General features: G+C 67.4%; 61 protein-coding genes, 1 pseudogene and 1 riboswitch (2 of these 63 running past the window's edge). Of the genes and pseudogenes, 33 read left to right on the top strand and 29 right to left on the bottom strand.

The window, feature by feature from the left end:
• Positions 1–177, top strand: partial view of a murein L,D-transpeptidase catalytic domain family protein gene (locus E4341_RS05790; RefSeq protein ID WP_055753294.1) — the final stretch only. 516 nt of this gene lie to the left of the window's left edge; only the last 177 of its 693 coding nucleotides appear in the window; its start codon lies beyond the left edge, outside the window; it ends in the stop codon at positions 175–177.
• Between the two features lie 3 nt (positions 178–180).
• Here E4341_RS05790 and purD read toward each other — a convergent pair whose 3' ends face one another.
• The 3 genes from purD to E4341_RS05775 form a co-directional block, all read right to left on the bottom strand.
• Positions 181–1,455, bottom strand: a complete 1,275-nt coding sequence (purD, locus tag E4341_RS05785; RefSeq protein WP_165115852.1) for a phosphoribosylamine--glycine ligase — start codon at positions 1,453–1,455, stop codon at positions 181–183.
• Positions 1,456–1,528: 73 nt separating this feature from the next.
• Positions 1,529–1,960, bottom strand: a complete 432-nt coding sequence (locus E4341_RS05780; protein WP_165115850.1) for a PRC-barrel domain-containing protein — start codon at positions 1,958–1,960, stop codon at positions 1,529–1,531.
• Between the two features lie 16 nt (positions 1,961–1,976).
• Positions 1,977–2,138 carry a hypothetical protein gene (locus E4341_RS05775; RefSeq protein WP_165115848.1) on the bottom strand — a complete coding sequence of 54 codons (162 nt, stop codon included), beginning with the start codon at positions 2,136–2,138 and terminating at the stop codon, positions 1,977–1,979.
• A gap of 65 nt (positions 2,139–2,203) precedes the next feature.
• On the opposite strand from E4341_RS05775, the gene xseA reads away from it, so the two are divergent.
• From xseA to E4341_RS05730, 9 genes are all read left to right on the top strand, one after another.
• Positions 2,204–3,799: an exodeoxyribonuclease VII large subunit gene (xseA, locus tag E4341_RS05770; protein WP_165115845.1), complete on the top strand. Its 1,596-nt coding sequence runs from the start codon at positions 2,204–2,206 to the stop codon at positions 3,797–3,799.
• Between the two features lie 64 nt (positions 3,800–3,863).
• A complete protein-coding gene (gene lspA / locus E4341_RS05765; RefSeq protein WP_165115843.1) occupies positions 3,864–4,370 on the top strand; it encodes a signal peptidase II in 507 nt (168 codons plus the stop codon).
• Positions 4,371–4,441: 71 nt separating this feature from the next.
• A complete protein-coding gene (locus E4341_RS05760; protein WP_153922976.1) occupies positions 4,442–5,008 on the top strand; it encodes a DUF3035 domain-containing protein in 567 nt (188 codons plus the stop codon).
• A 74-nt stretch (positions 5,009–5,082) separates the two neighbouring features.
• Positions 5,083–5,526, top strand: coding sequence for a PaaI family thioesterase (locus E4341_RS05755; protein ID WP_055804066.1), 444 nt, complete (start codon positions 5,083–5,085; stop codon positions 5,524–5,526).
• Between the two features lie 108 nt (positions 5,527–5,634).
• Complete coding sequence (locus tag E4341_RS05750; protein WP_066552151.1) at positions 5,635–6,321, top strand: Tat pathway signal sequence domain protein; 687 nt, start codon at positions 5,635–5,637, stop codon at positions 6,319–6,321.
• Positions 6,321–8,123, top strand: coding sequence for an arginine--tRNA ligase (gene argS / locus E4341_RS05745; RefSeq protein ID WP_165115841.1), 1,803 nt, complete (start codon positions 6,321–6,323; stop codon positions 8,121–8,123). Before E4341_RS05750 ends, argS begins: the two co-directional genes overlap by 1 nt.
• A gap of 36 nt (positions 8,124–8,159) precedes the next feature.
• Positions 8,160–9,167, top strand: coding sequence for an adenosine deaminase (locus E4341_RS05740; protein WP_165115839.1), 1,008 nt, complete (start codon positions 8,160–8,162; stop codon positions 9,165–9,167).
• The gene (locus tag E4341_RS05735) at positions 9,164–9,484 is read left to right on the top strand and encodes a hypothetical protein (protein ID WP_165115837.1); all 321 of its coding nucleotides are present in this window, start codon (positions 9,164–9,166) and stop codon (positions 9,482–9,484) included. The genes E4341_RS05740 and E4341_RS05735 overlap by 4 nt, the downstream gene beginning before the upstream one ends.
• A 65-nt stretch (positions 9,485–9,549) precedes the next feature.
• Positions 9,550–10,839, top strand: a complete 1,290-nt coding sequence (locus E4341_RS05730; RefSeq protein ID WP_240893627.1) for a type VI secretion protein ImpB — start codon at positions 9,550–9,552, stop codon at positions 10,837–10,839.
• A 6-nt stretch (positions 10,840–10,845) separates the two neighbouring features.
• Here E4341_RS05730 and pncA read toward each other — a convergent pair whose 3' ends face one another.
• From pncA to E4341_RS05715, 3 genes are all read right to left on the bottom strand, one after another.
• Positions 10,846–11,466, bottom strand: a complete 621-nt coding sequence (gene pncA, locus E4341_RS05725; protein ID WP_165115833.1) for a bifunctional nicotinamidase/pyrazinamidase — start codon at positions 11,464–11,466, stop codon at positions 10,846–10,848.
• Positions 11,466–12,431, bottom strand: coding sequence for a class 1 fructose-bisphosphatase (locus E4341_RS05720; protein WP_165115831.1), 966 nt, complete (start codon positions 12,429–12,431; stop codon positions 11,466–11,468). The genes pncA and E4341_RS05720 overlap by 1 nt, the downstream gene beginning before the upstream one ends.
• Positions 12,432–12,650: 219 nt before the next feature.
• A complete protein-coding gene (locus E4341_RS05715; RefSeq protein WP_165115829.1) occupies positions 12,651–13,688 on the bottom strand; it encodes an alpha/beta hydrolase in 1,038 nt (345 codons plus the stop codon).
• Between the two features lie 105 nt (positions 13,689–13,793).
• Positions 13,794–13,891: riboswitch (glycine riboswitch) on the top strand.
• 143 nt (positions 13,892–14,034) lie between these two features.
• On the opposite strand from E4341_RS05715, the gene gcvT reads away from it, so the two are divergent.
• From gcvT to E4341_RS05680, 7 genes are all read left to right on the top strand, one after another.
• The gene (gene gcvT / locus E4341_RS05710) at positions 14,035–15,147 is read left to right on the top strand and encodes a glycine cleavage system aminomethyltransferase GcvT (protein ID WP_165115827.1); all 1,113 of its coding nucleotides are present in this window, start codon (positions 14,035–14,037) and stop codon (positions 15,145–15,147) included.
• An 11-nt stretch (positions 15,148–15,158) separates the two neighbouring features.
• Complete coding sequence (gcvH, locus tag E4341_RS05705; protein ID WP_045810337.1) at positions 15,159–15,524, top strand: glycine cleavage system protein GcvH; 366 nt, start codon at positions 15,159–15,161, stop codon at positions 15,522–15,524.
• 62 nt (positions 15,525–15,586) lie between these two features.
• Positions 15,587–16,933: an aminomethyl-transferring glycine dehydrogenase subunit GcvPA gene (gene gcvPA / locus E4341_RS05700; RefSeq protein WP_165115825.1), complete on the top strand. Its 1,347-nt coding sequence runs from the start codon at positions 15,587–15,589 to the stop codon at positions 16,931–16,933.
• A gap of 12 nt (positions 16,934–16,945) precedes the next feature.
• On the top strand, positions 16,946–18,514 hold the full coding sequence (gene gcvPB, locus E4341_RS05695; protein WP_165115823.1) for an aminomethyl-transferring glycine dehydrogenase subunit GcvPB: 1,569 nt from the start codon (positions 16,946–16,948) through the stop codon (positions 18,512–18,514).
• Between the two features lie 66 nt (positions 18,515–18,580).
• Positions 18,581–19,498 carry an SDR family oxidoreductase gene (locus tag E4341_RS05690; RefSeq protein WP_165115821.1) on the top strand — a complete coding sequence of 306 codons (918 nt, stop codon included), beginning with the start codon at positions 18,581–18,583 and terminating at the stop codon, positions 19,496–19,498.
• Between the two features lie 211 nt (positions 19,499–19,709).
• Positions 19,710–20,114, top strand: coding sequence for a PGPGW domain-containing protein (locus E4341_RS05685; RefSeq protein WP_240893626.1), 405 nt, complete (start codon positions 19,710–19,712; stop codon positions 20,112–20,114).
• A 132-nt stretch (positions 20,115–20,246) separates the two neighbouring features.
• Complete coding sequence (locus tag E4341_RS05680; RefSeq protein WP_165115819.1) at positions 20,247–20,717, top strand: DUF6789 family protein; 471 nt, start codon at positions 20,247–20,249, stop codon at positions 20,715–20,717.
• Positions 20,718–20,793: 76 nt separating this feature from the next.
• Here the strand turns inward: E4341_RS05680 and E4341_RS05675 are convergent, their stop codons facing one another.
• The 5 genes from E4341_RS05675 to E4341_RS05655 all read right to left on the bottom strand — a co-directional run bounded on the left by E4341_RS05675 (position 20,794) and on the right by E4341_RS05655 (position 23,384).
• On the bottom strand, positions 20,794–21,309 hold the full coding sequence (locus tag E4341_RS05675) for a F0F1 ATP synthase subunit B (protein WP_017505300.1): 516 nt from the start codon (positions 21,307–21,309) through the stop codon (positions 20,794–20,796).
• Positions 21,309–21,881: a hypothetical protein gene (locus E4341_RS05670; RefSeq protein WP_165115817.1), complete on the bottom strand. Its 573-nt coding sequence runs from the start codon at positions 21,879–21,881 to the stop codon at positions 21,309–21,311. The genes E4341_RS05675 and E4341_RS05670 overlap by 1 nt, the downstream gene beginning before the upstream one ends.
• A gap of 68 nt (positions 21,882–21,949) precedes the next feature.
• On the bottom strand, positions 21,950–22,174 hold the full coding sequence (locus E4341_RS05665; RefSeq protein ID WP_017505298.1) for a F0F1 ATP synthase subunit C: 225 nt from the start codon (positions 22,172–22,174) through the stop codon (positions 21,950–21,952).
• A gap of 58 nt (positions 22,175–22,232) precedes the next feature.
• Positions 22,233–23,018, bottom strand: a complete 786-nt coding sequence (locus tag E4341_RS05660) for a F0F1 ATP synthase subunit A (RefSeq protein ID WP_017505297.1) — start codon at positions 23,016–23,018, stop codon at positions 22,233–22,235.
• 6 nt (positions 23,019–23,024) lie between these two features.
• On the bottom strand, positions 23,025–23,384 hold the full coding sequence (locus tag E4341_RS05655) for an AtpZ/AtpI family protein (protein WP_017505296.1): 360 nt from the start codon (positions 23,382–23,384) through the stop codon (positions 23,025–23,027).
• Positions 23,385–23,635: 251 nt separating this feature from the next.
• Here E4341_RS05655 and ispH point away from each other — a divergent pair, with 251 nt between their 5' ends.
• On the top strand, positions 23,636–24,607 hold the full coding sequence (gene ispH, locus E4341_RS05650) for a 4-hydroxy-3-methylbut-2-enyl diphosphate reductase (RefSeq protein WP_165115815.1): 972 nt from the start codon (positions 23,636–23,638) through the stop codon (positions 24,605–24,607).
• On the opposite strand, the gene E4341_RS05645 is transcribed toward ispH, so the two are convergent.
• From E4341_RS05645 to E4341_RS05620, 6 genes are all read right to left on the bottom strand, one after another.
• A complete protein-coding gene (locus E4341_RS05645; protein WP_240893657.1) occupies positions 24,604–26,142 on the bottom strand; it encodes an ATP-binding protein in 1,539 nt (512 codons plus the stop codon). The genes ispH and E4341_RS05645 overlap by 4 nt on opposite strands.
• A 107-nt stretch (positions 26,143–26,249) precedes the next feature.
• Entirely contained in the window at positions 26,250–26,930 is a 681-nt protein-coding gene (scpB, locus tag E4341_RS05640) for an SMC-Scp complex subunit ScpB (RefSeq protein WP_055804017.1), read from the bottom strand.
• On the bottom strand, positions 26,927–27,745 hold the full coding sequence (locus E4341_RS05635; RefSeq protein WP_045810344.1) for a ScpA family protein: 819 nt from the start codon (positions 27,743–27,745) through the stop codon (positions 26,927–26,929). Before E4341_RS05635 ends, scpB begins: the two co-directional genes overlap by 4 nt.
• A gap of 6 nt (positions 27,746–27,751) precedes the next feature.
• The gene (nagZ, locus tag E4341_RS05630; RefSeq protein ID WP_165115811.1) at positions 27,752–28,801 is read right to left on the bottom strand and encodes a beta-N-acetylhexosaminidase; all 1,050 of its coding nucleotides are present in this window, start codon (positions 28,799–28,801) and stop codon (positions 27,752–27,754) included.
• On the bottom strand, positions 28,798–29,574 hold the full coding sequence (locus E4341_RS05625) for an SPOR domain-containing protein (RefSeq protein ID WP_165115809.1): 777 nt from the start codon (positions 29,572–29,574) through the stop codon (positions 28,798–28,800). The genes nagZ and E4341_RS05625 overlap by 4 nt, the downstream gene beginning before the upstream one ends.
• 76 nt (positions 29,575–29,650) lie before the next feature.
• Complete coding sequence (locus E4341_RS05620; RefSeq protein WP_165115807.1) at positions 29,651–30,841, bottom strand: deoxyguanosinetriphosphate triphosphohydrolase; 1,191 nt, start codon at positions 30,839–30,841, stop codon at positions 29,651–29,653.
• Between the two features lie 141 nt (positions 30,842–30,982).
• Here E4341_RS05620 and erpA point away from each other — a divergent pair, with 141 nt between their 5' ends.
• The gene (erpA, locus tag E4341_RS05615) at positions 30,983–31,300 is read left to right on the top strand and encodes an iron-sulfur cluster insertion protein ErpA (protein ID WP_165118588.1); all 318 of its coding nucleotides are present in this window, start codon (positions 30,983–30,985) and stop codon (positions 31,298–31,300) included.
• Here the strand turns inward: erpA and E4341_RS05610 are convergent.
• From E4341_RS05610 to E4341_RS05600, 3 genes and pseudogenes are all read right to left on the bottom strand, one after another.
• Entirely contained in the window at positions 31,284–31,481 is a 198-nt protein-coding gene (locus tag E4341_RS05610) for a hypothetical protein (RefSeq protein ID WP_205751368.1), read from the bottom strand. The genes erpA and E4341_RS05610 overlap by 17 nt on opposite strands.
• A pseudogene (locus E4341_RS05605) lies at positions 31,478–32,670 on the bottom strand (PepSY-associated TM helix domain-containing protein). The gene E4341_RS05610 and the pseudogene E4341_RS05605 overlap by 4 nt, the downstream one beginning before the upstream one ends.
• Positions 32,580–34,703, bottom strand: coding sequence for a TonB-dependent receptor (locus E4341_RS05600; RefSeq protein ID WP_370458469.1), 2,124 nt, complete (start codon positions 34,701–34,703; stop codon positions 32,580–32,582). Before E4341_RS05600 ends, E4341_RS05605 begins: the two are co-directional and overlap by 91 nt.
• Before the next feature lie 181 nt (positions 34,704–34,884).
• On the opposite strand from E4341_RS05600, the gene E4341_RS05595 reads away from it, so the two are divergent.
• Entirely contained in the window at positions 34,885–35,817 is a 933-nt protein-coding gene (locus tag E4341_RS05595) for an alpha/beta hydrolase (protein WP_165115801.1), read from the top strand.
• Positions 35,818–35,886: 69 nt separating this feature from the next.
• Entirely contained in the window at positions 35,887–36,231 is a 345-nt protein-coding gene (locus E4341_RS05590) for a hypothetical protein (protein ID WP_165115799.1), read from the top strand.
• Between the two features lie 29 nt (positions 36,232–36,260).
• Here E4341_RS05590 and E4341_RS15500 read toward each other — a convergent pair whose 3' ends face one another.
• The 4 genes from E4341_RS15500 to E4341_RS05575 all read right to left on the bottom strand — a co-directional run bounded on the left by E4341_RS15500 (position 36,261) and on the right by E4341_RS05575 (position 39,455).
• Positions 36,261–36,485: a hypothetical protein gene (locus E4341_RS15500; protein ID WP_240893625.1), complete on the bottom strand. Its 225-nt coding sequence runs from the start codon at positions 36,483–36,485 to the stop codon at positions 36,261–36,263.
• 24 nt (positions 36,486–36,509) lie between these two features.
• Positions 36,510–36,983, bottom strand: coding sequence for a prephenate dehydrogenase/arogenate dehydrogenase family protein (locus tag E4341_RS15495; RefSeq protein WP_240893624.1), 474 nt, complete (start codon positions 36,981–36,983; stop codon positions 36,510–36,512).
• Positions 36,980–38,311, bottom strand: coding sequence for a dihydroorotase (locus E4341_RS05580; RefSeq protein WP_165115797.1), 1,332 nt, complete (start codon positions 38,309–38,311; stop codon positions 36,980–36,982). The genes E4341_RS15495 and E4341_RS05580 overlap by 4 nt, the downstream gene beginning before the upstream one ends.
• A gap of 178 nt (positions 38,312–38,489) precedes the next feature.
• Entirely contained in the window at positions 38,490–39,455 is a 966-nt protein-coding gene (locus E4341_RS05575) for a glycosyltransferase family 9 protein (protein ID WP_165115795.1), read from the bottom strand.
• Between the two features lie 86 nt (positions 39,456–39,541).
• Between E4341_RS05575 and E4341_RS05570 the strand changes: the two genes are divergently transcribed.
• The 7 genes from E4341_RS05570 to E4341_RS05540 all read left to right on the top strand — a co-directional run bounded on the left by E4341_RS05570 (position 39,542) and on the right by E4341_RS05540 (position 45,140).
• Positions 39,542–39,760: a hypothetical protein gene (locus E4341_RS05570; protein WP_161638756.1), complete on the top strand. Its 219-nt coding sequence runs from the start codon at positions 39,542–39,544 to the stop codon at positions 39,758–39,760.
• Positions 39,757–40,323, top strand: a complete 567-nt coding sequence (locus tag E4341_RS05565; RefSeq protein ID WP_165115793.1) for a hypothetical protein — start codon at positions 39,757–39,759, stop codon at positions 40,321–40,323. The genes E4341_RS05570 and E4341_RS05565 overlap by 4 nt, the downstream gene beginning before the upstream one ends.
• 67 nt (positions 40,324–40,390) lie before the next feature.
• The gene (locus E4341_RS15700; protein ID WP_165115791.1) at positions 40,391–41,779 is read left to right on the top strand and encodes a response regulator; all 1,389 of its coding nucleotides are present in this window, start codon (positions 40,391–40,393) and stop codon (positions 41,777–41,779) included.
• A 51-nt stretch (positions 41,780–41,830) separates the two neighbouring features.
• Positions 41,831–42,634, top strand: coding sequence for a folate-binding protein YgfZ (locus tag E4341_RS05555; protein ID WP_165115789.1), 804 nt, complete (start codon positions 41,831–41,833; stop codon positions 42,632–42,634).
• Positions 42,635–42,642: 8 nt separating this feature from the next.
• Positions 42,643–43,401: a 3-oxoacyl-ACP reductase gene (locus tag E4341_RS05550; protein WP_165115787.1), complete on the top strand. Its 759-nt coding sequence runs from the start codon at positions 42,643–42,645 to the stop codon at positions 43,399–43,401.
• A 496-nt stretch (positions 43,402–43,897) separates the two neighbouring features.
• Positions 43,898–44,506, top strand: coding sequence for a DNA-3-methyladenine glycosylase I (locus E4341_RS05545; protein ID WP_165115785.1), 609 nt, complete (start codon positions 43,898–43,900; stop codon positions 44,504–44,506).
• Complete coding sequence (locus E4341_RS05540) at positions 44,499–45,140, top strand: ribonuclease HII (RefSeq protein WP_370458468.1); 642 nt, start codon at positions 44,499–44,501, stop codon at positions 45,138–45,140. Before E4341_RS05545 ends, E4341_RS05540 begins: the two co-directional genes overlap by 8 nt.
• Before the next feature lie 7 nt (positions 45,141–45,147).
• Here E4341_RS05540 and E4341_RS05535 read toward each other — a convergent pair whose 3' ends face one another.
• Together E4341_RS05535 and E4341_RS05530 are read right to left on the bottom strand one after the other, a co-directional pair.
• Positions 45,148–45,426 (bottom strand): hypothetical protein, encoded by a 279-nt coding sequence (locus E4341_RS05535; protein WP_165115783.1) that lies wholly within the window; start codon positions 45,424–45,426, stop codon positions 45,148–45,150.
• Positions 45,427–45,488: 62 nt separating this feature from the next.
• Positions 45,489–46,526 (bottom strand): DNA adenine methylase, encoded by a 1,038-nt coding sequence (locus E4341_RS05530; protein ID WP_165115781.1) that lies wholly within the window; start codon positions 46,524–46,526, stop codon positions 45,489–45,491.
• Positions 46,527–46,667: 141 nt separating this feature from the next.
• Here E4341_RS05530 and E4341_RS05525 point away from each other — a divergent pair, with 141 nt between their 5' ends.
• On the top strand, positions 46,668–47,357 hold the full coding sequence (locus E4341_RS05525; RefSeq protein ID WP_165115779.1) for a VIT family protein: 690 nt from the start codon (positions 46,668–46,670) through the stop codon (positions 47,355–47,357).
• Here E4341_RS05525 and E4341_RS05520 read toward each other — a convergent pair whose 3' ends face one another.
• The 3 genes from E4341_RS05520 to E4341_RS05510 form a co-directional block, all read right to left on the bottom strand.
• Positions 47,358–49,733, bottom strand: a complete 2,376-nt coding sequence (locus E4341_RS05520) for a TonB-dependent receptor (protein WP_165115777.1) — start codon at positions 49,731–49,733, stop codon at positions 47,358–47,360. It lies immediately after the preceding gene.
• Between the two features lie 20 nt (positions 49,734–49,753).
• Positions 49,754–50,725, bottom strand: coding sequence for a FecR domain-containing protein (locus E4341_RS05515; RefSeq protein WP_165115775.1), 972 nt, complete (start codon positions 50,723–50,725; stop codon positions 49,754–49,756).
• Between the two features lie 85 nt (positions 50,726–50,810).
• Positions 50,811–51,374, bottom strand: a complete 564-nt coding sequence (locus tag E4341_RS05510) for a sigma-70 family RNA polymerase sigma factor (protein WP_240893623.1) — start codon at positions 51,372–51,374, stop codon at positions 50,811–50,813.
• 121 nt (positions 51,375–51,495) lie between these two features.
• On the opposite strand from E4341_RS05510, the gene E4341_RS05505 reads away from it, so the two are divergent.
• The 4 genes in view from E4341_RS05505 to E4341_RS05490 are tightly spaced (at most 8 nt apart) and all read left to right on the top strand, a layout consistent with a single transcriptional unit that may run on beyond the window.
• The gene (locus E4341_RS05505) at positions 51,496–52,182 is read left to right on the top strand and encodes a thermostable hemolysin (RefSeq protein ID WP_165115771.1); all 687 of its coding nucleotides are present in this window, start codon (positions 51,496–51,498) and stop codon (positions 52,180–52,182) included.
• The gene (locus tag E4341_RS05500) at positions 52,179–53,603 is read left to right on the top strand and encodes an AMP-binding protein (RefSeq protein WP_165115769.1); all 1,425 of its coding nucleotides are present in this window, start codon (positions 52,179–52,181) and stop codon (positions 53,601–53,603) included. Before E4341_RS05505 ends, E4341_RS05500 begins: the two co-directional genes overlap by 4 nt.
• A gap of 8 nt (positions 53,604–53,611) precedes the next feature.
• A complete protein-coding gene (locus tag E4341_RS05495; RefSeq protein ID WP_165115767.1) occupies positions 53,612–54,289 on the top strand; it encodes a TenA family transcriptional regulator in 678 nt (225 codons plus the stop codon).
• Positions 54,279–54,644, top strand: partial view of an SDR family NAD(P)-dependent oxidoreductase gene (locus tag E4341_RS05490; RefSeq protein ID WP_165115765.1) — the 5' portion only. It continues 387 nt past the right edge of the window; the window shows 366 of its 753 coding nt (coding positions 1–366); its start codon is at positions 54,279–54,281; its stop codon lies off the right edge, out of view. Before E4341_RS05495 ends, E4341_RS05490 begins: the two co-directional genes overlap by 11 nt.

Below are 54,644 nucleotides of genomic sequence, written 5' to 3'. Positions count from 1 at the left end.
GACAAGGCGCGCGAGCGGGCCATCATCATCCACGGCGCCGACTATGCCGATCCCGACTTCCTGGCGCGCGAAGGCAAGCTGGGTCGCAGCTACGGCTGTTTCTCGGTCGCCCACACCGACCTGCCGGCCCTGCGCGAACGGATGGGCGAGGGCCGACTGCTGTTCGCAGCGGCCTAGGCTTCAGCCCCGGTCCAGCGCCCGCCAGCCGATGTCGGAGCGGTTGAAGCCGCCCGGCCAGTCGATCTTGCGGATGGCGGCATAGGCGCGTTCGCGGGCCTGGGCGATGTCGTCGCCCTCGGCGCAGACGTTCAGGACGCGCCCGCCCGAGGCGGCCAGCAAGCCGTCGTCGCGGCGCTTGGTCCCGGCATGGAAGACCTGGACATGAGGCCCGAAGTCCTGGTCGGCGCCGCGGATGATCGAGCCTTCCAGTGGGCTGTCGGGATAACCCTTGGCCGCCATGACCACGCAGATCACCGTCTGAGGCTTGAAGGCGGGCGAGGCCAATCCCGAGACGTCGCCGCGCGCGCAGCCCAGCAGATAGGGGACGATGTCGCCCGCCATCCGCATCATCAGCACCTGGCATTCCGGGTCGCCGAAACGGGCGTTGAACTCGACCACCTTGGGGCCGTCCTCGGTCGCCATCAGGCCGGCGTAGAGGACGCCGCGATAGGGCGCGCCTTCCTCCGCCATCTTGCGGATCGTCGGCTGGACGATCAGTTCGTCGGCCTGCTGCACCAGCTCGGGCGTGAAGACGGGCGCGGGCGAATAGGCGCCCATGCCCCCGGTGTTGGGACCAAGGTCGCCGTCGAAGGCGCGCTTGTGGTCCTGGGCGCCGCCGAACAGCAGGGCGCGTTGACCGTCGCACAGGGCGAACAGCGAGCCTTCCTCGCCGTCCATGAACTCCTCGATCACGACGCGAGCGCCGGCCGCACCGAACCGGCCGCCCAGCATGCGCTCGATTTCGGCCTCGGCGTCGGGGCGGTCGGGGCTGATGGCCACGCCCTTGCCGGCGGCCAGGCCGTCAGCCTTGATGACATAGGGCGGCCGGAACACGTCCAGCGCCGCCTTGGCGTCCTTGACCGTGTCGTAGACACCGTAGCCGGCGGTGGGGATTTCGTGCCGTTCAAGGAAGCCCTTCGAAAAGGCCTTCGAGGTTTCCAGCTGCGCCGCCTTGGCGGTCGGCCCGAAGCAGGGAATGCCGGCCGAAGCCAGACGGTCGGCGAGACCAGCGGCCAGCGCTACCTCTGGGCCCACAACGACCAGATCGGCCTTGATCTCTCTGGCCAGGGCGGCCAAGCCGTCGGCGTCGTCCGCCTTGACGGCGCGCAGCTCGCACAGCTTCTCGATGCCAGGGTTGCCGGGCGCCGCGACCAGGCGCGTGACCAGCGGCGACTGGGCGATCTTCCAGGCCAGGGCGTGTTCGCGGCCGCCCGATCCGACGAGAAGAATGTTCATGAGATCGGGCAATGACCGGCCGGCGCTGGCCGGTCAAGCGCCCGTCAGACTTAACGCCGCATTCAGCGTTCAATCAGCGAACGGGCGGGGTCCAGGCCGGCAGGGCCTGAAGCTGGCCTGGCGTCAGATCGGTGACCAGATCCCGGTCGCCGTTGCGGTCGATCGGAGCAACATCCGCGACCGGAACCAGCACCTTCATGTCGCCGGGCCCTTCCAGCTCGACGACCAAATGGGTCAGGGCGCCCGAGGCGTCCAGCACCAGGGTTTCGACATCGCCCAGATCGACGTTGGCGCGCGAATACAGGTCCGCATCCTCCAGCTGATCGCGGGTCATGTCGAAGGCCAAGGCGGCGTTCGAGGCGGCGGCATCCGCCTGTTGATCCGGCAAGGCCACGGGCGCTGCGCCCGGCGCAGGGGCCTGGACCACATCGTCGTCGCGATCCGAGCAGGCGACGACGCCGCCGGTCAGGCAAAGAATGGCGGCGAACGGGACGAAGCGGTTCATACGGCCTCCTTGGGCATTAAAGCAGGGCCGAGACGACATAGACGCCCAGGCCTAGCAGAATGATGCAGCCGATGATCAGCCACGGGCTCATGGCGCCGCCGCCCCCGGCGCGGCGCGACAGATCGCGCTCGTGCGGGTCACGGTCAGAAGGATCGGTTCCGGGCGGGTCGGCGGCCATGAAAGTCGAACGGCAGGGCGCGCGCAGCGTTCCCGGGCGGATCGACGCAGGCTAGGATGCTTCACATGAGCGACGACTCCTACCTATTCGAAGGCCCGGCCGAGGCCCCTGCCCCGCGCGACAACAATCCGCCCCTGTCGATCTCGGAACTGTCGTTCGCGCTAAAGCGCACGCTGGAAGACCGGTTCGGCCACGTGCGGCTGCGCGGCGAGGTCTCCAAGGTCAACCGCCACGCCTCGGGCCACATCTATCTGACGCTGAAGGACGACAAGTCGGCTATCGACGGCGTCGTGTGGAAGGGGTCGGCGCGCGGCCTGGGCGTTCAGCCCGAAGCGGGGCTGGAGGTCATCGTCACCGGCAAGATCACCTCCTATCCGGCGCGGTCCTCCTATCAGATCGTGATTGAGAGCATGGAGGCGGCTGGCGCCGGCGCCCTGCTGGCCCAGCTGGAGCGGCTGAAGGTCCGCCTGCGTGAGGAAGGTCTGTTCGAGCCGGGTCGCAAGACGCCCCTGCCCGCCTTTCCCGCGACCATCGGCGTGATCACCAGCCCGACCGGCGCGGTGATCCGCGACGTGCTGCACCGGATCGCCGAACGCTGGCCCTGTCGCGTCATCGTCTGGCCCGTGGTAGTTCAGGGCGAATCGGCTTGCGGTCAGGTGTCGAACGCCATTCGCGGCTTTGATGCGATGACGTCAGACGGCGCGATCCCCCGCCCCGACCTGCTGATCGTCGCGCGCGGCGGCGGGTCGGTCGAGGACCTGTGGTGCTTCAACGACGAAGGCCTGGCGCGGACCGTGGCGGCGGCGCGCATTCCGATCATCTCGGCCGTGGGGCACGAGACCGACACCACCCTGATCGACTTCGTGTCGGATCGCCGGGCGCCGACCCCGACGGGCGCGGCCGAAATGGCGACGCCGGTGTTGGCGGACCTGCGCTACGCCGTCGCCGACATGGACCGGCGCATGGTGCAGGCGGGCGGGCGGCTGATCGAGGATCGACGCACGCGCCTGCGGGCCGTGGCGCGCGGCCTGCCGGCGCGACCGGAGGACCTGCTGGCCCTGGCGCAGCAGCGGCTGGACCATGTGTCAAGCCGACTGGGCTCTGGCCTACAACGCAATGTCGCCCTGCACGAGCGGCATCTGGCCGTAACGGGCGGCAAGCTGAGCCCGGCCCTGCTGCGCACGCGGATCGAGCGAGGTCAGGACCGGCTGCGCGGCGCGGGCGACCGGCTGGGCGCGGCGCTTCAGGCCGGCGTGGCGCGCGGCGAGCGGCGGCTGTTGCAGGTCTCTGGGCGGCTGTCGCCCGAACCGCTGCATCGACGGCTGGACCAGCGTCAGGCGCGGCTTGAAGCCGTCGGCGCGCGACTGGACGGGGTCATGCCCCGTCGTTTGGAGCGGGACGCCGATCGCCTGGCGGCGCTGTCACGGGCGCTGACGACGCTGGACCCCGGACGTCCCAAGCCCGGCTTCGCCCGCGTGGAAGATTCAGACGGCGCCTGGATCACCTCGGCCAAGGCGCTGGAGGCGGGCCAGGCCGTCAAGCTGGTGTTCGGCGACGGCGTTCAGCCCGCGACGATCGACGGCGGCGAACCCCGTCCGTCCCCGCCGCGTCCTGCGGCCAAGCCGAAGCCGTCCGCCGCCGATCAGGGCAGCCTGTTCTGACGGCGGCGGATATGATCCGCGTTTTCCGCTTCGCCCCGGCGCCGCTTCCTGCTAACGGCGCCGCATGAAGATCACGCGCCTCGCCGTCACCGCCTATGGGTTCGCCCTCCTGATCATCGTTCTGGATCAGCTGACCAAGGCCTGGATCATCAGCGGCCTGTCGCTGCAGGAAGTCGGCCGCATCCCCGTCTTCCCGCCGATCCTGAACTTCAGCTGGGTCGAGAACACCGGCGTCAGCTTCGGCCTGTTCGGCGGCGGCGAAGCGCGCTGGGGCCTGGCCATCTTCTCCATCGTCGTCTCGGCCGGCCTGGCCTGGTGGGCGACGCAATCGAACCGACGCCTGCTGATCACCGCAATCGGTTTCGTCATGGGCGGGGCGCTGGGCAATGTGATCGACCGGATCCGCTTCGGCTATGTAGTCGATTTCATCGACTTCTCGGGCACCGGCGTGTTTCCCTGGGTGTTCAACGTCGCCGACAGCGCCATCACCATCGGCGTCGTGCTGCTGATCATCGACAGTCTGGTGTCTGACAAACCCGCCAAGGTTGGCGCGGCCGTCGAAAAGTCGTAATCACCCCGTCTTCACTATGCCGACTGCGCCATCGCGGCGCTACCTGCATCAGCCGACCAGAGCCTGAAACCATGCGTATCCGCAGTGTCGCCGTCCTGACCCTCGTCGCCTCATCCGCGCTCGCCGTCTCGGCCTGCGGAAGCATCAAACAGGGCATCGGCCTGACGAAAGTTGTGCCGGACGAGTTCGTCACCGTCTCCACCGCCCCGCTCAGCATTCCGCCGGAATACGGCCTGCGTCCACCCGCGCCGGGCCAGCCGCGCCCGCAGGAACTGGCCCCCGAAAGCGCCGCGCGTCAGATCCTTCTGGGTCAGCGTCAGGCTGTCACCCGCACGCCGGGCGAACAGGTCCTGGTGGCCCAGGCCGGCGGCGAACAGGCCGACCCCCTGGCCCGCTATGTCGTCGATGACGAGTTCGGCGATCTGGCGCACAAGGACGAAAGCTTCGCAAATCGCCTGATGTTCTGGCGCAAGGACGACGCCTCGACCCAGGCCCCGACGGTCCGCCAAACGGCTGAAGGCCAGAAGACCATCGACGCCTCGACCGAGGCCGCCCGTCTTCAGGCTTTGACCGGCGGCCAGCAGGCCATCACGATCCAGCCGCGTCGCAGCAACGGCTTCAAACTGCCGGGCCTGTAAGGACCGCCAAGACGGGCGCTTGCCACGGCAGCGTCCGTCCTTATTGTAAACGGACCTGATCAGGAGCCGTTTGCATGACCGAAACCGTCGATATCGCCGCCCTGTCCGGGATCGACCAACTGCGTCTGGGCATGACGGGCGGCTTTATCGCGCCCATCGCCCGCACCGTCGGCTTCGAACTGACCGAAGTTGAAGAAGGCCGGGTGGTGTTCGAGGCCATCCCCACCACCGCCGTCTATAATCCGCTGGGCACGGTCCATGGCGGTTGGATCGCGACGGTGCTCGACTCGGCCTGCGGCTGCGTCGTCCATTCGACGCTCCGGCCGGGTCAGACCTATACGACGCTGGAACTGAAGACGGTTTTTCACAAGGCGCTGACGGCCGGCACGCCGGTTCGTGCCGAGGGCCGGATCGTTCAGGCCGGTCGCCGCGCGGCCTTCTCGGAGGCCGATCTGCGCGGCCTGGACGGCAAGCTCTATGCGACCGCGACCTCGACCTGCCTGGTGATGGAGCGCTGAGGGCAGCAAGCGTTTGCCGCGCCTCGCTTTAGCCGCTATCAGCGGCGAGCGTTGATGATCGGCCGCCGATCGTCGTGCGCCCTCTCTCGCTGTCGGAAAAATAAGCTGATGCGTCGCGTGTTCACCGCCCTGGCCGCCCTCTCCATCGCGGCCTCCGTCCTGCCCGTCGCCGCCGAGGCCCAGACCTCCCAGCGTCAACGCGAGCGCGGCGGGCAACAGCAGCAGGCCTCGGGTGAAGACGCCGCGCCGTCGCGCGCGCCGCGCATCGCACCCCTGCGTCGCCGCGCCAACGCCGGCCCCTGTCCCTATGTGAAGATCCTCTACGACGCCGCCCGTTACGTCGAACTGGAAGGCGGCCGCGCCGCCGTGGCCAACGTCGGCTACACCGGCGAGATCGAAGGCGTCTCTTCGGACTGCGAATATCGCGAGGCCGATCCGATTCGCGTCGACATGGACGTGCTGTTCAACCTGGGCCGGGGCCCGCAGGCGACGGGCGAGCAGCGCACCTATCGCTACTGGATCGCGGTGACCGAGCGGAACAACGCCATCCTGTCCAAAGAATATTTCGATCTGCCGGTGAACTTCGAGGGCCAGCGCACCGCCTCGGTCACCGAAAAGCGCACCATCGTCATTCCGCGCGCCGGCATCGAGACCAGCGGCAGCAACTTCGAAATCCTGGTCGGTTTCGACGTGACGCCGGAAATGGCCGAGTTCAACCGCTCCGGCAGCCGCTTCCGCGTTAACGCCGGCACCACGCCGGCCACGCCCTCGCCTGCCTCCGCACCGAGCCAATAATGTCTGATCTGAAGACCGTCCTCAGCGAAGCGGTCGCCGCCGCCTTCGCCGCCGAAGGCGTGGACCCGGCCCTGGCCCGCGTCACCCCGTCGGACCGCCCCGATCTGGCCGATTTCCAGTCCAATGGCGCGCTCGCCGCCGCCAAGGCGCTGAAGGCCAATCCGCGTGAACTGGCCGGCAAGATCGCCGAGCGCCTGAGCGCGGATGCCCGCTTCGCCTCGGTCGAAGTGGCGGGACCGGGCTTCATCAATCTGAAGCTCTCCGACGCGCTATTGGCCGAACGGGCGACCGAGGTAGCGAACGACGCCGCCCACGCGGGCGCCGCCGTCGTCCCCCATCCGCGCCAGGTGGTCATCGACTACGGCGGTCCCAACGTCGCCAAGCCGATGCACGTCGGCCATTTGCGCAGCGCCATCATCGGCGAGAGCCTGAAGCGGTTGTTCCGCTTCCGCGGCGACCATGTCACCGGCGACGCCCACTTCGGCGACTGGGGCTTCCAGATGGGCCTGCTGATCGTCGCCTGCGGTGACGAAAAGCTGGCCGACGCCTTCATGGCCGAGGGCGACGGTCCCTTCCCGGTCGATAGCCCCGTGACCTTGGCCGACCTGGACCGCCTTTATCCGCAGGCCGCCGGCAAGGCTAAGGAGGATCCGGTCTTCCGCGATCGCGCCCGCAAGGCGACGGCAGAACTTCAGAACGGCCGCCCCGGCTATCGCGCGCTCTGGCAGCATTTCGTGGCGGTCAGCCGCGAGGCGCTGAAGCGCGAATACGGCGATCTATCGGTCGATTTCGACCTGTGGAACGGCGAGAGCGACGCCGATCCGCAGATGCCCGAAATGCTGGCGCACCTGAAAGAGACCGGTCTGCTGGTCGAGGACGACGGCGCCCAAGTGGTTCACGTCGCCAAGCCCGGCGAAACGCGCAAGAAGAAGCTGGCCGATGGCTCGGTGATCGAGGCCCCCTCGCCCCCGCCCCTGCTGGTCATCAGCTCGGAAGGCTCGGCCATGTACGGCACGACCGACCTGGCCACGATCCTGGACCGCAAGAAGGCTCTGTCGCCCGACCTGGCCCTCTATGTCGTCGACGAACGCCAGGCCGAGCATTTCGAACAGGTCTTCCGCGCCGCCTATCTGGCCGGTTACGCCGAACAGGGCGCGCTGGAGCATCTCGGCTTCGGCACGATGAACGGCCAGGATGGCAAACCCTTCAAGACGCGCGCGGGCGGGGTGTTGAAGCTGCGCGACCTGATCGACCAGGCGACAGAAAAGGCGCGCGAGCGCCTGCACGAGGCCAAGCTGGGCGACGACCTGTCGCCGGAAGAGTTCGAGGCCATCGCGCACAAGGTGGCCATCGCCGCCCTGAAGTTCGCCGACCTGTCGAATGCGCGCACAACCAGCTACGTCTTCGATCTCGATCGCTTCATGAGCTTCGAGGGCAAGACCGGGCCGTATCTGCTGTATCAGTCGGTCCGCATCAAATCCCTGCTGCGCAAGGGCGCCGAACAGGGGCTGACGCCCGGCGCCATCGTCATCGCCGAACCGGCGGAGCGCGATCTGGCCCTGACGCTGGACGCCTTCTCGACCGCCGTGTCGGACGCCTACGACAAGCGGATGCCGCATCTGGTCGCCGAACACGCCTATCGGGTGGCCCAGTCCTTCTCGAAATTCTACGCCGCCTGCCCCGTGCTGATCGCGCCGGACGAAGCGACCAAACACTCGCGCCTGGCCCTGTCCGCCGCAGCTTTGCGCCAGCTGGAAATCGCGTTGAATCTGCTGGGCATCGACACGCCGGAGCGGATGTAGGGTATAGACGGGGCGACATCCTCCCGGAGATCGCCCATGTCGCTCGACGCCTATATCGCCGGCCTGCCCAAGGCCGAACTGCACCTGCATATTGAGGGCTCGCTGGAGCCCGAACTGATGTTCGAACTGGCGCAGCGGAACGGCGTGTCCATTCCTTACGACAGCGTCGAGGCGTTGCGGGCGGCCTATGATTTCTCGAACCTGCAGGACTTCCTAGACATCTACTATGCGGGGGCCGCCGTCCTGCTGACGCGGCAGGATTTCGAGGATTTGGCCTTCGCCTATTTCCAGCGCGCGGCGGCGGATAATGTGCGCCACGCCGAAATCTTCTTCGATCCCCAGACCCATACCGACCGAGGCGTGCCCTTCGGCGTGGTGGTGGAGGGGCTGATCGCAGGCATGGACCGGGCCAAGGCGGAGCTGGGCGTGTCCAGCGGCCTGATCCTCAGCTTCCTGCGCCACCTAACCGAGGAGGAAGCGTTCGCGACGCTGGAGGCGGCCAAACCCTATCTGCACCATTTCATCGGCGTGGGCCTGGATTCGTCGGAGGTCGGCCATCCGCCGTCCAAGTTCCAGCGCGTCTTCGCCGCCGCGCGTGAGCTGGGCCTGAAACTGTGCGCCCACGCGGGCGAGGAGGGCCCGCCCGCCTATGTGCACGAGGCGCTGGACCTGCTGAACATCGACCGGATGGACCACGGCAATCGCTCGATGGAGGACGAGGCGCTGGTCCAGCGGCTGGTCGCCGAGCAGATGACCCTGACCGTCTGCCCGCTGTCGAACCTGAAGCTTTGCGTGGTCGATGACCTGAAGGACCATCCCGTCCCCGCGATGCTGCGGCGGGGCCTGCACGTCACCCTGAACTCGGACGACCCATCCTATTTCGGGGGATATGTGAACGACAACTACAGCCGTTTGGCTGAGGCCGTCGGCCTGACACGCGATCAGGTGACGCAACTGGCGAAGAACAGCTTCGAGGGGTCGTTCCTGGGCGAGCCGGAGAAGGCGGCCTATCTGGCTGAGGTTGATGCCTACGCGAGGCGATGAATACCGCTCAAGCCGTTCTGGCCATCGCTGGCTGGTTCAGCTTGGCGACAGGCATGGTCAGCAGCATGGGCGCACATCTCGCGGCCGACCACAGAAGGCGAAACGGGCTCGTTCCCCGGAAGACCCCGGACTTCTACGACTTCTCGAGAAATGTCTTTTACTTCGGCATAGGGCCGTCGTTCAGGACGATCTTTTCCGGCGCACACCGTCACTATAAGAGCCGCTTCATAACGCGCTGCGTCAAAGTCGCGCGGGTAGCTTTCGTCCTCGCCGCGGCCTTCCTCGCTGCATTCGTCATAAGCCTGGTCATCTGGTGATCGACGCCCTTTAGATCGCTTCATGTTCCTGGTATGTTCTGCCGATGGAGCGGACAGGATCACCGGTGGAAGACAGCGCGAACCTCCGCTGGCTGTTCGTCGATCTGAACGCCTTCTTCGCAAGCGTCGAACAGCAGATGAACCCCGACTGGCGGGGTAAGCCGGTCATCGTGCGGCCGGCGATGAGCGAATACACCGGCGCCATCGCCGCCAGCTATGAGAGCAAGGCCTGGGGCGTTCATACGGGGATGCGGGTGTCCGAGGCGCGCAAACTGTGCCCCGAGCTTATCGTCGCCGAGGCGCGCCCCGACCTCTACGTTAAAATCCATCAGCAGATCATGGCCGAGATCGATCGCCATGTTCCGGTGTGGAAGGTCGGTTCGATCGACGAGTGTTCCTGCGAGTTGCTGGGTCCAGAACGGCTGGAGGCGAACGCCGTCGCCCTGGCCCGCCGGATTCAGGCGGGCATCCTGCAAAACGTCGGCGACTGTCTGCGGTCGTCTGTCGGGCTGGCGCCGTCGCGGTTCCTGGCCAAGACCGCCTGCGGCATGCAGAAGCCCGCCGGGTTGACGGTGCTGCGCGCCAACGAGCTGCCCGGTCCCTTGCTGGACGTGCCGCTGTCGAAATATCCGGGCATCGGCTCGCGCATGCAGGTCCGGTTGCAGGCGGCGGGGGTCACCGACACGGCCGGCCTTTGGAACATGAGCGCGAAACAGGCCCGGGCGGTCTGGAACAGCATCGAGGGCGAACGCATCTGGCGCGGCCTGCACGGTCTGGACAGCGAGCCGACCCCGGAAAAACCGCCCGCCTCGATCAGCCACAGCCACGTCCTGGCCCAGGCCATGCGGACCCCGGACAAGGCGCGGGCCGTGGCGCGGCGGCTGGTGGTCAAGTGCGGAGCGCGTCTGCGGCGCATGGGTCTGACCGGCGCCAGCCTGACCCTGCATCTGGACATGGGGCCGAAGGCGACGCCCCGAAGCGGTCGTCGCGGCTGGGAAACGGCGGCGATGAGTTGCCCCATCGCGCCGACGCAGGACACCTTCGCCCTGCTGGCCGCGCTCGACAGTCTGTGGCGCAAGGTCGAGCCGGAGTTGGAGGCGGGACGCCTGAGCTATGTCGGGGTCGGGGTGCACGGCCTGAAATCCCGCGACGCCTTCGAGACGGACCTGTTCGCCGCCGGCCCGGATCAGGATGGCGAGGCTCCTTCTCTTCGCCTGTCCCAGGCGCTGGATGCGCTGAACCGCCGCTATGGCAAGGACACCGTCAGCATCGGTCCCAAGGCCGGCCTGCCCGACTATATCGGCGCCAAGATCGCCTTCACCCGCATCCCCGAGGCCGAGGATTTCTGGGAGTGAGCCAGGCTAGCTCAGCAGGGACGCCGCCGCGATTTCCGCCACGCCCAAGGCCCGAAAACTGTCTTGGGCCACCGCCTCGGTTTGCGGCGCGATGGCCCGGCTGGCGTCGGCGATCACCACGGCTTCGAACCCCTCCCGAACCGCGTCTTCGGCCGTGAAGCGGACGCAGTAGTCGAAGGCCAGACCGCACAGGAAAACGCGCGTCACGCCCAGTTCGCGAAGCAGGTCGGACAGCCCCGTCGGGGTGCGGTGATCGTTCTCGAAGAAGCCGGAATAGCTGTCGACCGCCGGATTATAGCCCTTGCGGATCACGGCCATGGCCTTGTCGACCGTCGGCGCTGCATCAGGATGAAAGTCGGCGCCGGGCGTGCCTTGAAGACAATGATCCGGCCAAAGCATCTGGCGACCGTAGGCGACCTCGATCTCGGTAAAGGGCACCGTGCCGGGGTGGTTGGAGGCGAAGCTGATCTGGTCCGGCGTATGCCAGTCCTGGGTCACGATCACCCGGTCGAACCGAGCCGACAGCCGGTTGATCAGCGGCATGATCCCCGCGCCGCCCGCCACCGCCAGACGGCCGCCTTCGCAGAAGTCGTTCTGTGGATCGATGACCAGAAGGGCGGCGCTCATCAGACGCCTGCGTAGGCGTCGATCTCGTTGGCCGAACCGAGCGCGACGGGGATGCGCTGGTGCAGATGCTCGGGCTGCACGTCCAGAATGGCCTGGCGTCCGTCCGTCGTCGCCTTGCCGCCAGCTTGTTCGACCAGGAAGGCCATCGGATTGCCCTCATACATCAGACGCAGCTTACCCGGCTTGTTCGGCTCGCGCCGGTCCCAGGGATAGAGGAAGACCCCGCCGCGCATCAGGATGCGGTGCACATCCGCGACCATGGCCGCGACCCAGCGCATGTTGAAGTTCTTGGCCCTAGGCCCCTCGTCACCCTTCAGCAGGTCGCCGACATAGGTCTGCACCGGCTCGGCCCAGTGGCGCAGGTTCGACATGTTGATGGCGAACTCCTTGGTGTCCGGCGAAATGGCGATGTCGTCGTGCGTCAGGATCCAGTCGCCGTCGTTCGACAGGGTGAACCCCTTCACGCCCGCGCCCGTCGTCAGCACCAGCATGGTCTGCGGCCCATAGACGGCATAGAGGGCGGCGACCTGATTGCGGCCCGGCTGCATGAAATCAGCCTCGGTCGGTGTCGCGGTCGCGGACTTCAGGACAGAGACGATGGTGCCGACGGGCGCATTGATGTCGATGTTGGACGAACCGTCCAGCGGGTCGAACAGCACAAGGTATTCGCCGGCCGGATTGGAGGCCGGCTGGACCTCGTCCATCTCTTCCGACGCGACGCCGGCGACGGCCGGGCTGGCCAGCAGGGCCTCGGTCAGCATGTCGTTGGTCATGACGTCGAGCTTCTTCTGCTCCTCGTCCTGCACATTGATCTGACCCGATGCGCCCAATGCTCCAGCCAGGGCGCCGCCCGCAACGACCTTGCTGATGTCCGCGCAGGTGGCGGCGACCACGGTCAGAACCGTCTTCAGCCCCTCGGGCGCATCCAGGGCGGCGATATGGGCGTCAAGGCGTGTGCGGGTCATGCGGTCGGTCCGGTTCTGAGGGTCGCTGCGTTCTTGGCGGGCGAGACGCGCCACCGCAAGAAAAACCCTCTCCCATTGGGAGAGGGCTTGAGCGCCCGAGAGCGCAGCGATCGGTCTTACGCGAAAGGGTGAGGGTCGGGCGGTGCGAACTGGCCCACCGGCCGACCCTCATCCGGCCCTTCGGGCCACCTTCTCCCAACGGGAGAAGGGCTCATCTCATCAGATCGGCAGGATCGCCGTGCCGAACGCGCGCTTCAGCTCATGCGCAGCGAAGGTCTGGGCCGCCGCCGCATCCGGCACGACCGCCGCCATGCCGAAGAACTCGTGCGTCGAGCCGTTGAAGGTCTTGTGACGCACATCGACGCCCGCCTGCTCCAGCTTCTCGGCCAGCAGTTCGCCCTCGGTGCGCAGCGGATCGATCTCGGCGCAGATCACGGTCGTCGAGGGCAGGCCGGACAGGTTCGCCTTCTCGACGATATTGATGCGCGGGTCCTGAGCATCGGCCTCGTTGGCGAAGATGTGCTTCACGAACCACTTCATCATCGGCTTGTTCAGCGGCTTGGCGTCGGCGTTCTCGACGTAGGACTCATTGTCCATATCCACGCCGGCGACCGGATAGACCAGCACCTGATGTTTGGGCGCGGCCAGGCCGGCGTCGCGCGCCATCATCGACACGCCGATGGCCAGGTTGCCGCCTGCGCTTTCGCCCATGACGGCCACCTTCTGCGGGTCTCCGCGGAAGGTCTGCGCATTCTCCAGCACCCAGCGATAAGCGGCCAGGGCGTCGTCGTGGGCGGCGGGGAAATGATGTTCCGGAGCCTGGCGATAATGGACCGAGACCACGATAACATCGGCCATCTTGGACACGCCGCGCGGGCCGCCGTCATAGACGTCCAGATCCGCGATCACGAAGCCGCCGCCGTGGAAATAGACGACGACCGGGTGCAGCTTGTCTTCGGAATGGTCGTGCGGCTTGTAGATGCGCGCCTGGATCGGGCCGGCGGCGCCGGGGATGGTGATGTCGCTGGTTTTGACGCCCATGTCGTCGCTGGGGTCCTTGCCGTCCTTGCGCAACAGCGATTTCACCGCATCGGTCGGGGTGGGCTGCCCACGGGCCTCCTCTGGCGACAGGGTCTCGATGGGCTTGCCGCCGAGGGACGCGAGTTCGTCCAGCACCTTCTGCATCGGGCCATCGGCCTTGGCGGGCGTGTCGCGCGGCTTGTCGTTGTCGCCGAACAGCTTGTCTATAATGGACATTTTCGCATTCCTGGGTTTGGTTTCGGGGTTCGGGACGACAACCCGCCACACGCATCCTTGTTCCCCGCCCGCTTGACTTGGCGCTTGAGTCGATGCCTTAGGTCGCACGCTCTCGCGGGAGAGATCGGGCGCTGGAAACAGGGTTCGACGCCGAAGGCGCAACCGCCCCGGAAACGCTCAGGCAAACGGACCGCGAAGCATACGGACGCTGGAAAGTCGCCCATTCGGGCGCGCCGACGGAGCAAGGCGACATGATTTGGTCGCCGGAATCTCTCAGGCTTCAGGACAGCGGGGGCGCGAGGACGGCGGAGCTCCGCCACAACACGCGACCGTGAAAGCCTGAACCATGACCGACCAGACCCTGAAGACCACGCCCCTGAACGCCGCGCACCGCACGCTGGGGGCCCGTATGGTGGGCTTCGGCGGCTATGACATGCCGGTTCAGTACGAAGGCGTTTTGGCCGAGCATCGCTGGACGCGGGAACACGCCGGTCTGTTCGACGTCTCACACATGGGCCAGTGCAAGATCACCGGCGAGGATGCGACCGCCCAGTTCGAGCGGTTCGTGCCCGGCGACTACGCGATCCTGAAGGCCGGCAAGCAGAAGTATTCGCTGCTGCTGAACAAGGACGGCGGCGTCATCGACGACCTGATGGCCGGACGGCCGGATCACGACGGCCTGTTCGTCGTCGTCAACGCCGGCAACAAGGATGAGGACTTCGCCTTCTGGGAGGCGAACCTTGAAGGCGACGCCAAGCTGACGGTGCTGGACCGCGCGCTGATCGCCATCCAAGGGCCGGAAGCCGCCGAGGTCATGGCCGCGCACGAGCCGATCCTGGCCGAAATGGGCTTCATGGAATGCGCCCGCCTGATGCTGTTCGGCGCTGATTGCTATGTGTCTCGCTCGGGCTACACCGGCGAGGACGGCTATGAGATTTCGGTCCCGGCAGACCAGGCCGAGCGCATCTGGAACACCATTCTGGAAGACGCTCGCGTCAAGCCGATCGGCCTGGGCGCTCGCGACAGCTTGCGTCTGGAAGCCGGCCTGCCGCTGCACGGCCACGACATCGACCCGTCCACCTCCCCTGTCGAAGGCGCCCTGACCTTCGCCCTGTCCAAGTCGCGCAAGGAACGCGCCGATTTCGCCGGCGCCGACCGTATCCTCAAGGAACTGTCCGACGGCCCCGCCCGCGTTCGCGTCGGTCTGATCGTCAAGGAAGGCGCCCCGGCCCGTGAGGGCGCCGAGATCGCCGACGCCGACGGCGCCGTGATCGGCAAGGTCACCTCGGGCGGCCCCTCCCCCACCTTGGGCAAGAACATCGCCATGGGCTACGTCCCGCCGGCCCATGCCGCCCTGGGCACGGCGCTGAAGGTCATCGTGCGCGGCAAGACCGCCGCCGCCGAAGTCGTCGCCATGCCCTTCGTGGCCCAACGCTATTACCGCAAACCCAAAGCCTGAGAGATCAGACCATGAAGTTCACCAAGGATCACGAGTGGGTCAGCCTGGACGGCGACATCGCCACCGTCGGCATCTCCAAACACGCCGCCGACGCCCTGGGCGACGTGGTGTTCGTCGAAGTGCCTGAAGTCGGCAAGACCGTCTCCAAGGGCGACAGCTTCGCCGTGGTCGAGAGCGTCAAGGCGGCGTCGGACGTCTACGCCCCCGTCTCGGGCGAAGTGGTCGAGGCGAACGACGCCCTGTCGACCGCCCCGGAAACCGTCAACTCGGGTGCCGAGGCCGACGGCTGGTTCGCCAAGATCAAGGTTTCGGACGCCTCGCAACTGGACGCCCTGATGGACCAGGCCGCCTACGACGCCTTCCTCGCCACCCTCTAAGCCCCATCGGACCCGCTGATTAGTCAGCGGGTCTTCAGCCTTTCATGGCCCAGGACACGACCATGCGTTACCTCCCCCTGACGCCCGACGACCGCACGGCGATGCTCGCCGCCATCGGCGCGAAATCCATCGATGATCTGTTCGTCGACGTGCCCCAGGCCGCCCGTCTGGACGGCCCCGTCGATCTGCCGCGCGTCGCAGGCGAGCTGGAGGTCGAGCGGGCCCTGTCCGCCATGGCCGCCAAGAACGCCACGGCCGGCGCCGTGCCCTTCTTCTGCGGCGCAGGGGCCTATAAGCACCACGTCCCGGCGACGGTGGACCACGTGATCCAGCGCTCGGAGTTCCTGACCAGCTACACCCCCTACCAGCCGGAAATCGCGCAGGGCACGCTGCAGTACCTGTACGAGTTCCAGACTCAGGTCGCGAACCTGACCGGCATGCCGGTCGCCAACGCCAGCCTCTATGACGGATCGACCGCCATGGCCGAGGGCGTGCTGATGGCGACCCGCGTGACCCGCCGCAACAAGGCGGTGATCTCGGGCGGCGTGCACCCGCACTACATCAAGGCGACCGAGACCGTGGTTCACGCCGTCGGCGTCGAAACCCTGGCCCTGCCCGCCGCCGTGGACGCCGAGGCCGCCGTGATCGACCAGATCGGTCCCGACACCGCCTGCGTCGTCGTCCAGACCCCCAACGTCTTCGGCACGGCCACCGACGTGACCAAGATCGCCGAGGCCGCCCACGCCGCCGGCGCCCTGCTGATCGTCGTGGTCACCGAGGCCGTGTCGATGGGCCTGTTGAAGTCGCCCGGCGAAATGGGCGCCGACATCGTCGCGGCCGAGGGCCAGTCGATCGGCAACGCCCTGAACTTCGGCGGTCCCTATGTCGGCCTGTTCGCCACGCGCGAGAAGCTGATCCGCCAGATGCCCGGCCGCCTGACCGGCGAAACCGTGGACGCCGACGGCGAACGCGGCTTCGTCCTGACCCTGTCCACGCGCGAGCAGCACATCCGCCGAGACAAGGCGACCTCGAACATCTGCACCAACTCGGGCCTGTGCACCCTGGCCTTCACCATCCACATGAGCCTGCTGGGCGAGACGGGCCTGCGCAAACTGGCCCTGCTGAACCACGAAAAGGCCGTCGCCACGCGCGCCGCCCTGGCCGCCATTCCAGGCGTCGAAGTCCTGACCGACCGCTTCTTCAATGAGTTCGCGGTGCGCCTGCCCAAGAACGCGGCCGAGGTTGTGGATCAGTTGGCCGCCCATCACGTCCTGGCTGGCGTGCCCTACAGCCGCCTGGCCCCCGACGCCGGCATGGACGATGTCCTGCTGGTCGCTGCGACCGAGACGACCCTGGATGCCGACATCCAGATTCTCGCCAAGTCGCTCTCCAAAGTCCTCGGCGCGTAAGGGATACTGACCATGAGCACCATGAACACCGTCGGCCGCCCGACCGCCCCGAACCAGGTCCAGACCAAGCCCGCCACTCTGACTGGCGGCCGCGGCCTGTTGCAGAACGAAGCCCTGATCTTCGAGGGCGACGGCTGGGGCAAGACCGGCGTCGATCTGCCGGAACCCAAGACGGACGGCTCCGACCTGGGCGACCTGGTCCGCAAGGATCCGATCGGCCTGCCCGGCCTGTCCGAGCCGGAAACCATGCGCCACTATGTGCGCCTGAGCCAAAAGAACCACGCCATCGACCTGGCCATCTATCCGCTGGGTTCGTGCACGATGAAGCACAACCCGCGCCTGAACGAGAAGATGGCCCGCCTGCCCGGCTTCTCCGACATCCATCCGCTGCAGCCGATCTCGACGGTTCAGGGCGCGCTGGAGCTGATGGACACCCTGGCCCATTGGCTGAAGACCCTGACCGGCATGCCCGCCGTCGCCCTATCGCCCAAGGCCGGCGCGCACGGCGAACTGTGCGGCCTGATGGCGATCCGCGCCGCCCACGAGGCCTCGGGCCAGCATGAGAAGCGTCGCAAGGTTCTGGTGCCAACCAGCGCCCACGGCACCAACCCCGCCACCGCCGCCTTCGTCGGCTATTCGGTGGTCGAAGTGGCCCAGACCGAAGACGGCCGCGTCGATGTGGCCGATCTGGCCGCAAAGCTGGGCGACGACGTCGCCGCCATCATGGTGACCAACCCCAACACCTGCGGCCTGTTCGAGCGCGACATCCTGGAGATCAGCCGCCTGACGCATGAGGCCGGCGCCTATTTCTACTGCGACGGCGCCAACTTCAACGCCATCGTCGGCCGGGTTCGTCCGGGCGACCTGGGCGTCGATGCGATGCACATCAACCTGCACAAGACCTTCTCGACGCCCCACGGCGGCGGCGGTCCGGGCGCGGGTCCGGTCGTCCTGTCCGAAGCCTTGGCCCCCTTCGCGCCCGCCCCCTGGGTCGTGCATGACGACGGCGGCTATCGCCTGATCGAGCGCGAGGAGGACGAGGCCGAGCAAGCCTTTGGCCGTCTATGCGCCTTCCAGGGCCAGATGGGCATGTATACCCGCGCCCTGTCCTACATGATGTCGCACGGCGCCGACGGCCTGCGTCAGGTCGCCGAGGACGCCGTCCTTAACGCCAACTACATCAAGGCCCGGCTCGGTGATTTGATGTCGGCCGCCTTCCCCGACGGCCCCTGCATGCACGAGGCCCTGTTCGACGACGAATGGCTGAAGGGCACGGACATCACCACGCTCGACTTCGCCAAGGCGATGATCGACGACGGCTTCCACCCGATGACCATGTATTTCCCTCTGGTCGTCCACGGCGCCATGCTGATCGAGCCGACGGAAACCGAGTCCAAGGCCGAGCTGGATCGCTTCATTGAAGCGATGCGCGCCCTGGCCGGGGCCGCCAAGGCCGGCGACGTCGATCGCTTCAAGGGCGCGCCCTTCCACGCGCCGCTGAAACGTCTGGACGAAACCCGCGCGGCCCGTTCGCCGGTTCTGCGCTGGACCGCGCCGGAAGGCTCCAACAAAGCGGCCTGATCCCGAAGTCGCCCCTTCCTGCGGGAAGGGGCTGACGCGGGGCTGATCCATCGCTAGGTCATGGCCATGACCTGGACGACGAACGACATCCCCGACCTATCCGGCCGACTGGCCATCGTCACCGGCGCGACCGGCGGGCTGGGGCTGGAAACCGCCCTGGTGCTGGCCGGCAAGGGCGCCGAGGTCGTGCTGGCGGCCCGCAATCCCGACAAGGGGGCCGAGGCCGAACGGCTGATCCGGTCTCGTCATCCGAACGCGGCCGTGCGGTTCGAGCTGCTGGACCTCGCCAGCCTAGCCTCTGTCCAGGCCTTCGCCGAGCGGTATCTGGCGACGGGACGCCCCATCGACATCCTGATCGACAACGCGGGCGTCATGGCCCTGCCGACACGCCAGACGACCGTCGATGGCTTCGAGATGCAGTTCGGGACCAACTACCTGTCCCACTTCGCCCTGGTCGGCCGCCTGCTGCCTTTGCTGATTGCGGCAAAGGCCCGGGTGGTCCAGCTGTCGAGCGTCGCCCACCGCAGCGGCCATATCCGCCTGGATGACCTTAACTATCAAAGCCACTACAGCCCGTGGCCTGTCTATCAGCAGTCCAAGCTGGCCATGCTGATGTTCGCCTTGGAGCTTCAGCGCCGCAGCGACGCTAACGGCTGGGGCCTGACCAGCGTGGCGGCTCATCCCGGCTTCGCCCGAACCGACCTGATCGCCAACGGCCATGCCGGCAAGCCCGGCCTGTTCGCGCGCGGCGCCCGGCTGCTGGAGGCCGTGCTCAGCCATTCGGCCGCGGACGGCGCCCTGCCCATCCTGATGGCCGCGACCCTGCCGGACCCGACGCCCGGCGGCTATTACGGCCCCACCGGCTTTTATGAGATGAAGGGCCCGCCCGGCGTTGCGGTGATCAAGCGCCAGGCCAAGGACGCTGATGTGGCCAGGGGTCTCTGGGCGGAATCAGAGCGTCTGACGGGCGTGACCTACGGCTGACGGCGCGGAGCGTGTCCGTCGCGACACGACGCGGAGAGATCCTCCCTTCATGACCAAAGCTTCACCCGCCGGACATCCATCCGCCATGGACGCAGGGCGTTAAGGGGTCTTGTGGCAAGGTCGTCACGGTCGCCTTTTCCTTTCCCGACGAGGGATCGCGCGCCCGTGGCGATCGTTGTCATGACGATCCTCCTCCCCATCTGGCGTATTCGTGACCTCACTCCCCGTTCCCTTCGTCCGCTCAGACAGACCGCGCGCCTCGACGCTGCGGGTCGTCAAGCGCTGGGCACTGATGATCGGGGGTCTGTTCGTCGTGCTGCTGGGCATTTTGATCGCCCCCCTGCCCGGCCCGGGCGGCATTCCCGTCATCGCCGTCGGCCTGATGCTGATCCTGAAAAGTTCGTTCTGGGCCAAGCGCCAGTTCATTCGCGCCCAATATGCGCGGCCGAAATGGGTCTATCCCTTCCGTCGCCTGATGCGAAAGAAGCCGGAGTTCGCGCCGGTCTTCTGGCAACAGGCGCTGCGGGCCGAGAAGATTGTCACCAGACGCTCCAGCCGTCGCCTCTCGCGCGGCCGCAAGAACATTCGGCGTTATTTCCGCAAGCTCTTCCGCTGATTAGCGCCTGATTTCGCGGTTGCGTTGCTGCAACCGCTAACCACAGTATCGTGAACACCGCTCTCCCAAGTCAGGCGTATCCTGTCTGCGCGTTATCAGAGAACCACTTAGGCGTTGGGAGGCGCTAAGGTCATGATGTCACGCGTACAAAAAGGTCTGATCGCCGGAGTTGCGGCGACCGTGGCCGTCTCACTGCTCGAAATACCCAATCTGTTCCTGAACTGGTTCGATCCCTTCCAGGGGGTCATCGCCAGCATGATGGGCATGCCCGGCAATCTGGCCGTCGGCTGGGTCGTCCATGTCATCAGCGGCGTCTTTATCCTGGGGCCGCTGTTCGCCATCCTGTGTCCCCGCCTGCCGACGGACACGCCCGAGACCAAGGGCATCGTCTTCGCCGTCGGCGCCTGGATCCTCATGATGGCGGCCATCGTGATGTTCGGGAACTACCGCACCTTCACGGCCGGCGCGGGCTTCGGCACCTTCGCCTGGCTGCTGATCACCCATGCGGTCTTCGGCATTGTGCTGGGCAACGTCTATGCCCGGCTGGTGGCGCGCGACAAGCGGATGGGCGCGACCATCATCGGCGGCGCACACGCCCACTGATCACGACTTGATCGCCCAAGAAAAAGGCCCCCGACGGCGACGTCGGGGGCCTTGTTTCATTCAGGATCGACCCTGATCAGTTCAGGCGATCGCCGATCTGGGCGATGGCGCTGTCGAGCAGCGGATCCTTGGCGCCGCTGGCGAGGCGCGCGGCCAGAACCTGTTCCGCCGACTTGGCGGCCAGATCGGCGGCGGCGGCCTTCACCTCGGCCGAGGCCTGGGCTTCGGCTTGGGCGATGCGGGTTTCGGCCATCTTCTGACGACGGGCCAGGGTTTCTTCCAGCTTGGCCTTGGTCTCGACTTCCAGGCGACGGGCGTCGGCTTCGGCCTGAGCCATCATCTCGGCGGCTTGGGCTTCAGCCTCGGCCTTCTCCTTGCGGATCTGGGCCAGCAGGGCTTCGGCCTCGGCGCGCAGGCGAGCGGCCTCGTCCAGGTCGGCCTGGATTTTGACTGCCTTGGCGTCCAGCGCCTTGCCGGCCATCTTGGGCACGCCGGCGGCGATCAGGATGCCGAAGAAGATGATCAGGCCGATGCCGACCCAGATCTCCGCATTGGCGAAGCTCCAGATGCCGTGTTCGAAGATCAGGTTCATCAGGCGGCTCCCTTGACGGCGGCCAGCTCGGCGGCGGTCGCGGCCTTGCCGGTCAGACGTTCGACCATGGCGGCGGTCGTGTCGGAGGCGATGGTGGAGACATTGGCCATGGCGGCGTCGCGCGTCTTGCCGATCGAGGCTTCCGCCTCGGCGATGCGGGCGTTGACCACGGCTTCTTCGGCGGCCTGACGGGCGTTTGCCTCTTCGGTCACGCGCGCCTTGGCGGCGGCGGCCGTGGCGCGGGCGTCAGCGCGAGCCTTGGCGACTTCCGCCTGAGCCTGGGCGGCCTGTTCGGCGGCTTCGGCCTGAACCTGGCGTGCGGTCGCAACGGCGGTGGAAATGGTGTCGGCCCGTTCGTCCATCACCTTGCGAAGGCGTGGCGCGAAGACCTTGGAGACGAGAACGTACAGAATGACGAACAGGATCAGCAAATAGCCGATCTGGCCCGCCCAGTGTTCGAACTGGAATTGCGGCAGGCCGCCCGAGCCGTGCTCGGCGGTGGTCGCCGTCTCGGCGTGCAGGTCCGCTTCGACCGAAGGCGGGACCGCGTCGATGGTGTGGGTGCTGGCCATGAACCGTCTACTGCAGGATCAGATGAAGCGGCGCGCGGGCGAACCCCGCGCGCCGTGATCGACTGATATCAGCCGAAGATCATCAGGATGCCGAGCACGAAGGCCAGGATGCCCAGGGCTTCGGCCAGAGCGGCGCCGACGAACAGGTTGCCGACTTGGCCGGCGGCGGCCGACGGGTTGCGCAGGGCGCCGGCAAGGAAGTTGCCGAAGATGTTGCCCACGCCCAGGGCCGAACCGATCATGCCCAGGGTGGCGAGACCAGCGCCGATGTACTTCGCGGCTTCAGCGTCCATGATTGTATTCCTAGATTAAAGTCGTTGGTGGTTGGGGTGAAGAGACTGGTCCGGCCCTTTAGTGGGCGTGGTCCAGGTTGACCACATCGTTCAGATAGATGCAGGCCAGAACGGCGAAGACGAAGGCCTGGAGGAAGGCCACCAGGAACTCCAGAGCGGTCAGGGCGACGACCATGCCCAGCGACAGGGCCGCGACCGGGAAGGCTAGCAGACCAATGCCGCCGCCCAGGCCCAGAAGGCCCAGCGACACGACGAAGCCGGCGAAGATCTTTAGCGCGACGTGGCCGCCCAGCATGTTGCCGAACAGACGCAGCGCCAGGGTGACCGGGCGAAGCAGGAAAGACACGAACTCAATCAGGCCGACCACCGGGCGCAGCGCCAGCGGCGCGCCCATAGGCCAGAACAGCTTGAAGAAGCCCAAACCGTTCTTGGCGAAGCCGACGACCAGCACTAGACCGAACGTGATCAGGGCGAAGGTGGCGGTGATGGCCAGCTGCGAGGTCGCCGTGAAGGTCAGGAACAGACCCAGAATGTTCATGCCCAGGATCAGGATGAACAGGGTGAAGATGAACGGGAAATACTTGCGGCCTTCATGACCGATGATGGAATCGGCCAGATTGTCGATCAGGCCGAACAGACCCTCGCCGGCGGCTTGCAGCCGGCCGGGCACGACCTGGGCGTTCGCGGTCACGGCGGCCAGGAAGCCGACGATCAGCACGAAGGCGACCGTCATGGCGATGTGCGAATTGGTGATCGCCAGATCGACCGTCCCCAGCACAGGCAGGGTGACGTCGCCAAGGTCGACGACCTTCTGAATCGCAAACTGATGAATCGGATCGGCCATGAAGCCCTATCGTTCCCCGTCTTCGTCGGCCTCGACGTAGGGCTCGGCCGGAGCCGTCGTCCCTTGCGCCTTGGCCTGCGCCATCAGCCGGTTGGCTGTGCGACGCGCCATGTAAATCGACAAGGCGAAGCCCAGAAGGACCCCGCCGATCAAACCCCACGGACGGGTCCCGAGGGCCCAGTCTGCGATCGCTCCGAACGCCAGTCCCACGAAGACGCCGCCGAGAAGCTCGGCGATGATCTTGTAGGCCTGACCCGACACCTGATGGCCGGTCAGTTCGGCGGATTTCTCCGCCGTGGTCCGCGCCTCCAATGCGGATGCGCTGTCTTGGAGGCGTTTGATCGCCTCTTCGCGCGATTCCGACATGGGGGATAGGACCTGTGCGTTCGGCGTCCAGACGGTGCGTCCGGACGGGTCTGAATTCGGCGCGGAAACTAATCGTGAGCGGCCTACAGGTCAAGGCGTCGTGATCATGCGCTAACGCATTGTAGAATATCGACTTTCCATTCACGCCCGCCCGCCGTGACGATGCGCCGCTGCTGCGGGCGACAGAATCCGTCGCATCCGCCCTTCGGCTCCGATGGCGGTCAGCGCCGCAAACGACTAGGTTCGCCGCCATGAATGCGCATGTTCCTGTCCCCAACGCTCCGCTTCGCCCGCTTTCGGTGAGGTTGGCCACCCCGCGGGGCTTTTGCGCCGGGGTCGACCGGGCGATCCAGATCGTCGAGCGCGCGATCGAAAAGTTCGGCGCCCCCGTCTATGTGCGCCACGAGATCGTCCACAACAAACATGTGGTCGAGCGGCTGAAGGCCAGGGGCGCCGTCTTCGTCAAGGAACTCGACGAATGCCCTGACGACCGGCCGGTCGTCTTCTCGGCCCACGGGGTGCCCAAGTCCGTGCCGGCGACGGCGCGGGCGCGTGAACTGGTCTTCCTGGACGCGACCTGCCCCCTGGTGTCCAAGGTCCACGTCGAGGCCGAACGTCATCATGCGGCCGGCCGCCACATCATCCTGATCGGCCACGCAGGCCACCCCGAGGTCGTCGGCACCCTGGGCCAGCTGCCGCCCGGCGCCATCACCCTGGTCGAGACCGAGGCCGACGCCGAATCGTTCGAACGCCCCGACGACGCGCCCCTCGCCTACGCCACCCAGACCACCCTGTCGGTGGACGATACGGCAGGCATCCTGAAGGTGCTGAAGCGCCGCTTTCCCGAACTGCCCGATCCGCACAAGGAAGACATCTGCTACGCCACGACCAATCGCCAGGACGCCGTCAAGGCGCTGGGCGAGGGTTGCGACCTCGTACTGGTCGTGGGGTCCAAGAACTCATCCAATTCGGTGCGCCTGGTCGAGGTCGCGATGCGCGCCGGCGCCCCAGCCGCCTATCTGGTGGACGATGCGTCCCAGGTGGACTGGTCCTGGTTTGACGGCGTGAACACCGTCGGCGTCACCGCCGGCGCCTCGGCGCCCGAGCCGCTGATCGAGGCACTGGTCGACGCCATCCGGGCGCGCTTTGACGCCACCGTGACCGAAGACGACGGCGCGCGCGAAACCGTCACCTTCAAACTGCCGCGCCTGCTGACGGCCTAGGCGACCGCTTTTAACGGCAGAACGACGCGGAAGGTGCTGCCGGCGCCGGGCGCGGTGACGATTTCGATCTTTCCCCGCATCAGGGCCGCCAGACCGTGCGCCGCCGTCAATCCCAGTCCCAGCCCTTCGGCGGTGCGCGTCGCACTTTCATCGCCTTGGGTGAAAGCCTCGAACAGGCGCGCCGCTTCCGCCGGCTCCATGCCCGGCCCCGTGTCCTCGACCTCCAAGGCCAGACCCGCGCCCGCAACGGCGCGCAGCATCACGCCGCCGGTACGTGTGAACCGCACCGCATTGTCCGTCAGCGCCGCCATCAGCTTTTCGACATGAACCGGGTCGCCCAGCCACTCGCCTTCGGCCGCCTCGACCGAAATCTTCAGCCCCTTGGCCTCGGCCGCGCCCCGGAAGTCGTTGGCGACCCGCTGTAGCAGGTTGTCGGGCCGGAACGGTCGGGTTTCCAGCGCCACGGCCCCGTCGCGCAGCCGCACCACGTCTAGCAGCTCCTCGACCAGCCTCAGTTGCTGACGTCCCGACGCCTTCAGGATTTCCAGTCGCTCGCGCTGCTGCGGCGTCACCAGATCGGCCCCGATGATCTCGGCCATGCCCAGAACCCCGTTAAGGGGCGTGCGCAGTTCGTGACTGACGTTGGACAGGAACCGCGTCTTGGCCCGGTTCGCCGCCTCGGCCCGCTCCAGCGCCGCGGACAAAGCGACCTCCGAGGCTTTGAGGCGCCGAACGTCGGCCGTCGTGTTCCACAGCAGCGACCCCGTGCCGATCAGCAGCACGATGAAGAGCAGCAGCAGCAACGGTCCGGCCTTGGTCAAGATCTGATAGCCGGGCTGCTCCGGCGCCCAGACGACACGCCCCAACAGGGCGCCGCCGACGTCGCGAACATCGACGCCGATCATGCCCTTGGGCGGCTCTGCATCGCCGGGCTCGAAGTGAATCCGGTCCAGCGCCAAGCGCGTTCGCAAGAGATTGAGCTCGCCGGCGAACGGTTTGAACGACGCGACGATCGGATCTGACGCCGGCGTCGATCCGCCCGCCGTATGCCGTACGACCGTGGAGGCCCCCAGCACATAGACGTCGTCGCCGACGCGAACGAACGCCGCCTTCAGCCGCACCCCGGCATCCGCGGTGACCGATCGGTCGCGCCCGGCGGCCTCGGCCCGGAGCGCGTCGATCAGCGGCCGGGCCGCCTGACCGAATGGCTCGCCGACCTGCGTCTCGGCCGGTCGGCCCAGCGTGCTGATGCGAAACAGCCGCCCGGTCCCGTCATAACCCAGTGTGAACTGGTGTTTGTGCTGGGCGGCGTAGAAGGCGCCGAAGTTCCGGTCGTACCAGACTACATCGCCCGCCGTCATCCTATCGACGGCCTCGTCCCAGACCGAGGCGGTGGTCAGGTTTTCGCCGATGGTCTCCAGCGCGCGCGTCAGACGCAGCCGCACCAGACCTTCTTCCTTGCGCGCCTGATGGGCGTCAATGCCGCGACTGACGATCGCCAGAACCCCAGCCATGCCGATGATGGACGACAGCATCAGGATCAACGCGATCCTGAACGTGCTCCACGCCCGCCAACCCGTCTTCGATGTCACGCCACTCATACGGTCTGGCTTAAGGTGCGCAGACTAAGACGTCGTGAACATCATCCAGGTCCGCCGCGTTCGCCGACGAAATCCTGGGCGAACTCGGGCGCCTCGTCGTCCAACGGCAGAGTGCCGTCCTCGTCGTCCGCCTCGGAGGCGCGGCTGGGATCCGGCACCTCGAATCCGACCGGCAGCGACAGATCCAACAGGCCCGCCGCCTTCATCTCCTGCACGCCCGGCAGATCGTACAGGGTCGCCAGGCCGAAATGCTCCAGGAAGCGGTCGGTGGTCGCATAGGTGACGGGCCGTCCCGGCGTGCGCCTGCGTCCGCGCAACCGCACGAACCCCATCTCCAGCAGCAGGTCCAGGGTGCCCTTGGAGATGCTGACGCCGCGCACGCTCTCGATCTCGGCGCGGGTGACGGGCTGGTGATAGGCGATGATGGCCAGGGTCTCCAGCGCGGCCTTGGACAGACGGCGCGGCTCCTCGCGCTCCTGCGTCATCATGAAGGCCAGGTCCGGCGCGGTGCGAAAGCGCCAGCGGTCTGCGACGCACTCCAGCTCGACCCCTCTCCCCTCATAGCGGGCGCGCAGACCCGATATGGCGCGGGCGACATTGCAGTTCTCGGGCAGGCGCGCGGCGATCTCGGCCGCCGTCAACGGCCCGGCGGCGGCGAACAGCAGGGCCTCGACCCGCCGTTCGATCTCGGCCTCGTCGGGCTGGAACGACAGGTCGCTCACGGCGTCAGCTCCAGCGGCTGACCCGGTCCCCGCCGCTTCAGATACAGGTCCGCGAACGCCTCGCTCTGCCGGATGTCCATCGCCCCCTCCTTCACCAGCTCCAGACTGGCCGACAGGGTCGAGGCCGTAAAGCTGGCCTGGCTGGGCCCCTCCTCGTCCTCACGGTGGGGCGCCACCTGTTCCAGCGGCGTCCAGTCCGCCAGCTTCGGCATGATCTCGCGAAGCCAGTCGCGCGCGGCTTCCAATGGAAAGGCCTCGACCCGCTGGCCGGGGGCATAGCGCCGGGCCTCCTCGCGCCGGCGCTGCACCACATAGGCGCTCATCAGTTCGTACAGGCTGGCGTCGATACGATCCGACGGCACGATCACCGTCGCCTCGGGGTCGCCCCGCGTGAAGACGTCGCGCTTCAGCTGGGGCCGAGCCATCAGCTGCTCGACGGCCTTTCGCATCGCTTCCAGCTTCTGCAGCCGGAACGCCAGGGCGGCGGCCATCTCTTCAGCCGGCGGTTCTTCGGCCTTGCCCTTGTCGGTGCGCGGCAGCAGCAGGCGCGACTTCAAATAGGCAAGCCACGACGCCATCACCAGATAGTCCGCCGCCAGGGCGAAGTTGCGCCTGCGCGCCTCGTGCACGAAGGCCAGATACTGTTCCGCCAGCTGGGTGATCGACAGCTTCAGCAGATCGACCTTCTGGTTTCGCGCCAGGGCCAGCAGGACGTGCAGCGGTCCCTCATAGCCCTCCAGATCGACGACGAAGGCCTCGCGCTCCTCGACCTCCTCGGCGTTGAAATCCAGGTTCGGCTGGAAAGACTCCGTCATAGGTCTTTAGGCCTGCGCCTCACCCACATCCGGCCCCTTGGCGGCGTCCATCCGACCGCCCATAGCCTTGAAGAAGCGATCGTGGCCCGCGACGGGATCCAGCGGTTCGGCCGTCCGCACGATCCGGGCCAGCGCGGCTTCCGCCCGGCGGCGCGCCCCGCCCTTCAGCGGTCCGACGCCCTCGGCGACCTGGCGCATTTCGTCCATATCGCCGTTCCAGTGGACGACGAGATCGCACCCCGCCTTCAGCGCCTTGTGAGCGCGCTGGGTCAGCGAGCCCGAAAGGGCGTTCATCACCAGATCGTCGGACAGCAGCAGGCCGCCGAATCCCAACCGCTCGCGGATCAGGCGAATGGCCTTCTTCGACTGCGTCGCCGGATGTTTGCGATCGATTGCAGTGAAGACGATGTGCGCCGTCATGCCGATCGGCATGTCCGACAGAGCTTTGAACGGGGCAAAGTCCCAGGCGTCCAACGTGTCCAGGTCGGCATGAACCGTCGGCAGATCCTTGTGCGTATCCGCAAAGGCCCGGCCATGGCCCGGCATATGTTTGATGCAGGGCAGAACCCCGCCCGCCAGCAGGCCTTCCGCCGCCGCCCGGCCCAGCACGGCGACCGTCTCGGGATCGACGCCATAGGCCCGGTCGCCGATGATGTCGTGGGCGCCGGGAACCGGCACGTCCAGCACCGGCAGCAGATCAACGGTCACCCCGACCTCGCGCAGATCGTGCGCCATCAGACGTGCGCCCAGTCGCGTCAGCTCACGCGCCTGAGCCAGCTCGTTCGTCGCCTTCAGATAGGCGTTGCCCGGCGGGTATTTGGGCCAGTGGGGCGGCCCCATCCGCTGGACCCGACCGCCTTCCTGGTCGATCAAGATCGGCGCGTCGGGATCGCCGATGGACGCCCGCAGCTCGTCGGTCAGGGCCCGCACCTGTTCCGGCGTGTCGATATTGCGCCGGAACAGGATGAAGCCCCAGGGTCGGACCTCGGCGAAGAAGGCCTTTTCGGCCTCCGTCAGCCGATGTCCCAGGCAGCCATAGATGGCGGCGGACGTCACCGGACGATGCAGTCCCGGCCCGCCGCCTTCAGCGCATTGCAGAAGGCCACCGCCCGTTCGCGCGACAGGCCCGAGAAGGCCGTGCGGTACAGGGTCGATCCGCTGGACGAGGTCACTTCGGTCACCCGCTTTTCAGCGCCCGAGGCGTACGCGCCGAAGCGGCCGGCGACGGCGGCGTACTCACGGTCCGCGATCTCGGTCGAGGAGAAGGCGCCGATCTGGACCGAGGCCGATCCGCCGGTCGCGGCCGGAGTCTTGGTCGCCGGCGCAGCGACGGGCGCAGTCGGAGTCGTCGGACGCGGTGCGGGCACGGCCGGCGTCGCCGTATTGGCGGGCGGCAGGCCCTGTCCGGTCGGTGCGGCGGTCGGCGGCGCGGCCGGACGCGGCTGGGGCGCCTCGGGCGGCGGGGTGAAGGTCACGGGCGCATCGGTCGTTTCGGTCTCGTCGCGATAGACGCGCACGCCCTCGGCCGGATCAATCGGCTGGGCGTCGATGGGCGCGGCGGTCTTCATCTCGCCGACCGGCTGACCCACGGCCGGCGGCGCGTCGGTCGAGGCACGCATGCCGGAACGGTAGAAGAAGATCACCGCAACGATCAGCAGCAGCAGGACCACCGCGCTGATGATCAATGTCACGGGCGGCGCCTTGCCTCCGCCCGAGCCGACATTGCGGCCGCTGCGCGGATCGTAGCTATTGCGGCGGAACGGCAGGTCGTCGTCGGTCGGCGGCGTATAGGCGCCCCGGCCGGGTTTATTGTCGTCTTCAAAGGACATGGTCGCGCTCCGCCGTCTGTCGGCGCGAATCGGCGCGCCGAACGATCACTCTACGCCCCCGCGTGCATCTTTCGAATCACAGATCGAGGGCGAGGTCGAGGCTGAACAGCTTCTGGTGCACTTCTATGGCGTAACGGTCGGTCATGCCGGCGATGTAGTCGCACACAGCGCGCGCCCGCTGTGTCTTGTCCGGGGTCATGGCCGGTTCGCCCCACTCCGGCGGCATCACCTCCGGCTCGGCCATGAACAGTTCGAACAGTTGCGACAGCACGCGCCGCGCCTGGCTGCGGGTTCGGTTGACGCGGTAGTGGCGATACATCCGCTCGAACAGGAACTTCCTCAGCACCGCCAGATCGACGTGCATGGCGTGCGAGAAATCCACCATCGTGCGCCTGGCCATCCGCACGTCCTCGGTCGTGACGATCCGGTCTTCCTCCAGCCGCCGCGCCGTCTCGGCCAGCACGTCCTCGACCATGACGCCGATCATCCGCCGCACCGCCTCGATCCGCAGCATCCGGTCGTCGATCGTGGGCCAGTCGCGACGCACCTCGGCCAACATCGGGCCGATCAGCGGCACCTGATCCAGATCGCGCAGGGTGATCAGACCCGCTTGCACCCCGTCGTCCACGTCATGATTGTTATAGGCGATGTCGTCGGCGATGGCCGCGCACTGGGCCTCCAGCGAGGCGAACGTCCCCAGCCGCAGGTCCCACCCCGCCTCGCCGCCCGCCGCATAGGGGCGCACGACCGACCAGGCCGGCTCGTCCAGCCGGTGCGACACCGGGCCGTTGTGCTTGATGACGCCCTCGACGGTCTCCCAGCTGAGGTTCAGCCCGTCGAACTGCGGATAGCGGTTCTCCAGCTCGGTCACGACGCGGAAGCTCTGGACGTTGTGATCGAACCCGCCGTGATCGCGCATCTGCACCACCAGCTCGTCCTCGCCGGCGTGGGCGAACGGCGGATGGCCCAGGTCGTGGGCCAGGGCGATGGTCTCCGCCAGGTCGTCGTCCAGCCTCAGCGCATGGGCCAGCGACCGCGCGATCTGCGCCACCTCCAGCGAATGGGTCAGGCGGGTGCGGTAGTGATCGCCCTCATGCGCTACGAAGACCTGGGTCTTCTCCTTCAGCCGCCGGAACGCCGTCGCATGGATGATGCGGTCACGGTCCCGCGCAAAGGCGGTGCGCGTGCGGCTGGCGGGCTCGAAAACGCGGCGGCCCTGGGTCAGGTCGGCCCGTTCGGCGTAGGAAGCGAGGTCTGTGTGGCTCAAGTCATCAACTTTGAGGCTGCTTTGATGCGGGGGGCCTTTGCGAACGGCCCTGCCCGCCTCATATAGACAGCCGTGAGCACCGTCCAATCCACAGAACCGTCCACACCCGCCTTCACCGTCGCCACGCGCGCGCCGGAAGGCATCGTCCTGGCCGCCAGCGCCGCCAAGCGCCTGGCCAAGCTGGGCGCGGCCGAGGGCAAGACCCTGATGCTGCGCGTCGCGGTGGACGGCGGCGGCTGCTCGGGCTTCCAGTATCGGTTCGAGCTGGTCGAGACGGCCGAGGACGACGATCTGCGCATCCAGGCCGACGGCCAGACCGCCTTGATCGACCTCGTCTCGGTTCCCTTCCTGAAGAACTCCGAGATCGCCTATGTCGATGAACTGGCCGGCGCCCAGTTCGTGGTCAGGAACCCGAACGCCGCCTCCAGCTGCGGCTGCGGCGTCAGCTTCTCGATCTGACGACGGCCCAGCCGGTCGTCAGGATAGGCGAGGCCAGCAAGGCCGCAAACACCCAGTCCCAAACCCCATCCTGCAACAGCGCGCCCACCAGCCCGATCAGGCTGAGCGCGAACAAGGCGATGGGCGCGCGGAAGATCGCCCACAGGCTCAGATCCCTCGGGTTGTGACGGCGACGGCTCACGCCTTCCGTCTCCCCTTGCCCAGCCACAGATAAAGACCGGACCCCAGGATCACGATGGTGGCGATGTCCAGGAGCGCCCACAGGATTTTCAGCGCCAGTCCGCCGTAGTCGCCGAAATGCAGCGGCTGCGACAGCGACAGGGTCTTCACATACCAGGGCATCGGCGCCACCGCCGCCAGCTCCCCCGTCCGCGCGTCGATCAAGGCCGGCGTCGTCATATGCGTCGTCAGCGGCGTGTCGCCGTGGAAGAAGACGGCATAGTGGTGATCGGTCGAATAGTCGGTTCCCGGAAACGCCACGAACTGCAGCTTCATGCCCGGCAACGCCGCCTTGGCCCGCTCCACCGCCGCGTCCAGCGAGGCCCGGCCTTGGGCGGGCGCCGGCGCATCGTATGCGACCGTCAACTCCTTCAGCGCCGTCTCTTTCCAATAGGCCAGAATGGGCGTGGCCAGGGTGTTGACCACACCAGTCAGCCCCACCACCAGCACCCAGGCCGCCGTCACCACGCCCAGCAGATTGTGATAGTCCAGCCACCGCGTCCGCGCCGCCTTCTTGACCCGCACGGTCCCGAACGGCAGCCGACGCATGAAGGGCGCATACAGCACCACGCCCGACACCACGGCGACGACCAGCAACAGCCCCATCGCGCCCAGAAACAGCATTCCCGGCAGACCCAGGAACATGTCGGTATGCAGTTGAAGCAGGAACTCCATCACCGGATGACCGGCGACCAGCGGCGCGCCCTCGCCGCTGGTCTGGTCGATGGGCTCGAAACTGTATTTGCCGGCCGGGGCGTCGGGGGCGCGGCTGGTGACGTTCACCACCGGCCGGTCCTCGTCGAAGCTCATGAAGGCCGGAACCTCGCCCGGATGTTTGGCCAGACCGGCGGCCAGTACCTCATCCAGCGTCAACAGTCGGCCGTCCGGGTTCTTCGGGGCCCATGGCTCATGCAGCAGCGCCTCATTCAGCTCGTGGCTGAACACCAGCGGCAGCCCCGTGACGCACAGCATCAGCAGGAACAGGGTCGAGATCAGGCTCGACCACTTGTGCGTCCAGGTCCAGGCGCGGATCGTCCGGGCGTGCATCGGCCGACGCGGATCAGAACTCGGTCGAGACCGACAGACGCAAGGTCCGCGGCGCGCCCAGCGTCAGATAGTTCGATCCCGGATAGCCGCCGACCGCGACCCACTGATCCTCGTCCGCGACATTCTCCACCCGCGCCCGCAGCGTCACCGGCTTGTCGCCCGCCACGAAGGCGTAGCGGACCCCGGCGTCGAACCGGGTCCAGCTTTCCAGCTCCAGCGTATTCGTCGCATTGGCCGGCTGGGCGCCGGTATGGATCGCCCGGCCTTCGACCGTCAGGCCGCTGACCATCGGCACGTCCCATTCGACGTTCAGATTGGCCTGAAAGTCCGGCACGCCGATGGCGGACTTGCCCGCATTGGCGGCGGTCAGCGACCGATTGATCTCGGCGTCCAGCCATGTCGCGCCGCCGATCAGACGCAAGCCTGCGACCGGTTCGCCATAGACCGTCAGCTCGACGCCCTTGTTCTCCTGCTCGCCGCCGTCCGAATAGACAGCGGTATTCGGATCGAAAAAGGCGCTGGGCAGGGTCGTGCGGAAGACGCTCAGCGTGCCGCCATATGAACCGGCGTCGTACTTGGCGCCGATCTCGGCCTGCTCGGCGCGGAACGGCGACAGCACTTCGCCGCCGTTCGAAACCGTCACGCCATTGACCACTGTCGGCGCGGTCGTGCCCGGAACCAGGGCTTCGGCATAGTTGGCGTACAGCGAGATCGTGTCGCTGGGCTTGTAGACCACGGCGAAGGCCGGCGTCGTCGCGTCGCTGGAATAGCCCGACGTGAATGCGCCGTCGGCATAGGCATAGGATCGGGTCTCGATCTCCTGATAGCGGACGCCGACGGTCGCCAGCAGCCGTCCATCCAGGAAGGACAGCACATCGGCGACGGCGAAACTGGTGTTCTTGACCCGCTCGGTGACGTTGGGATCATCCAGATCGCCCGAGACGCTGCCGATGGCCGGCGCCGGCGACAACAGCGGATTGGTCAGCGTCCCCATCGCATAGCCGGCGAAGCTCGACGCCGCCCAGGCGTTCTTGGACTTGGACTGGATCTGCGAGGCCGAGGCGACCAGACGATGGTTGATCGGGCCGGTCGTCAGGTCGGCGCGCACGCCGATGTCGCCCGACCACACCGTGTCCTCGCGTATATTGTCGAAGCGATAGCCGCGGATCGCGCCCGCCGCATCGGCGCGCGGATTGGCCAGGCTGTTGTCTTCCTCGCCCTGACGCCCGCCGAAAGCGGCCCAGGCGCTGATGCTGTCGGTCAGGTCGAGCTCGCCGCGCACGGCGCCGAACAGTTGCTCCTCGTCGGTGTAGGTCCAGCGCTGGGCGAAGTTCTTGTCGGCCGAGGGCGCGACCGGGATGGCGGTTCCCGGCGTCACGCTGGGACGGGGCGCGTCGATCCGGTGGTCTTGCCAGCCCAGATCGGCCGAAAACCGGGCGCGATCGCCTCGGCGGTCCAGTCCAAGGCCGACGACCCGCAGTTGGCCGGTCTCGTCCTCGACGGCGCTTTCGCCCGCACGGCTGGCGATATTCAGGCGCGCGCCCCATTCGCCTTCGTCGCCGAAACGGCGGGCCAGGTCGGCGGCGGCGTAGATTTCGTCACGGCCCGACACGCCCCCGGTCAGGCGCGTCAGGGGGGCGTCGCCCGCCCGCTTCGGTGTCAGGTTGAAGGCGCCGCCGACCCCCGTTCCGCCTGGCGCAGCGCCGTTCAGGAAGGTGGAGGCGCCGCGAAACACCTCGACCCGCTCCACCAGTTCGGCCGCCACGAACTGGCGCGGCAAGACGCCATAGAGGCCGTTGTAGCTCATGTCGTCCGAATAGACCGGAAAACCGCGAACGACATACAGCTCCTGGAAGTTGCCGAAGCCCTTGGACACACGCACCGTCGGGTCGTTCTGCAGCACGTCGCCGATGCCGCGCGCCTGCTGATCACGCACCAGCTTTTCGGTGTAGTTGGCGGTCGAGAACGGCGTGTCCATCACGCCCAGATTGCCCAGCAGACCGATGCGTCCCCCGCGCGCCACCTGACCGCCCGCCGCCGGGTCCGTCAGCCGCACCTGCGATCCCGTCACGACGATCTCCCCCAGCTCCGCCGGAGCCGTCGCCTGCTGCGCCAGGGCCGGCGAGGCGAGCGTCATTGCAAGGGCGCTAGCGGTCAAAAGAACGGAGGCACGGCGAAGGCAGAGCATTTTGATACGCATTCTCAAAATCAAGTTGCGCGTCCCTAGCCCGATCGCTCGGTGGAATGCAATCCGCCGCGCCCGCGACATATTGCATTTAGCTGATTTCTCCTCTGACCTCTCAGTGAAGGAGACTGCCATGCCGATGCTGACCCACGCCCTTCTGGCCGCCAGCCTGCTCGCCGGCCCCGTCTCGACCGACATCGCCCTGCCCGCCCAGCCTGCGCCTCTGCATGGCACGCTGCTGACGCCGGAGGCGCCAACGGCCGTCGCCGTCATCCTGCCCGGCTCCGGCCCGACCGATCGGGACGGCAACAGCCCGATGGGCGTCGCCGCCTCCACCTATCGGCTGCTGGCCGAGGGCCTGGCGGAACAGGGGATCGCCACCGTGCGCATCGACAAGCGCGGCATCGCGGCCAGCGCCGCCGCCGGGCTCGACGAAACCAGGCTGCGTTTCGACCACTACGCCGCCGACGCCCGCGCCTGGGCCGCCGAGGCCGCCTCGCGCACAGATCAGTCCTGCGCCTGGCTGATCGGCCACAGCGAAGGGGCATTGGTCGCGCTGAAGGCGGTCGAGGGCGGAGACGATAAGGTCTGCGGTCTGATCCTGCTGGCGGGCGCGGGTCGCCCAGCCGGCGCAGGTATTCGCGAGCAGCTACGAGCCGGCCTGCCCGAGCCGATGAAGGCCCAGGCCTTCGCTGCCCTGAGCGAGTTGGAGGCCGGCCGCACCGTCACCGACACGCCTCCCGCTCTGTCGGCCCTGTTCCGCCCGTCGGTCCAGCCCTATCTGATCTCGTGGTTTGCGCTGGACCCCGCCGCCCTGCTCGCCGCCTACGACGGCCCGGTCTTCATCGGCCAAGGGACCACCGACCTTCAAATCGGCGTCACGGACGCCCAGGCCCTGGCCGCCGCCGACCCCAAGGCCACGCTGAAACTCTGGGACGGCGTCAACCACCTCCTCAAGACCGCCCCCGCCGATCGCGCCGCCAATCTGGCGACCTACGCCGATCCGTCCCTGCCGCTCGCGCCGGGCGTGGCGCAGGATGTGGGGGCGTTCATTCGGGCGCATTAATCGTCATCAACATCTGACCGGCTTGAAAAAACTATTCAGGCGACAGAGGTTTGGCTGAGCATGCGCAGGGTGATCAACGAACTTCGGGTGGTATGGACCTTTCATAAGGTCGCTCTTGGTGGAGCGCTCATTGTAGTCGTACTCGCCGTCGTGATGGCGATGGTGGTAGCCTTTGTTAGCGCGCCGCAATCCACCAAGGGCAAGGTGATTTCGTTCGATGTCGCCGGAAGCGAACGGCGCAATGCTCCTGCGGCTATCGTTCATGTGGAAGGCCGCTTGGCCAGGATCAAAGTGTACAGACGCATCTCGTGCTTGGTCGGCGAAGAGATGGAGCTCATGCGCTATGACACGCCACTCGGATCGTTTTACACTCTCGCTTCTGGTCCTCGCCCCTGCCATTCGCCGGAGGGCTGAATGGCGATCATGAGAACTTTGCCGTAAAGTTAGTCCAACCCTTCCCGCGCCTCATCCGCCAGGGCGAAGAACCGCTCCCGCACCTCGGCCGCAAACGGGTTGTCGCGTTCGATGGCGCGGAAGACGGCGGGGCTGTCGTGGCGGACCATGTCGACGGCCTGCATCAGGCGGTCGAAACTGGCGGTGGTCATGCGCGTCGGCAGGGGCTCCATCGCCAACAGGACGCGGGCGATCAGATGGGTCAGACCCTGCACGGTGGCCGCCTCGCGGTCATGGTCCTAGGGGCTGACCTGAAATACCTTCAGCCCCAGCGCCCGGCGGCAGAAGGCGGCGACGCGGCGGGCGTCTTTTTCGCCCCGCACCTCGCACACGGCGATCCGCAGGCCCGCGATGCCGTCCTTGCCGCTCTGCGGGCCGAACAGGGGGTGGGTGCCGACGATCCGCACGCCGGGCGGCAGCAGTTCGTTCATCGCTTGCGCCGGCTTCACCTTGACCGAGCCCACGTCGATGACCAAGGCGTCGGGCCTCAGGTGCGGGCCGATGGCGACCAGTGTCGCATCCAACGCCTCGACCGGCACGGCTAGCACCACCGTGGGACAGGCGGCAGCGGTCGCCAGATCGGTCAGGGTCGCGAGGCCCTCGTCATCCTTCGCCGCCGGATCATGCGCCAGGATCTCGAAGCCGGCCGACAGATGCCGCGCCGTCAGCCGCCCGAAGGCGCCGAAGCCGATCAGGCCGAGCCTCTCCCTCAAAGCGTCTCCATGAACCGCACCGGCTGCCCGTGCGCCGATCCGATCAGTTCGCCGTCCTTCATCACCACCCGACCGCGCACGATCGTCGCCATCGGCCAACCTGTCGCCTCCAGCCCATCGAACGGGGTCCAGCCGCAGCGCGTCGCCTGCTGATCGTGGGTGATCGTCCGCTTGGCCTTCAGATCGACAATGGTCAGGTCGGCGTCATAGCTGACGGCCATCCGCCCCTTGCTCGCGGTCCCGAACACCCGCTGCGCGCCCGCCGAGGTCAGGTCGATGAAGCGCTCCAGGCTCAATCGCCCATTGGCGACATGGGTCAGCATCAGCGGCACCAGCGTCTGCACCCCCGGCATGCCGGACGGAGAGGCCGGATAGGGTTTGGCCTTTTCTTCCTTCGTGTGCGGCGCATGGTCGGAGCCCAGCACGTCGGCGACGCCCTGCTGCATGCCCCAAAGCCACAGGGCGTCCACATGCTCCTGCGATCGGATCGGCGGGTTCATCTGGGCATAGCTGCCCAGCCGCTCATAGGCTTCCGGTCCGACCAGGGTCAGGTGTTGGGGCGTGATCTCGACGGTGGCGACATCCTTGTGGAAGCGCAGATATTCCATCTCTTCCCTGGTCGTGACGTGCAGCACATGGATGCGCGCGCCCGTCTCCTTGGCCAGGCCGACCAGACGCCGGGTCGAGCGGATGGCGCTCTCGGCGTCGCGCACCTCGGGGTGACTGGTCCAGTCGCCGGTGCGGGCCAGGCCCCGCCGCTCGACCAGCCGGTATTCGTCCTCGGAGTGGAAGGTGGCGCGGCGGCGCACATTGGACAGGACCTTACGCACGCCCTCGTCGTCGGCGATCAGCAGGTCGCCGGTCGAGGCGCCCATGAAGACCTTGACCCCGCAGCAGCCGGGCAGCCGCTCAAGTTCGCCCAGATAGTCCGCATTCTCATGCGTGCCGCCGACGTAGAAGGCGTGGTCGGTCCACATCCGATCCTTCGCCCGGGCCAGCTTGTCGGCCATGGTGTCGGGGTCCGTGGTGTTGGGATTGGTGTTCGGCATCTCGAACACGGCGACGACGCCGCCCAGGGCCGCCGCGCGGCTGCCCGTCTCCAGGTCTTCCTTCCACTCCAGCCCCGGCTCGCGGAAATGAACCTGGGTGTCGATCACGCCGGGCAGGACGGTCAGGCCCGTCGCGTCGAAGACTTCACCCGCCGAGGCCTGGGACAGGTCGCCGATGAAGGCGATCTTGCCGTCGATCACCCCTACATCCGCCATGCCCCGCCCCGCATGGTTCGCCACTTCGCCGCCACGGACGATCAGGTCATAGGTCTGGGTCATGGGGCGACGGTCCTGCGGGATGAGCGATGTGCTCTTACTATATCTCCGCTCATCCCCGCGAAAGCGGGGACCCAGCGCTTTGGGCGTGCTGTCGATGGTCCGGAGGCTTGTGGCGGCAATATTGCGAACGAAAGACATGCGTCCCCGCTTTCGCGGGGATGAGCAGATACAAGGGATGCTAATCCCGCGCCTTCAACATCCGCTGCGCCGCCTTCAGCACCCGCTCCCACGGCAGGTCCATCATATGCTGGATCGCCTGGTTCAGGCGCGGATCCAGCTTCTTGAACTCTTCATAGGTGCGCGGCCCGCGCACGGCTTCGCCCTTCCAGGGTCCGCGCACGGTCTCGTCCGACGGTCCAAACACGGCCACCACCGGCGCGCCCGAGGCCACGGCCAGCTGGGTCCAGATCGAGTCCGCCCCGATGTACAGCACCGATTTTGACAGGGCCGCGACCGTCTGCAGCCGCGTCAGCTTGCCCTGCAACTCGATCACCCGCGCGCGCGGCACGGCGTAGCGGATCGTGTGCGCCGCCTCGCGGTCGATCTCCTCGCCCACGATCATCAGCCGCCCGCCCGCCAGAGGCCCGTCGTCGGCCAGCAGCTTGGCCGCGACCTTGGCGTAGCGTTCGGCCGGCCAGCGCTTGCCCATCCATTCCACGCCCGGCCCGACCGCCAGGATCGGCCCCTCTCCGCCCGTCGCCGGGATCAGCGCCTCGACCTGGGCCTGCGTCTCGTCCGAGACATAGAGTTTCGGCGCCGGAATCTCTTCGGGTTCCAGCTTCAGCACCGCCGCCGCCGCCTCGACCGCATGCAGGCCCGGCTGATCCTTGCCTCGCACCGCGCGCTTGTGCCGCCTCAGCTTGCCCGACAGGTCCGAGCCGCGCATGTCCACGACCAGCCCCCATTTGGTCGCCCGCACCTGGTTCCACAGGGCGATCCATTCGAAATGGCCTTCGCGCTCCAGCACGATCAACTTCGTCAGGCGCGGCGTATCGGCGAACAGCGGCGCACTGGCGGCCGATCCGACGATGGTGAAGGTCGCGTGCGGCAGGCTCTCGACCAGATGCGCCAGCACGCCTGAGGACAGCACGGCGTCCTCGGCGTCCGCCTCGGCGATGTACAGGATGGGAAACCGCCCGATCATCCGTCGACGGATACAGGGATTCTATCTGCGGTTCAGCGCCAAACGCGTGTTTCCACAGGAAGGCCCCATGCGCTACAGCGACGCGCATGAGCCAGACGCCCGACCTAGCCGCAGCAGCCGCCCTCGAACGCTTCAAGGCCCAGCGCGTCACGGCCATCTACCGACTGGACCTGATCGCCAAGGGCGCGACGATTTCCTACGAGGACGGCACGCCGATCGACATGGCCTCCGAAAAGGCCCGCCTGGAAGCGGTCGTCGCCGACATGGACCGCCGCATCGCCCGACTGGAGCGTTCAGCCGGGTGAGCCTGCCCCTCCTCCCCGACCGGACCTGCGGCGGTTGCGTCGAATGCTGCCGGGTCATTCCGCTGAACCTGCCGGAACTGGCCAAGCCGACGGGCGAACTGTGCGCCTATTGCGTCGACGGCGCCGGCTGCTCGGTCCACGCGATCCGGCCGAACACCTGCCGTATCTGGTTCTGCCTGTGGCGCGTGGTCGAGCTGTCGGACGACTGGCGACCGGATCGCAGCGGCGTAATCGTCCGCCCCGACGGCGTCGAGGACGGGATCATCACCCTGTATGTTCTGCGCCGCTCCGACTTCCTGGCCTCGCCCGTCTTCTTCGTGACCGTCGCCGGCTGGGTCGCGGAAGGGATCGAGGTCGCGCTCAGCATTCCCGGCCCGGTCGGGACCTATCCCGCCCGCGCCGTCGTCACCGACTGGCTGCGACCGGCCATCGAGGACGGCGACCCGGAGGCCTTCTCGGCGCGCGTCCTGATGTCCCTCGACCGGCTGGCCGAGCACGACTTCCAGCCGGACGGCGTCGTCGCGCGATATGCGGTGACAACCCTGGATCGGCCGAAAGCTTAGCCGAAGCTTAAGCCCTTGGCCTTAGGGTGAAATCCGTAACGCCGTCGCTGGAAAGGGCACGCCGTCGATGCAGGCCTGGGACGCGCTGAAACGACCGATCTGGATGTTCGACCCGGTCGCCCTGCGCGGCGTCTACGCCAATGCGGCCGCGCTCGATCTCTGGGGGTCCGACAATCTCGACGCCCTGCTGGCGCGCGATTTCAGCAACGTCTCCCCCGCCGTCCTGGCCCGGACCGAGCGTCTGGCGCGCGAGACGGCCAATGGCGAGACACTGACGGAAGACTGGACCTTCTACCCGCACGGGCGGCCGCTGACGGTGTCGGCGGTGATCTCGACCTATCGCCTGACGGACGGCACGCCGGTCCTGCTGTTCGAGGCCGCGCCCATCACAGTGGAAAACGAGGAGCGTCGCGCGGTGGAGGCCCTGCGTCACACCTCGACCCTGATCACCCTGTTCGACAGCGAAGCCCGCCCGATTTTCTCCAATCCGTCGGCCTTCGCCGCCTACGGATCGACCGCGCACCCCTTCGAGGCCCGGTTCGCCGAACCCGAGCGCGCCCAGCCCATGCTGGCGGCCGCCCTGTCGGGGTCAGCGATTTCCGACGTCTGCGAGATCATCACGCGCGAGGGCGTGCGCTGGCACCATCTGGACATTCGTCCCGTGACGGACCCCGTTACGGGTCATCTCGGCGTCTTGCTGAACGAGATCGACGTGACCGAGCGCGTCGAGGCCGAACAGGCCCGCGTCGCCGCCGAGCAGAAGACAGCGATGGCCGAGGCCCGGCAGAAGTTCCTGACGGACATGTCGCACGAACTGCGCACGCCCCTGAATGCGGTCATCGGCTTCTCCGACCTGTTGTCCAAGGCCGGCCTGCCCGACAAACAGGCCGATCAGGCCGCCCGCATCAACGGCGCGGGTCAGCGTCTGTTGTCCGTCGTCAACGACATGATCGACCTGTCGGCCGACAACGTCGTTCCCCTGGCGCCCTCGGACACCCCGGCCGAGCCCGCCCCGCCGGCCAATGAGGACGTCCCTGCCCTGCGCGTCCTCTATGTCGACGATCACGACAGCAACCGCGCCCTGGTCATGGCGGTGTTGACGGCCCAGGGCATCGCCTGCGCCACCGCCAACGACGGCGAACAGGGCGTCGAGGCCGCCCGCACCGGCGACTGGGACGTGATCCTGATGGATATCCAGATGCCCGTCATGGACGGCGTCGAGGCGACCCGCGCCATCCGCGCCCTGCCCGGCGTCGTGGGCCGCACGCCGATCCTGGCCCTGACCGCCAACACCCTGCCGGAACAGCTGACCCAGTACGAACAGGCCGGCATGGACGACTGCATCGCCAAGCCGATGAACATCGTCGACTTGGTCATGCGCGTCACCGCCTGGGGCGCCAGCGACTGGCGCACCTTCGACCCCCGCCTTGAGGACGCGGCAGCCGCTGTCGCCTAAAAATCGGCGCGGCGTCTTCTGAAGCCACGCTGTGAGCCCTATCTTCGCCCCATGCCCATCGCCCGTCTCGACAGTCGCGCCCTGATCTCCGTCACGGGCGAGGAGGCGAAACCCTTTTTGCACAATCTGTTGACCCAGGATGTGGAGACGCTGGCCGAAGGCGAGCTGCGCTTCGGCGCATTGTTGTCGCCGCCCGGCCGCCTGCTGTTCGACCTGTTCCTTCTGGGACAGGCTGACGGCGTTTTGCTGGATGTGGCGACCGAGCGTCGCGACGCCCTGATCCAGCGCCTGTCGATGTACAGGCTGCGCGCCAAGGTTCAGGTCGCCGCCGACGACCGCCCGGTCTTCGCCGCCTGGCCCGAGGTCCCCGCCGGCTTCATCCCCGACGCCCGCACGACCCTGATGGGCGGCCGTCTCTATGGCGAGGCGACTGCGGACGCCGCCGAGGCCGACTACGACGCCCACCGTCTGTCCGTCGGCCTGCCCGATCCGACCGCCGACGCGCCCCAGGACAAGACCTATCCGATCGAGGCCGACTTCGACCTGCTGAACGGCATCGACTTCCAGAAGGGCTGTTTCGTCGGCCAGGAAACGACCTCGCGGATGAAGCGCCGGGGCACGATCAAAAACCGGATGCTGCCGCTGGACTTCGAAGGCCCGCCCCCCGCCTTCGGCGCCGAGGTGCTGAAGGGCGAACTGCGCGCGGGCGAAGTCCTCTCGGGTCAGGACGGTTCGGCCATGGCCCTGCTGCGCATCGATCGGCTCGACGGCGACCTGACCGTGGACGGCCGCCCGGTGCGCTTGCGCAAACCCGCCTGGATGGGCGAGGACGTCCTTCCCTCCTCCAACGCGTGAGTCCCCCCATGAAGATCGCCGATCAGATCGTCCTCGTCACCGGCGGGGCGCGCGGCGTCGGCGCCGCCTGCGTCCGCGCCTTCGCCCATGAAGGCGCCCGCGTCGTCATCAACTGGAGGAACAGCGGCGAAGCGGCGAACGCCCTGGCCGCCGAGATCGGCGAGCGCGCCCTCGCCCTCCAGGCTGACGTCACCGACCGCGCCGCCGTGGACGCCATGGTCGCGACGGCGCAAGGCCGTTTCGGCGCCCCCGTCACCACCGTCGTCAACAACGCCCTGGACTACAGCTTCAACGGCGACGCCCGCTCCCAGATGACCGCCATCGGCTGGGACGAGATGGATCGCCAGTTCTCCACCGTCGTGCGCGGCGCTCTGAACCTGATCCAGGCGACCGCGCCCGGCATGGCCGCGGCCCGGTTCGGCCGCATCGTCAATATCGGCACCAACCTGTTCCAGAATCCGGTCGTGCCCTACCACGACTACACCGCCGCCAAGGCCGCTCTGCTCAGCCTGACCCGCACCGCCGCCGGCGACCTCGGCCCTGACGGCATCACCGTCAACATGGTCTCGGGCGGTCTCCTGCGCACCACCGACGCCAGCGCCGCCACGCCCGAGGCCGTCTTCGACCTGATCGCCGGCATGACGCCGCTGCGCAGCGTCACGACCCCGCAAGAGTTCGCCGACGCCGTCCTCTTCTTCGCCTCCCCCTGGAGCCGCGCGGTCACCGGCCAGAACCTGGTCGTGGACGGCGGATTGGTCCGGGACTGAAATGATGACCGTCTCCTCCCTATCGCATGGCGATGGGGAGGTGGCGCGGCGCTCTTGCGCCGTGACGGAGGGGCTCTTAGGCGCCTCACCGCCGCCCGCGGGACTCCAAAGAGCCCCTTCACCGCTTTGCGGTCCCCCTCCCCATTTCATGGGGAGGGGGACGATATACATCCTATTATCGCAAAATATTTTACAGCAATTCAGTCGCTTAGCTTTCACCAGCGTCAATCGACCATCCCCTCCCTAAACGCCCTTACAATGCGCAGTTTTATGACCAAGGGAGACGAAGACCTGGGCTTGTCACACTGGTTTTCCGCCATCCAACTTCACCCGCGAATTGCACTTTCTTGCACTTTGCACGCGCTCTTGACGTGCAGTGCAATTGCGCCCGCGCTCCGAGATTAGACGAATTAGACACTTTAGACGGTGTTTTTCCTCCGTCGCCCCGACACCGAACGCCCTTTCCTCAATCGGAACAGACTGGCAACTTCAGGCCATGACCGACTCACACGCCTCAAAGAGTCTCGGCGGCCGATGCGGCTGGTGCGGGACCGACCCGCTCTATGTCGCCTATCACGACACCGAATGGGGCGTGCCCGAGCGCGATCCTCGCGCCCTGTGGGAAAAGCTGGTGCTCGACGGCTTTCAGGCCGGTCTTGCCTGGATAACCATCCTCAGAAAACGCGAGGGCATCCGCGACGCTTTCGACGGTTTCGATCCCGAGATCGTCGCCCGCTACGACGAGGCCGACATCCAGCGCCTGCTGAACGATCCGCGCGTCATCCGCTCGCGCGCCAAGATCAACGCCGCCATCCGGGGCGCCCAGATCTGGCTTCAGATGCGCGATAACGGAGAGGACTTCTCGGCCTGGCTCTGGTCCTTCGTCGGCGGCGAACCGATCCAGACCCCCTACGCCGACTATCGCCAGGCCCCGACCCAGACCGAACAGTCCGTCGCCATGGCCAAGGCCCTGAAGAAGCGCGGCTTCAACTTCTGCGGCCCGGTCATCGTCTACGCCTTCATGCAGGCCGTCGGCATGGTCAACGATCACCAGACGACATGCTTCCGTCACGCCCAGGTTCGTGCGATGGCCGCGCATGGCTAGAGCCCCCGCGAATCCGAAAGCCTTCCCGACCCTCGCGCTGGAAACGGTGCTGATGCAGCGCGTCAACGGTCACGTCTGCGGCGTGGACGAGGCCGGGCGCGGTCCCTGGGCCGGCCCCGTCTCGGCGGCGGCCGTGATCCTGAACCCTGACGACCTGCCGCCCGGCATCGACGATTCCAAGGCCCTGACCGAAAGGCGTCGCGTCGCCCTGGAGCCTGAGATCAAGGCCCGCGCCGTCGCCTGGGGCGTCGGCTTCGCCTCGGTGGACGAGATCGAAGAACTGAACATCCTGCACGCCACCGGCCTGGCCATGTGCCGCGCCATCGAGGCCTTGCAGGTCCAGCCGGTCGCCGCCTTGGTCGACGGCAACTATCGCTTCAAGCTTCCGTGCGAAATCCAGACGGTCGTCGGCGGCGACGGACTGTCGCTCTCCATCGCGGCGGCCTCGATCCTGGCCAAGACCGCACGGGATCGTTTGATGATCGATCTGGACGCCCAATACCCCGGCTACGGCTTCGCCAGCCACAAGGGCTACAACGCCCCGATCCATCAGAACGCGTTGAAAACACTAGGCCCCTGCCCCGCTCATCGGCGCAGCTGGTCGCCGATCAAGGCGCTGTTGCAGGAGGCCTGACGCCGTCTCAGATGTGCAGGAAGCCGCCCAACAGCGCGCCCATCAGGGCCGCAACAGCCGCCCCGGCGATCGCCATCATCCAGCGCGGTGGCGGCGCCACTTCGGGCTCGACATCGATCTGCTCGATGGGTTGAGCAGCTTCGACCGACCGCGTGTAACGCGCGGCGTTGTGGGTGAAAGTCGCATCCGCCGTCCGCGGCGCCCACGAGCGCGGCTCGGCTGCCGGACGCGCACGGTAGTCGTCGGGGCGATCGGTCTTGGGGGCGGTGTACGGGTGCGGTTGCATAGTCCCACAACGGCACGCAGCGATTCGCGTTCCGCCCTACCCTCCGTTGTTTTCATTGGTGTCTATGCGGCAACGGGCAGGGAGACCGGGCGCTCGGTCACCACGAACAGGTGCTCGACATTCTTGAGCCGCCCCACCTGCCCGACCTTCTCGCCTTTGGGATTATGGATCCCGATCCGGGCGCCGACATAGCGAGGATGCGCTACCTCCAGCACCTGCACATGCCCCCGCGCCGACAGCATCTCGACCAGGTCGGCGCGGCTCAGATACCCCTCGTCGTTGAAGCTGACGATCAGGTTCGGCGCCTTGACCCGCTCGATCACGGTCCGCAGCGCCGGGCCGATGCCGGGCCGGCTGTTGAAGGCGCTCTTGCGCGTCCTGACGTCCACCCGCTTGTTGGCCACCCCATAGGTCTCGGGCCGGTCCCACAGCACCAGGCTCTCCCAGCAGTGGTAGTTCCCCAGATAGGAGTGCTGGTTGTAGGGCGGGTCCAGATAAACCAGGTCCGCCTCGACCTGTTCGGCGATCTCGACCGCATCGCCCTGCGTCGCGCGGCACGGCCCGTTCACGGCCGGAACCAGATCCGGCGTGCGCAGCTCCAGCGTCTTCAGCGCCCTCGGCGCCCACTGCTTCATATAGGCCATCTGAACCCCGGCGGTGGAATCCACCCGATCCGCCGCCTCCATCAGGCTGACCAGGGCGATGGCCTTGAGTTCCGGTTCCAATCCCATGGCCTCGATCCGGTCGCGCATGGCGTCGATGCGCGCGCCGTTGTCGGGGTGGAAATACCGCGCATCCTGACAGAAGGCCTGGGTAAACCAGCCCGGCTCGGGCTTGACTGTCCGCAGCTCGGCCAGCACGATCTCGGCCCGCTCGACCCACCGCTCTCGATCCGCCTGAACATAGGTCGTCGCCAGAGCATGGGCGTAGGCGTTCAGGTCATTCGACCAGACCTGAAAACCCTGCTTCTTCAGGGCGTGCCCGACTCGCGCCGTGCCCGAAAACAGATCGCACACCCGCCCGCCCTGCGGCAGCACCCCCGCCACCGCACCCGTCACATGCCCCAGCAAGGCGCGCTTGGAGCCGATATATTTGATCATGACGCGGCCCGACTCATCGCGGCAGCATAGCGGTTGTCGCAAGGCGCGCGAAGTTGCCCAAACCGTTGGAATCCAACCGCCGCGTCTAGCTTCAAGGCAACGCGCGGTCCATGCTCGATGCGACGACTATGGAGAAGGCGCATGCCCCACAGTGAAACTCACCGGGTCGATCGGATCGGCTGGCTTAGGGCGGCGGTGTTGGGGGCCAATGACGGGCTGGTGTCGACGGCCAGTCTGGTGGTTGGCGTCGCGGCGGCGGCGACCGGTCATGGCGGCATACTGATCGCGGGCGTCGCCGGATTGGCGGCGGGCGCGATGTCGATGGCGGCGGGCGAATATGTCTCGGTCAGTTCGCAGTCCGACACCGAAAAGGCCGATCTGGCGCGCGAGGCGGTCGAACTGGCCGGCGATCATGAAGCGGAGACGCGCGAACTGGCCGGCATCTATGTCGGGCGAGGCGTCGCGCCGGATCTGGCGACCGAGGTGGCGCGTCAGATGATGGCGCATGACGCGCTGGGCGCCCATGCGCGCGACGAGCTGGGTATTTCGGAGATCACCACCGCGCGGCCGATCCAGGCGGCGCTGACCTCGGCGATCACCTTCTCGGCCGGGGCCGCCCTGCCTCTGGTCGTCGCCGCCGTCGCGCCGCTGGACACGCTGGCGATCTGGGTCGCGGTTTCCGCCCTGCTGGGTCTGGCCGTGCTGGGCGCCCTGGGCGCCCGCGCAGGCGGCGCGCCGATCGGACGATCGGTTCTGCGTGTCGTCTTCTGGGGCGCGCTCGCCATGGCCATCACGGCGGGCGTGGGCCGGCTGTTCCACATCGCCGCCTGATCAGAACCGCGCAGTCAGGGTCAGGCGGGCGGTGAGCGGTCGTTGCGGCGTGCTGATGTCGCCTGAGGCGTAGAAGGGATTGCCGAAGGTGAAGGTGTCGTCGCTGCGGTTGAACAGATTGTCCACCGACGCCCTGATCGCCCAGCGATCGATCTCCACGCCGACGCCCAGCGAACTGGTCAGATAGCCGGCCGACGCGCCGGTGGAGGTCGGCGACAGGGCGATATCGGTCGGGCCGACATAGCCCAGACGAAGCTCGGATCGCACCGTCGCATGCGCCAGATGCGCCTCATGCACGACGCCGCCCTGCACGCTGAAATCGGCGACCGCCGGCAGGCGCGTGTCGGTCCCCAGCGCGAAACCGGGATCGGGTCGGGTCAACTCGGGATCATTGACGACGGCGTGCGCGTCCAGCGTCCACGGCCCGTCGCGCCATTCGACCTCGCCCTCGATGCCGCGATTGCGGCCGTCGCCCAGATTGGCGGTGAAGGGCAGGCCCCGGGCGTCGAACCGGTCCGACTGGATGTTGCGCCAATCGGCGACGAAGATCGCGCTTCGCCCGCGCAGTCGCCCTTCGAACAGGGTGAAGCGCGCGCCCGCCTCGCCGGCGACGATCTCGTCGGGCTTCACGCGTCGCGCGGGCTGCTGATCGCCATTTGGCACGGCGCCGGCGTTGAAGCCTGGCCCGCGATAGCCCTCGGTCGCCAGGGCGTAGAAGACGAAAGGACCGCGATCGTATTCGATCACCAGACGCGGGGTGATATCGACCAGCGCGTCTTCTCCAGACACCTCCGTCGGATCGCCGTCGGTTTCGCTGCGATGCTCGACCCCGATGCGGAACAGGCGCGCACCGGCCGTGATCTTCAGGCGGTCGGTCAGCGCATAGGCGGCGTCGCCGAACAGAGCCGCCTCGTCCACATGGTCGCGCCTGTGCTGTCGATAGACCTCCAGACCGCCCTGCCCGTCGGAGATCGCGACGGTGCGGGTGTGGGTGTATTCCGAGAAGAACAGCCCGGCGCTCCACTTCAGCCGTGCGCCAAAGTCGCCGTTCAACCGCACCTCATGCACAGCTGCCGACAGGTCGTCGGCCTGGTCCAGCGCCGCTGTTCCCGTAAGCCCGAACAGTCCGGCCCCAGGCGTCGCATCGTAGTGCGCATCAAGGCCGTGCGACTGAACGCTGGATGAGGCCCGCAGCCGCGCCCACCCCAGATCCCCGTCCACCGAGGCCCAGACGCCGTCGAAATCGTTGCGGCTGGGCTCCATCAGGCTGCGACGACGCGCATAGGGGTGGTCCGCGCCCAGGTTGGCGTACTGGCTGTCGTCAACGTCGATGGTCTGGGCCAGGAAGCCCGCCTTCAAGGTCCAGCCGGGGTTCAGGCGCAGCAGCGCCGCCGCCCTCAGCCCCTGCCGATGCATGCCGCCAGTATTGGTCAGGCCGAGGGCCTGATCATCGACGTAGCCCCCGACCGTCTCTTCATAGCCGACGACCCGGACCGCCAGGCGATCGCGCAGGATCGGGGCGTTGATCATCAGCTCGACGGCGTCGCCCGGCGCGCCGCCGGCTGTCAGCGCCCCCTCCGCCGTCACGCGTCCATAGACGCCGTCCAGGTCCGGCGCGCGACTGACCATCTGAACGACGCCGCCCATCGAGCCGGCGCCGTACAGCGCCCCCTGCGGCCCACGCAGAACCTCGACCCGTTCGATGTCGGCCAGACGCAGCGCCGGGTCAGGCGCGTCATAGGTCAGGCGCACATCGTCGAGATAGAGCCCGATCAGGCTTTGCGCCTGTCCCGCAACGGGTCCGTCCGCCAGGCCGCGAATGAAGAGCTTGTCGCGCCCCGGCCCCAGGTTTGTGACCGTCAGGCCGGAGACGCGGGCAGCGACGCCGTCTAGGTCGCTGACCCCGGCCCGTTCCAGCGTCACCCCGTCCAGCGACGACAGGCCATAGGGCGCGCGCGACAGCAGCAGATTGTCCGTGCGTGACGCGGTCACCACGACTTCATCCAGGGTCGTCGGGGTGACGGGCGCGGGCGGCGCTACGATCGTTCGCGCGACGACAGGCGGCGAGGCGGCGACCCGCACGATCCTGTAGGCGCCGTCGCCGACACGGGTCGCGACACAGTGTGTGCCCAGCATCAGCCTCGACAGGGCGGCATCGACGGAAAGCCTCCCCCTCACTCCGCGCGTGGGACCGCATCGCTCGGTTCCGGCGGCGTCGATGCTGACGCCCGCCTGCAGACCGAAATCGAGAACGGCGCTCCGCAACGGCTGAGGCGAAACCGACACGTGAAGCGACGAACGCCCTTGGGCCATGCTGATCGACGGCGTGGTCACACCGCAAACGACGACCAGGGCGCAGAGGAAGGCTCGTACCAAAGGCGACGTCCGAAACAGGTTCAGCGCCGTTCTAGACGAACCCCTTGCGGCCCGCGAGTGGCCTTGATCGGCAGGAACCGTTCCAGCCGGCCGATCACCACCGCTTCGTCATCAAGCACCAGCGTGCCGGAGAAGCGCAGGTTCGCCGCGTTCGGCGCCACGGTCACCGGCGTGGCGAAGGCGCGGCTGAGGTCGGCGGCGATCTCTCGCAGCGGTCGATCGTCATAGGCCCGTCGCCCCTGGGTCCAGGCGGCGGCGGTGCGGACATCGACGGGGGCCACGGTCATCCGGTCGTCGGCGTCGTCGCGCTGGACCGACTGACCGACCGTCAGACGCACACGGCGCGCGGGCTGGTTCAGGTCGCTAACCTCGACCACGCCCCGCAGCACCGCCACCTGGGTGTCATCGGAGGATCTGCGGATGTTGAAGGCCGTGCCGACCACGCGCACCTGGCTTTCGCCGACATCGATCAGGAAGGGTCGGCCGGCGTCATGCGCGACGTCGAAGGTCGCTTCGGCCTGATCCATGTGCACCAGACGCCGTCGCCGCTCCATCTTCACAGCCAGGGTCGAACCGCCGTTGATCTGAAGCCGCGATCCGTCGTCCAGCGTCACCGTCCGCGTTTCGCCAGGCGCGGTGCTGTAGATCACGGTCGGCGCGGTTTGCAGCATCGGACCCAGGAAGATCGCCGCGGCGAGGGCCGCAGCCATCGCCGGGACCGCCACCATCCATCGCCGCCCCAGGCCTTTGCGCCGCTCGCGGTGCGCCGACAGGTCGATGACCGGCGCCGGCTGAACGTTGGCTAGGTCGTCTGAAGCTGCCCACAGCCCCTCGGCCTCGTCGAAGGCGCGCCGATGAGCCGGGTCTTGATCGAGCCAGGCCGTCGCCGCGTCGATGTCCACGATCGTCACGTCATCGGCGCGCAGACGCACGACCCAGGCGGCGGCCTGGGCGGCGATCTCCTCGTCCTTGATGACGTGATCCTGGGTCATGATCCGGTCCGGGCCCGAGCGGGCTTTGGAGGAGAGACGACGCGGTCGCGCCGCATCCTCAATGAAAAATGGCGAAATCCGGTCGTCATGGCCAACCGACCCGCAGCAGCAGTGCCTTCAGCGAGGCGGAAACGTATTTCTCGACCGCGCTGCGCGAGACGCCCATCCGCTCGGCCACCTCGGCCTGGCTGAGCCCGGCCATCTTGTGCAGACGGAAGGCCTCTGCGGCCTTGGGCGGCATCCGATCAATCGCGGCGACCACCTTTTCCAGCTTCAAGCGGGCCCACACGGCGTCCTCTGCCGACGGCGCATCTTGGGCTTCGGCCGCATCATCGATAGCGGAAGCGCGCCGCCATTCCAGATCGCGCGCGCCCGCACGACGCTGCGCCTTGGACGCATCCAGGGCCAGATTGGCGGCGATCCGATAGAGGAAGGCCTGTGGATGGCGGACCTCGGCGGCGGCCTCCTCGGTCATGGCTTGCAGCCGCACCCAGACATCCTGCGCCAGATCTTCGGCCGCAGCCGACGATCCCGTGCGCGCCGTCAGAAAGCGCACCAGGGCCGGGCGGCTGTCCAGCCACGCGTCCGCCAGGGCTTGCCGCGCCGGTCGGCTCTGGTCGTGCTGAGGGGGACCGGAAGAGGCGTTCACCACCCCATCGTGGGTTGCTGCGCCCTCTGCCGCAACCGCGATTGCGACGGCGAAAAATTTTTTTGTGGGGGTCGCCGCACCGCGTCGTCTCTGGCCCGAAGTCCCCTGGCCCGAGGCCCGCATGTTTCCACTCCGCCTGCCCGAAGACGCCGATCCGGTTCGGCCGCGCGCGCGCCGCACGCTGTCGTCGCGCATCGTTCGGTTCGACGATCCGTGCCGAGACGAACGCCGCCGCGTGGAGCAGTTCATCGAGGCGGCCTATGCCGAGGCCTATGGCGGCCAGATCCAGGCCCATTTCCCGACCCTGATGAGCGTTCAGGACGAGGCTGGCGTCATCTACGCCGCTGTCGGCTTCCGGCACGCCGCCGAAGCGCCTCTGTATCTCGAGCAGTATCTGGACGGCTCCGTCGAGACCGTGCTGAGCCAGGCCATCGGCGCCGTCATCGACCGCACGCAGGTGGTCGAGATCGGCAGCCTGGCCTCCAGTGGACAGGGCGCGACCGTCTTCCTGTTCGCCGCCATGGCCCATCATCTGCAGTCCGAAGGTCTGAGGTTCGCCGTCGCCACCGCGACCGACGAACTGCGCCGCATCTTCCACAAGGCCGGTCTGGGCGCGCTTCAACTTGCGCGCGCCGATCCGCGCCGCCTCGACGACGGCGGCGGCAGCTGGGGCGCCTATTATCAGACCGATCCGGTGGTGCTGGCCGGCTCGATCGACGCAGCGACCGCGCCGCTGGATCACTTCTCCGAAACGGCGCCGGTCGGACGGGCCGTCCGCACCCGCCTGCACTACGAGGATCGCTCATGAGCGCCGTTCTGGACGCCCTGTCGCGTCGCGCCCGCGCCACGCCCGATGATGTGATGATCCAGTGGGCCGAAGGTTCGCTGACGGCGGCCGAACTGCTGGCGCAGGTCGGTCAGCTGGCGACGGCCCTGGCCGATGATCGATCTCCGGTCGGCGTCCTGCTCGACAACGGGCCGGCCTGGGTCGTCGTCGATCTGGCGCTGATCCTCGCCCAGCGGCCAAGCGTGCCGATCCCGCCTTTTTTCACGGCCGCTCAACGCGATCACGCCCTGGCCGACGCCGGCGCGGGGCTGCTGATCACGCCGGGCGCTCCGGGCGAGCTGGCGGAAGGCGGCGCGCCCATCCGGTTGACGCCGACAGAGCTGGCGGTGCGCGATCTGCATCCCGGCACGGCCAAAATCACCTACACCTCCGGCTCGACCGGCGCGCCCAAAGGCGTCTGCCTGTCTCAGGATCAGATGGAGGCGGTCGCCGCCTCTCTGGTTCAGGTCCTGGGCCGGGATCGCGCCGGGCTGCATCTGCCGGTGCTGCCCTTGGCGGTGCTGCTGGAGAATGTCGCCGGCCTCTATGCGACGCTTCTGGCCGGCGGCCGCTATCACGCCGCCAGCCTGGCCGAGGCCGGGATGGGCCAGGCCTTCCGCCCCGACTTTGCGCGCCTGCTGACCACCATTGTCCAGACCGGCGCCACAACCCTGATCCTGGTTCCCGAACTGCTGCGCGGCCTGATCGGCGCCCAAGGCGCAAGGCGGCTGGATCATCGGCTGGAGATGATCGCGGTCGGCGGCGCCCGGGTGTCCCCGGCCCTGCTCGAGGCCGCCGCCAAGGCCGGCCTGCCCGTGGTCGAGGGCTATGGCCTCAGCGAATGCGCCTCGGTCGTGGCGCTCAACAGTCCGGACGACGCCCGCCCCGGTACGGTCGGCCGGCCTCTGCCTCACCTTGCGGTCCATTTGGCCGACGACGGCGAAATCCTGGTCTCACCCCATCCCTTCCTCGGCTATGTCGGCCAGGCGCCCGCGCCGGAGCGCCTGCACACAGGCGACATCGGCCGCTTCGACGCCGATGGACGGCTCAGCATCGAAGGTCGCAAGGCCAACACCCTGATCACCGCCTTCGGCCGCAACGTCGCGCCTGAATGGGTCGAGAGCGAGCTTCTGGCCGAGCCCCTCATCCTTCAGGCCATGGCGATGGGCGAGGCGCAGGCGGCGTTGTCGGCCCTGATCGTGGCGACGCCCGGCGCCGAACTGGCCCAGGTCGAAGCGGCCGTCGCGCGCGCCAACGCCCGCCTGCCCGACTACGCCCGCATCGGCGACTGGCGTCTGGTCCCGCCCTTCGATCCCGCCGCCGGTCAGGTCACGGCCAACGGTCGTCCGCGTCGCGAGACCCTGCTGCGCACCTACGCCCCCTCCCCCTCGCAAGCCGCCTGAGAGTTCGCATGTCGTTCTTTGAAACCCTGGTCGCCGCGACCGCAACCGAGCGGGCCTCCTTCGCCGCCATCCCCCAGATCAAGGACGGCTTGGCCGGCCGCATCAGTCGCGACACCTACGTCGCCTATCTGGCCCAAGCCTATCACCACGTCCGCCACACCGTGCCGTTGATGCAGGCCGCCCGGGCGCGGCTGGACGATGACCACGCCGTCTTCAAGGCCGCGCTCGACGACTATATCGCCGAGGAAACTGGCCATGAGCAGTGGATCCTGAACGACATCCGCGCTGCCGGCGGCGACCCCGATCAGACCGTGCAGCACGGCCCGAACGTCGCGACCGAACTGATGGTGGCCTATGCCTATGACACCGTCCAGCGCATCAATCCGATGGCCTTCTTCGGCATGGTCTATGTGCTGGAAGGCACCAGCATCCAGCTGGCCAGCGTCGGCGCCGAGGCCGTGCAACAGAGCCTCGGCCTGCCGCCCGCCGCCTTCACCTATCTGATTTCCCACGGGGCTCTGGATCAGGATCACATCCTGTTCCTCAAGCAACTGCTGGACGGAGTGTCGGACGCCGACAACCGCGCCGCCATCGTCCACATGGCCAAGGTGATGTTCGGCCTGTTCGGCGGGGTCTTCGCCTCCATCCCCCACATCGCAGCGCGGGAGACGGTCGATGCAGTTTGAGGATCGCAACATCCTGGTCACCGGCGGCTCCGGCGCCTTGGGGCGTCGTGTAGTCGAGCGGATCGCGCGCGAGGGCGGTCGTGTCACGATCGTCGCTCGCGCGCCGGTGGCGGGCCATCACACCCTGGTGGGCGATCTATCGACCCCGCAGGGCCTCGACAGCGTCGCCGAACAGGCCGGCGTCCGCGCCTGGGACATTCTGATCAATATCGCCGGCATCCAGCATTTCGGCCCGCTGGAACAGCAGACGCCCGAGCATCTGCTGGCGACCTATATGGTCAATCTGGTCGCGCCGGCGCGTCTGGCCCAGGCCGTCCTGCCCGGCATGAAGGCGCGCAGACACGGCCAGATCGCC

Origin of the sequence: Brevundimonas sp. 'scallop', from assembly GCF_011045535.1 — a bacterium.
Taxonomy (GTDB): Bacteria; Pseudomonadota; Alphaproteobacteria; order Caulobacterales; family Caulobacteraceae; genus Brevundimonas; species Brevundimonas vesicularis.
This window is presented reverse-complemented; position numbering and strand designations above follow the sequence as displayed.

Coding starts and splice junctions, on each gene's coding strand:
- purD (WP_165115852.1), bottom strand. CDS start 1,455: ATGAACATTCTTCTCGTCGGATCGGGCGGCCGCGAACACGCCCTGGCC.
- E4341_RS05780 (WP_165115850.1), bottom strand. CDS start 1,960: ATGAACCGCTTCGTCCCGTTCGCCGCCATTCTTTGCCTGACCGGCGGC.
- E4341_RS05775 (WP_165115848.1), bottom strand. CDS start 2,138: ATGGCCGCCGACCCGCCCGGAACCGATCCTTCTGACCGTGACCCGCAC.
- xseA (WP_165115845.1), top strand. CDS start 2,204: ATGAGCGACGACTCCTACCTATTCGAAGGCCCGGCCGAGGCCCCTGCC.
- lspA (WP_165115843.1), top strand. CDS start 3,864: ATGAAGATCACGCGCCTCGCCGTCACCGCCTATGGGTTCGCCCTCCTG.
- E4341_RS05760 (WP_153922976.1), top strand. CDS start 4,442: ATGCGTATCCGCAGTGTCGCCGTCCTGACCCTCGTCGCCTCATCCGCG.
- E4341_RS05755 (WP_055804066.1), top strand. CDS start 5,083: ATGACCGAAACCGTCGATATCGCCGCCCTGTCCGGGATCGACCAACTG.
- E4341_RS05750 (WP_066552151.1), top strand. CDS start 5,635: ATGCGTCGCGTGTTCACCGCCCTGGCCGCCCTCTCCATCGCGGCCTCC.
- argS (WP_165115841.1), top strand. CDS start 6,321: ATGTCTGATCTGAAGACCGTCCTCAGCGAAGCGGTCGCCGCCGCCTTC.
- E4341_RS05740 (WP_165115839.1), top strand. CDS start 8,160: ATGTCGCTCGACGCCTATATCGCCGGCCTGCCCAAGGCCGAACTGCAC.
- E4341_RS05735 (WP_165115837.1), top strand. CDS start 9,164: ATGAATACCGCTCAAGCCGTTCTGGCCATCGCTGGCTGGTTCAGCTTG.
- pncA (WP_165115833.1), bottom strand. CDS start 11,466: ATGAGCGCCGCCCTTCTGGTCATCGATCCACAGAACGACTTCTGCGAA.
- E4341_RS05720 (WP_165115831.1), bottom strand. CDS start 12,431: ATGACCCGCACACGCCTTGACGCCCATATCGCCGCCCTGGATGCGCCC.
- E4341_RS05715 (WP_165115829.1), bottom strand. CDS start 13,688: ATGTCCATTATAGACAAGCTGTTCGGCGACAACGACAAGCCGCGCGAC.
- gcvT (WP_165115827.1), top strand. CDS start 14,035: ATGACCGACCAGACCCTGAAGACCACGCCCCTGAACGCCGCGCACCGC.
- gcvH (WP_045810337.1), top strand. CDS start 15,159: ATGAAGTTCACCAAGGATCACGAGTGGGTCAGCCTGGACGGCGACATC.
- gcvPA (WP_165115825.1), top strand. CDS start 15,587: ATGCGTTACCTCCCCCTGACGCCCGACGACCGCACGGCGATGCTCGCC.
- gcvPB (WP_165115823.1), top strand. CDS start 16,946: ATGAGCACCATGAACACCGTCGGCCGCCCGACCGCCCCGAACCAGGTC.
- E4341_RS05690 (WP_165115821.1), top strand. CDS start 18,581: ATGACCTGGACGACGAACGACATCCCCGACCTATCCGGCCGACTGGCC.
- E4341_RS05680 (WP_165115819.1), top strand. CDS start 20,247: ATGATGTCACGCGTACAAAAAGGTCTGATCGCCGGAGTTGCGGCGACC.
- E4341_RS05675 (WP_017505300.1), bottom strand. CDS start 21,309: ATGAACCTGATCTTCGAACACGGCATCTGGAGCTTCGCCAATGCGGAG.
- E4341_RS05670 (WP_165115817.1), bottom strand. CDS start 21,881: ATGGCCAGCACCCACACCATCGACGCGGTCCCGCCTTCGGTCGAAGCG.
- E4341_RS05665 (WP_017505298.1), bottom strand. CDS start 22,174: ATGGACGCTGAAGCCGCGAAGTACATCGGCGCTGGTCTCGCCACCCTG.
- E4341_RS05660 (WP_017505297.1), bottom strand. CDS start 23,018: ATGGCCGATCCGATTCATCAGTTTGCGATTCAGAAGGTCGTCGACCTT.
- E4341_RS05655 (WP_017505296.1), bottom strand. CDS start 23,384: ATGTCGGAATCGCGCGAAGAGGCGATCAAACGCCTCCAAGACAGCGCA.
- ispH (WP_165115815.1), top strand. CDS start 23,636: ATGAATGCGCATGTTCCTGTCCCCAACGCTCCGCTTCGCCCGCTTTCG.
- E4341_RS05645 (WP_240893657.1), bottom strand. CDS start 26,142: ATGCTGTCGTCCATCATCGGCATGGCTGGGGTTCTGGCGATCGTCAGT.
- E4341_RS05635 (WP_045810344.1), bottom strand. CDS start 27,745: ATGACGGAGTCTTTCCAGCCGAACCTGGATTTCAACGCCGAGGAGGTC.
- E4341_RS05625 (WP_165115809.1), bottom strand. CDS start 29,574: ATGTCCTTTGAAGACGACAATAAACCCGGCCGGGGCGCCTATACGCCG.
- E4341_RS05600 (WP_370458469.1), bottom strand. CDS start 34,703: ATGACGCTCGCCTCGCCGGCCCTGGCGCAGCAGGCGACGGCTCCGGCG.
- E4341_RS05595 (WP_165115801.1), top strand. CDS start 34,885: ATGCCGATGCTGACCCACGCCCTTCTGGCCGCCAGCCTGCTCGCCGGC.
- E4341_RS05580 (WP_165115797.1), bottom strand. CDS start 38,311: ATGACCCAGACCTATGACCTGATCGTCCGTGGCGGCGAAGTGGCGAAC.
- E4341_RS05575 (WP_165115795.1), bottom strand. CDS start 39,455: ATGATCGGGCGGTTTCCCATCCTGTACATCGCCGAGGCGGACGCCGAG.
- E4341_RS05570 (WP_161638756.1), top strand. CDS start 39,542: ATGAGCCAGACGCCCGACCTAGCCGCAGCAGCCGCCCTCGAACGCTTC.
- E4341_RS15700 (WP_165115791.1), top strand. CDS start 40,391: ATGCAGGCCTGGGACGCGCTGAAACGACCGATCTGGATGTTCGACCCG.
- E4341_RS05555 (WP_165115789.1), top strand. CDS start 41,831: ATGCCCATCGCCCGTCTCGACAGTCGCGCCCTGATCTCCGTCACGGGC.
- E4341_RS05550 (WP_165115787.1), top strand. CDS start 42,643: ATGAAGATCGCCGATCAGATCGTCCTCGTCACCGGCGGGGCGCGCGGC.
- E4341_RS05545 (WP_165115785.1), top strand. CDS start 43,898: ATGACCGACTCACACGCCTCAAAGAGTCTCGGCGGCCGATGCGGCTGG.
- E4341_RS05540 (WP_370458468.1), top strand. CDS start 44,499: ATGGCTAGAGCCCCCGCGAATCCGAAAGCCTTCCCGACCCTCGCGCTG.
- E4341_RS05535 (WP_165115783.1), bottom strand. CDS start 45,426: ATGCAACCGCACCCGTACACCGCCCCCAAGACCGATCGCCCCGACGAC.
- E4341_RS05530 (WP_165115781.1), bottom strand. CDS start 46,526: ATGATCAAATATATCGGCTCCAAGCGCGCCTTGCTGGGGCATGTGACG.
- E4341_RS05525 (WP_165115779.1), top strand. CDS start 46,668: ATGCCCCACAGTGAAACTCACCGGGTCGATCGGATCGGCTGGCTTAGG.
- E4341_RS05515 (WP_165115775.1), bottom strand. CDS start 50,725: ATGACCCAGGATCACGTCATCAAGGACGAGGAGATCGCCGCCCAGGCC.
- E4341_RS05505 (WP_165115771.1), top strand. CDS start 51,496: ATGTTTCCACTCCGCCTGCCCGAAGACGCCGATCCGGTTCGGCCGCGC.
- E4341_RS05500 (WP_165115769.1), top strand. CDS start 52,179: ATGAGCGCCGTTCTGGACGCCCTGTCGCGTCGCGCCCGCGCCACGCCC.
- E4341_RS05495 (WP_165115767.1), top strand. CDS start 53,612: ATGTCGTTCTTTGAAACCCTGGTCGCCGCGACCGCAACCGAGCGGGCC.